Source organism: Bradyrhizobium sp. LTSP857 (genome assembly GCF_000938285.1).
Classification (GTDB): domain Bacteria; phylum Pseudomonadota; class Alphaproteobacteria; order Rhizobiales; family Xanthobacteraceae; genus Bradyrhizobium.
The window spans coordinates 372,118-427,037 of the sequence record NZ_JYMS01000027.1; the positions used below are offsets into that span (position 1 = coordinate 372,118).

The 54,920-nt window shown below is 64.0% G+C and carries 57 protein-coding genes, 2 tRNA genes and 1 pseudogene (2 of these 60 only partly in view); 32 read left to right on the forward strand and 28 right to left on the reverse strand.

All coding sequences use genetic code 11. The annotated features are described in order from the left end of the window. Positions 1-239, reverse strand: the 5' portion of a protein-coding gene (gene nikR / locus UP06_RS19210; protein WP_045004784.1) for a nickel-responsive transcriptional regulator NikR. It extends 208 nt beyond the left edge of the window; the window shows 239 of its 447 coding nt (coding positions 1-239); the start codon lies at positions 237-239; the stop codon falls past the left edge of the window. 145 nt (positions 240-384) lie between these two features. Next, positions 385-2,838 carry a heavy metal translocating P-type ATPase gene (locus tag UP06_RS19215; RefSeq protein ID WP_045004786.1) on the reverse strand — a complete coding sequence of 818 codons (2,454 nt, stop codon included), beginning with the start codon at positions 2,836-2,838 and terminating at the stop codon, positions 385-387. Positions 2,839-2,888: 50 nt separating this feature from the next. Here UP06_RS19215 and UP06_RS19220 point away from each other — a divergent pair, with 50 nt between their 5' ends. After that, positions 2,889-3,164 carry a metal-sensitive transcriptional regulator gene (locus UP06_RS19220; protein ID WP_045004787.1) on the forward strand — a complete coding sequence of 92 codons (276 nt, stop codon included), beginning with the start codon at positions 2,889-2,891 and terminating at the stop codon, positions 3,162-3,164. 184 nt (positions 3,165-3,348) lie between these two features. Here the strand turns inward: UP06_RS19220 and UP06_RS19225 are convergent, their stop codons facing one another. Then, positions 3,349-4,332, reverse strand: a complete 984-nt coding sequence (locus UP06_RS19225) for a YiiX/YebB-like N1pC/P60 family cysteine hydrolase (RefSeq protein ID WP_045004788.1) — start codon at positions 4,330-4,332, stop codon at positions 3,349-3,351. A gap of 188 nt (positions 4,333-4,520) precedes the next feature. Here UP06_RS19225 and UP06_RS19230 point away from each other — a divergent pair, with 188 nt between their 5' ends. Then, a complete protein-coding gene (locus UP06_RS19230; protein ID WP_045004790.1) occupies positions 4,521-5,909 on the forward strand; it encodes a flavin monoamine oxidase family protein in 1,389 nt (462 codons plus the stop codon). 146 nt (positions 5,910-6,055) lie between these two features. Here the strand turns inward: UP06_RS19230 and UP06_RS19235 are convergent, their stop codons facing one another. From UP06_RS19235 to pheS, 3 genes are read right to left on the reverse strand one after another with little or no spacing between them, the layout of a single operon-like run. Next, positions 6,056-6,826, reverse strand: coding sequence for a sulfite exporter TauE/SafE family protein (locus tag UP06_RS19235; RefSeq protein WP_045004792.1), 771 nt, complete (start codon positions 6,824-6,826; stop codon positions 6,056-6,058). Positions 6,827-6,832: 6 nt separating this feature from the next. After that, positions 6,833-9,241, reverse strand: coding sequence for a phenylalanine--tRNA ligase subunit beta (gene pheT / locus UP06_RS19240; RefSeq protein WP_045004793.1), 2,409 nt, complete (start codon positions 9,239-9,241; stop codon positions 6,833-6,835). Further along, entirely contained in the window at positions 9,238-10,320 is a 1,083-nt protein-coding gene (gene pheS / locus UP06_RS19245) for a phenylalanine--tRNA ligase subunit alpha (RefSeq protein WP_045005028.1), read from the reverse strand. Before pheS ends, pheT begins: the two co-directional genes overlap by 4 nt. Before the next feature lie 149 nt (positions 10,321-10,469). On the opposite strand from pheS, the gene UP06_RS19250 reads away from it, so the two are divergent. Next, positions 10,470-10,883 (forward strand): hypothetical protein, encoded by a 414-nt coding sequence (locus UP06_RS19250; RefSeq protein WP_045004795.1) that lies wholly within the window; start codon positions 10,470-10,472, stop codon positions 10,881-10,883. A gap of 5 nt (positions 10,884-10,888) precedes the next feature. On the opposite strand, the gene rplT is transcribed toward UP06_RS19250, so the two are convergent. Beyond that, complete coding sequence (gene rplT / locus UP06_RS19255) at positions 10,889-11,248, reverse strand: 50S ribosomal protein L20 (protein WP_045004797.1); 360 nt, start codon at positions 11,246-11,248, stop codon at positions 10,889-10,891. A gap of 80 nt (positions 11,249-11,328) precedes the next feature. Next, entirely contained in the window at positions 11,329-11,529 is a 201-nt protein-coding gene (rpmI, locus tag UP06_RS19260; protein WP_008539890.1) for a 50S ribosomal protein L35, read from the reverse strand. 275 nt (positions 11,530-11,804) lie between these two features. Between rpmI and UP06_RS19265 the strand changes: the two genes are divergently transcribed. Beyond that, the gene (locus tag UP06_RS19265; protein WP_045004799.1) at positions 11,805-12,203 is read left to right on the forward strand and encodes a hypothetical protein; all 399 of its coding nucleotides are present in this window, start codon (positions 11,805-11,807) and stop codon (positions 12,201-12,203) included. Positions 12,204-12,266: 63 nt separating this feature from the next. Here the strand turns inward: UP06_RS19265 and infC are convergent, their stop codons facing one another. Beyond that, on the reverse strand, positions 12,267-12,806 hold the full coding sequence (gene infC / locus UP06_RS19270) for a translation initiation factor IF-3 (RefSeq protein ID WP_148743626.1): 540 nt from the start codon (positions 12,804-12,806) through the stop codon (positions 12,267-12,269). 252 nt (positions 12,807-13,058) lie between these two features. On the opposite strand from infC, the gene UP06_RS19275 reads away from it, so the two are divergent. Both UP06_RS19275 and UP06_RS19280 read left to right on the forward strand, forming a co-directional pair. Beyond that, a complete protein-coding gene (locus UP06_RS19275) occupies positions 13,059-13,847 on the forward strand; it encodes an alpha/beta hydrolase (RefSeq protein ID WP_045004803.1) in 789 nt (262 codons plus the stop codon). 136 nt (positions 13,848-13,983) lie between these two features. Next, complete coding sequence (locus UP06_RS19280; protein WP_045004805.1) at positions 13,984-14,451, forward strand: nuclear transport factor 2 family protein; 468 nt, start codon at positions 13,984-13,986, stop codon at positions 14,449-14,451. Positions 14,452-14,461: 10 nt separating this feature from the next. Here UP06_RS19280 and UP06_RS19285 read toward each other — a convergent pair whose 3' ends face one another. The 3 genes from UP06_RS19285 to UP06_RS19295 form a co-directional block, all read right to left on the reverse strand. Further along, positions 14,462-15,259, reverse strand: coding sequence for an acyl-CoA thioesterase domain-containing protein (locus UP06_RS19285; protein ID WP_045004807.1), 798 nt, complete (start codon positions 15,257-15,259; stop codon positions 14,462-14,464). A 188-nt stretch (positions 15,260-15,447) separates the two neighbouring features. Continuing rightward, positions 15,448-16,623 (reverse strand): tRNA epoxyqueuosine(34) reductase QueG, encoded by a 1,176-nt coding sequence (queG, locus tag UP06_RS19290; protein ID WP_045004809.1) that lies wholly within the window; start codon positions 16,621-16,623, stop codon positions 15,448-15,450. Next, on the reverse strand, positions 16,572-17,264 hold the full coding sequence (locus tag UP06_RS19295; protein ID WP_045004811.1) for a glutathione S-transferase family protein: 693 nt from the start codon (positions 17,262-17,264) through the stop codon (positions 16,572-16,574). Before UP06_RS19295 ends, queG begins: the two co-directional genes overlap by 52 nt. A gap of 168 nt (positions 17,265-17,432) precedes the next feature. Here UP06_RS19295 and UP06_RS19300 point away from each other — a divergent pair, with 168 nt between their 5' ends. The 3 genes from UP06_RS19300 to UP06_RS19310 all read left to right on the forward strand — a co-directional run bounded on the left by UP06_RS19300 (position 17,433) and on the right by UP06_RS19310 (position 20,410). After that, the gene (locus UP06_RS19300) at positions 17,433-18,239 is read left to right on the forward strand and encodes an undecaprenyl-diphosphate phosphatase (protein ID WP_045004812.1); all 807 of its coding nucleotides are present in this window, start codon (positions 17,433-17,435) and stop codon (positions 18,237-18,239) included. Positions 18,240-18,337: 98 nt separating this feature from the next. Next, complete coding sequence (locus UP06_RS19305) at positions 18,338-19,666, forward strand: FAD-binding oxidoreductase (RefSeq protein WP_045004813.1); 1,329 nt, start codon at positions 18,338-18,340, stop codon at positions 19,664-19,666. A 3-nt stretch (positions 19,667-19,669) separates the two neighbouring features. After that, a complete protein-coding gene (locus UP06_RS19310) occupies positions 19,670-20,410 on the forward strand; it encodes an SDR family oxidoreductase (RefSeq protein ID WP_045004814.1) in 741 nt (246 codons plus the stop codon). A gap of 3 nt (positions 20,411-20,413) precedes the next feature. Here the strand turns inward: UP06_RS19310 and UP06_RS19315 are convergent, their stop codons facing one another. After that, on the reverse strand, positions 20,414-21,379 hold the full coding sequence (locus tag UP06_RS19315) for a complex I NDUFA9 subunit family protein (protein WP_045004818.1): 966 nt from the start codon (positions 21,377-21,379) through the stop codon (positions 20,414-20,416). A gap of 149 nt (positions 21,380-21,528) precedes the next feature. Here UP06_RS19315 and UP06_RS19320 point away from each other — a divergent pair. Continuing rightward, positions 21,529-21,615 (forward strand) — tRNA-Leu (locus UP06_RS19320). A gap of 118 nt (positions 21,616-21,733) precedes the next feature. Here UP06_RS19320 and UP06_RS19325 read toward each other — a convergent pair. Then, positions 21,734-23,005 carry an MFS transporter gene (locus UP06_RS19325; RefSeq protein WP_045004820.1) on the reverse strand — a complete coding sequence of 424 codons (1,272 nt, stop codon included), beginning with the start codon at positions 23,003-23,005 and terminating at the stop codon, positions 21,734-21,736. 303 nt (positions 23,006-23,308) lie between these two features. On the opposite strand from UP06_RS19325, the gene UP06_RS19330 reads away from it, so the two are divergent. The 9 genes from UP06_RS19330 to UP06_RS19370 all read left to right on the forward strand — a co-directional run bounded on the left by UP06_RS19330 (position 23,309) and on the right by UP06_RS19370 (position 32,642). Next, positions 23,309-24,613, forward strand: coding sequence for a UbiA family prenyltransferase (locus UP06_RS19330; RefSeq protein ID WP_050031846.1), 1,305 nt, complete (start codon positions 23,309-23,311; stop codon positions 24,611-24,613). Positions 24,614-24,732: 119 nt separating this feature from the next. Then, a complete protein-coding gene (locus tag UP06_RS19335) occupies positions 24,733-25,347 on the forward strand; it encodes a ribonuclease D (RefSeq protein WP_045004822.1) in 615 nt (204 codons plus the stop codon). 153 nt (positions 25,348-25,500) lie between these two features. Further along, entirely contained in the window at positions 25,501-26,229 is a 729-nt protein-coding gene (gene lptC / locus UP06_RS19340; RefSeq protein ID WP_045004823.1) for an LPS export ABC transporter periplasmic protein LptC, read from the forward strand. Then, complete coding sequence (locus UP06_RS19345) at positions 26,226-26,984, forward strand: LptA/OstA family protein (protein ID WP_082081502.1); 759 nt, start codon at positions 26,226-26,228, stop codon at positions 26,982-26,984. Before lptC ends, UP06_RS19345 begins: the two co-directional genes overlap by 4 nt. Before the next feature lie 235 nt (positions 26,985-27,219). Next, positions 27,220-28,233 (forward strand): LPS export ABC transporter ATP-binding protein, encoded by a 1,014-nt coding sequence (gene lptB / locus UP06_RS19350; protein WP_045004825.1) that lies wholly within the window; start codon positions 27,220-27,222, stop codon positions 28,231-28,233. 91 nt (positions 28,234-28,324) lie between these two features. Beyond that, positions 28,325-29,938 carry an RNA polymerase factor sigma-54 gene (gene rpoN, locus UP06_RS19355; protein WP_045004827.1) on the forward strand — a complete coding sequence of 538 codons (1,614 nt, stop codon included), beginning with the start codon at positions 28,325-28,327 and terminating at the stop codon, positions 29,936-29,938. 156 nt (positions 29,939-30,094) lie between these two features. Further along, entirely contained in the window at positions 30,095-30,706 is a 612-nt protein-coding gene (hpf, locus tag UP06_RS19360) for a ribosome hibernation-promoting factor, HPF/YfiA family (protein WP_045004829.1), read from the forward strand. Between the two features lie 241 nt (positions 30,707-30,947). Continuing rightward, the gene (gene ptsN, locus UP06_RS19365) at positions 30,948-31,409 is read left to right on the forward strand and encodes a PTS IIA-like nitrogen regulatory protein PtsN (RefSeq protein WP_045004831.1); all 462 of its coding nucleotides are present in this window, start codon (positions 30,948-30,950) and stop codon (positions 31,407-31,409) included. 120 nt (positions 31,410-31,529) lie between these two features. After that, positions 31,530-32,642, forward strand: a complete 1,113-nt coding sequence (locus tag UP06_RS19370; protein ID WP_045004832.1) for a tetratricopeptide repeat protein — start codon at positions 31,530-31,532, stop codon at positions 32,640-32,642. Positions 32,643-32,851: 209 nt separating this feature from the next. Here UP06_RS19370 and UP06_RS40035 read toward each other — a convergent pair. From UP06_RS40035 to UP06_RS19420, 11 genes and pseudogenes are all read right to left on the reverse strand, one after another. Beyond that, positions 32,852-32,953: pseudogene (locus UP06_RS40035) on the reverse strand (DUF1150 family protein); the annotation flags it as partial. Between the two features lie 43 nt (positions 32,954-32,996). Further along, on the reverse strand, positions 32,997-33,491 hold the full coding sequence (locus UP06_RS19375) for a type II toxin-antitoxin system VapC family toxin (RefSeq protein ID WP_045004834.1): 495 nt from the start codon (positions 33,489-33,491) through the stop codon (positions 32,997-32,999). Continuing rightward, positions 33,488-33,784, reverse strand: coding sequence for a type II toxin-antitoxin system Phd/YefM family antitoxin (locus UP06_RS19380; RefSeq protein ID WP_045004835.1), 297 nt, complete (start codon positions 33,782-33,784; stop codon positions 33,488-33,490). The genes UP06_RS19375 and UP06_RS19380 overlap by 4 nt, the downstream gene beginning before the upstream one ends. Before the next feature lie 123 nt (positions 33,785-33,907). Beyond that, positions 33,908-34,180: a BQ00720 family protein gene (locus tag UP06_RS19385; protein WP_011083553.1), complete on the reverse strand. Its 273-nt coding sequence runs from the start codon at positions 34,178-34,180 to the stop codon at positions 33,908-33,910. 51 nt (positions 34,181-34,231) lie between these two features. Then, positions 34,232-34,657, reverse strand: coding sequence for an Hsp20 family protein (locus UP06_RS19390; protein WP_045004840.1), 426 nt, complete (start codon positions 34,655-34,657; stop codon positions 34,232-34,234). A 215-nt stretch (positions 34,658-34,872) separates the two neighbouring features. Then, complete coding sequence (locus tag UP06_RS19395) at positions 34,873-35,955, reverse strand: sn-glycerol-3-phosphate import ATP-binding protein UgpC (RefSeq protein ID WP_045004842.1); 1,083 nt, start codon at positions 35,953-35,955, stop codon at positions 34,873-34,875. A 20-nt stretch (positions 35,956-35,975) separates the two neighbouring features. Then, positions 35,976-36,824 carry a sn-glycerol-3-phosphate ABC transporter permease UgpE gene (gene ugpE, locus UP06_RS19400; protein ID WP_045004844.1) on the reverse strand — a complete coding sequence of 283 codons (849 nt, stop codon included), beginning with the start codon at positions 36,822-36,824 and terminating at the stop codon, positions 35,976-35,978. Then, positions 36,824-37,705 (reverse strand): sn-glycerol-3-phosphate ABC transporter permease UgpA, encoded by an 882-nt coding sequence (gene ugpA / locus UP06_RS19405; protein ID WP_045004846.1) that lies wholly within the window; start codon positions 37,703-37,705, stop codon positions 36,824-36,826. Before ugpA ends, ugpE begins: the two co-directional genes overlap by 1 nt. A 47-nt stretch (positions 37,706-37,752) precedes the next feature. Further along, the gene (gene ugpB, locus UP06_RS19410; protein WP_045004847.1) at positions 37,753-39,069 is read right to left on the reverse strand and encodes a sn-glycerol-3-phosphate ABC transporter substrate-binding protein UgpB; all 1,317 of its coding nucleotides are present in this window, start codon (positions 39,067-39,069) and stop codon (positions 37,753-37,755) included. A 221-nt stretch (positions 39,070-39,290) separates the two neighbouring features. Then, on the reverse strand, positions 39,291-40,493 hold the full coding sequence (locus tag UP06_RS19415) for a CaiB/BaiF CoA transferase family protein (RefSeq protein ID WP_045004848.1): 1,203 nt from the start codon (positions 40,491-40,493) through the stop codon (positions 39,291-39,293). Between the two features lie 169 nt (positions 40,494-40,662). Then, positions 40,663-41,088 (reverse strand): organic hydroperoxide resistance protein, encoded by a 426-nt coding sequence (locus UP06_RS19420; RefSeq protein WP_045004850.1) that lies wholly within the window; start codon positions 41,086-41,088, stop codon positions 40,663-40,665. Between the two features lie 155 nt (positions 41,089-41,243). Here UP06_RS19420 and UP06_RS19425 point away from each other — a divergent pair, with 155 nt between their 5' ends. After that, positions 41,244-41,702 carry a MarR family winged helix-turn-helix transcriptional regulator gene (locus UP06_RS19425; RefSeq protein ID WP_045005033.1) on the forward strand — a complete coding sequence of 153 codons (459 nt, stop codon included), beginning with the start codon at positions 41,244-41,246 and terminating at the stop codon, positions 41,700-41,702. A gap of 66 nt (positions 41,703-41,768) precedes the next feature. Here the strand turns inward: UP06_RS19425 and UP06_RS19430 are convergent. Both UP06_RS19430 and UP06_RS19435 read right to left on the reverse strand, forming a co-directional pair. Continuing rightward, positions 41,769-41,844: transfer RNA gene (locus tag UP06_RS19430), tRNA-Ala, on the reverse strand. Between the two features lie 66 nt (positions 41,845-41,910). Continuing rightward, complete coding sequence (locus UP06_RS19435; RefSeq protein ID WP_045004853.1) at positions 41,911-42,321, reverse strand: TIGR02300 family protein; 411 nt, start codon at positions 42,319-42,321, stop codon at positions 41,911-41,913. Positions 42,322-42,432: 111 nt separating this feature from the next. Here UP06_RS19435 and aroA point away from each other — a divergent pair, with 111 nt between their 5' ends. The 12 genes from aroA (at position 42,433) to UP06_RS19495 (ending at position 54,635) form a co-directional block, all read left to right on the forward strand. Then, entirely contained in the window at positions 42,433-43,818 is a 1,386-nt protein-coding gene (gene aroA, locus UP06_RS19440) for a 3-phosphoshikimate 1-carboxyvinyltransferase (RefSeq protein ID WP_156163070.1), read from the forward strand. After that, positions 43,815-44,453, forward strand: coding sequence for a (d)CMP kinase (gene cmk, locus UP06_RS19445; protein WP_045004854.1), 639 nt, complete (start codon positions 43,815-43,817; stop codon positions 44,451-44,453). The genes aroA and cmk overlap by 4 nt, the downstream gene beginning before the upstream one ends. Positions 44,454-44,719: 266 nt before the next feature. Beyond that, positions 44,720-46,423 carry a 30S ribosomal protein S1 gene (gene rpsA / locus UP06_RS19450; RefSeq protein ID WP_045004855.1) on the forward strand — a complete coding sequence of 568 codons (1,704 nt, stop codon included), beginning with the start codon at positions 44,720-44,722 and terminating at the stop codon, positions 46,421-46,423. A gap of 258 nt (positions 46,424-46,681) precedes the next feature. Beyond that, positions 46,682-47,662 (forward strand): signal peptide peptidase SppA, encoded by a 981-nt coding sequence (sppA, locus tag UP06_RS19455; protein WP_045004857.1) that lies wholly within the window; start codon positions 46,682-46,684, stop codon positions 47,660-47,662. A gap of 182 nt (positions 47,663-47,844) precedes the next feature. Further along, complete coding sequence (locus UP06_RS19460; protein WP_007598410.1) at positions 47,845-48,150, forward strand: integration host factor subunit beta; 306 nt, start codon at positions 47,845-47,847, stop codon at positions 48,148-48,150. A 70-nt stretch (positions 48,151-48,220) separates the two neighbouring features. After that, on the forward strand, positions 48,221-48,613 hold the full coding sequence (locus UP06_RS19465) for a lipopolysaccharide assembly protein LapA domain-containing protein (protein ID WP_045004859.1): 393 nt from the start codon (positions 48,221-48,223) through the stop codon (positions 48,611-48,613). 66 nt (positions 48,614-48,679) lie between these two features. Then, positions 48,680-49,351, forward strand: coding sequence for a phosphoribosylanthranilate isomerase (locus UP06_RS19470; protein ID WP_045005038.1), 672 nt, complete (start codon positions 48,680-48,682; stop codon positions 49,349-49,351). Then, on the forward strand, positions 49,348-50,565 hold the full coding sequence (gene trpB, locus UP06_RS19475; protein WP_045004861.1) for a tryptophan synthase subunit beta: 1,218 nt from the start codon (positions 49,348-49,350) through the stop codon (positions 50,563-50,565). The genes UP06_RS19470 and trpB overlap by 4 nt, the downstream gene beginning before the upstream one ends. Further along, positions 50,562-51,398, forward strand: coding sequence for a tryptophan synthase subunit alpha (trpA, locus tag UP06_RS19480; protein WP_045004863.1), 837 nt, complete (start codon positions 50,562-50,564; stop codon positions 51,396-51,398). Before trpB ends, trpA begins: the two co-directional genes overlap by 4 nt. A gap of 110 nt (positions 51,399-51,508) precedes the next feature. Then, on the forward strand, positions 51,509-52,450 hold the full coding sequence (accD, locus tag UP06_RS19485) for an acetyl-CoA carboxylase, carboxyltransferase subunit beta (RefSeq protein WP_045004865.1): 942 nt from the start codon (positions 51,509-51,511) through the stop codon (positions 52,448-52,450). Then, a complete protein-coding gene (locus tag UP06_RS19490; protein WP_045004867.1) occupies positions 52,447-53,790 on the forward strand; it encodes a bifunctional folylpolyglutamate synthase/dihydrofolate synthase in 1,344 nt (447 codons plus the stop codon). Before accD ends, UP06_RS19490 begins: the two co-directional genes overlap by 4 nt. Before the next feature lie 104 nt (positions 53,791-53,894). After that, positions 53,895-54,635 carry a metallophosphoesterase family protein gene (locus tag UP06_RS19495; protein WP_045004868.1) on the forward strand — a complete coding sequence of 247 codons (741 nt, stop codon included), beginning with the start codon at positions 53,895-53,897 and terminating at the stop codon, positions 54,633-54,635. Positions 54,636-54,702: 67 nt separating this feature from the next. Here UP06_RS19495 and trxA read toward each other — a convergent pair whose 3' ends face one another. Beyond that, positions 54,703-54,920, reverse strand: the 3' portion of a protein-coding gene (trxA, locus tag UP06_RS19500) for a thioredoxin (protein WP_007598398.1). It continues 103 nt past the right edge of the window; the window shows 218 of its 321 coding nt (coding positions 104-321); its start codon lies off the right edge, out of view; its stop codon occupies positions 54,703-54,705.

Here is a 54,920-nt window from a genome sequence, read left to right on the forward strand (position 1 = left end):
TGGTGGCCGTGGAATTCCTGCACCAGGCGCTTTGAGAGATCGCGGGCGGCGTGGTCGTAGACATAGACGAGTCCTGCGACGCAGGGGCCGGTCTGCGCGGTATCCTCGGTGCTCTGTTGCAGGCCGGCGCGCGCGAGGTCTCGGATGATCTCGGAACGGTTCTGGTAGCCGCGCGCTTCGGCCGCGGCATCGATCTCCGCCAGCAAATCGTCCTCGATCGTGATGGTGATGCGTTGCATCAGATACTCTCCGTGCGCCTCGCCTATGTCCGTTGAACCGTAGCCCGGATGGAGCGTAGCGCAATCCGGGGCGGTGCCGATACGTTAGCAGAACCCGGATTTCGCTGCGCTCCATCCGGGCTACGCAGATCTTATCTCGCTCTCCTCACAGCCGCGTCGCACGGAGCCGCAAGGCATTGCCGACCACGCTGACCGAGGACAGCGCCATCGCCGCCGCAGCAATGATCGGCGATAGCAGCACGCCAAAGGCCGGATAGAGGATGCCGGCGGCAATCGGAATCCCGGCGGCGTTGTAGATGAAGGCGAAGAACAAATTCTGGCGGATGTTGCTCATGGTCGCCTGCGACAGTTTTCGCGCCCGCACGATGCCCGTGAGATCGCCCTTGAGCAGGGTAATGCCGGCGCTCTCCATCGCCACGTCGGTGCCGGTGCCCATGGCGATGCCGACTTCGGCTGCCGCCAGCGCCGGCGCGTCGTTGACGCCGTCGCCGGCCATGGCGACGCTGCGGCCGGCCTTTTGCAGTTTTGTCACCACCGCGCTCTTCTGGTCCGGCAGCACCTCGGCTTCCACGTCGGCAATGCCGAGCCGGCGCGCCACCGCTTTCGCCGTGGTGCGATTATCTCCGGTCAACATGATCACCTTGATGCCCTCGGCGGCGAGCGCCTTCAGCGCCTCCGGGGTCGAGGCCTTGACCGGATCCGCGATGGCAAAGAGGCCGGCGAGTGCACCATCGATGGCCATATTGATGACGGTCGCGCCATCGCCGCGCAGGCGCTCGGCCTCGACGTCGAGTGCCTTGGTGTCGATGCCGATCGAGGCAAAATATTTTGCATTGCCGAGCACAATCGTTTTGCCATCGACCTTGCCGGTTGCGCCCTTGCCTGTCGGGGAATCGAACTGCTCGACCTGGCCGAGCGCGAGCTGTTTCTCTTTCGCCGCGCGCATGATGGCATCGGCCAAAGGATGCTCGCTGGCGCGCTCGACGCTGGCTGCGAGGCGAAGGATGTCGTCTTCCGCATGGCCGGCAACCGGAATGATCGCAACCACCTTGGGCTTGCCTTCGGTCAGCGTGCCCGTCTTGTCGACCACGAGCGTGTCGATCTTCTCCATCCGCTCCAGCGCTTCGGCGTTCTTGATCAGGACACCCGCTTGCGCGCCGCGGCCGACGCCGACCATGATCGACATCGGGGTCGCAAGTCCCAGCGCACAGGGGCAGGCGATGATCAGCACGCTGACGGCGGCGACGAGGCCGAACGCAAGCCGGGGCTCCGGTCCGAACCAGGCCCACGCAGCAAAGGCGATGATGGCAACGGCGATCACCGTTGGTACGAACCAGCCCGCGACCTGGTCGGCCAGCCGCTGGATCGGCGCGCGCGAGCGCTGCGCATCCGCGACCATCTGCACGATCTGCGACAGTAGCGTCTCGCGCCCGACCTTGTCGGCACGCATGATGAAGCTGCCGGACTGGTTCAGCGTGCCCGCGATTACCTCGGCACCGGGCTCCTTGGTGACCGGCATGGATTCGCCGGTGACGAGAGATTCGTCGAGCGAGGAGCGGCCTTCGAGAATGACGCCGTCGACCGGCACCTTCTCACCGGGACGAACGCGCAAGCGGTCGCCGGCGTGGAGGGAATCGATTTCGACCTCGTGCTCGCTGCCATCAGGCTCGACGCGGCGCGCCGTCTTTGGCGCGAGCTGCAACAGCGCCTTGATCGCGCCCGACGTCGCATCGCGGGCGCGCAGCTCCAGCACCTGGCCAAGCAGCACCAGCACGGTGATCACGGCGGCCGCTTCGAAATAGACCACGACCGCGCCTTCATGGCCGCGGAACGTGGCCGGAAAAATCTGCGGCGCGATGGTGCCGATCAGGCTGTAGACATAGGCGACGCCGGTGCCCATCGCGATCAGCGCGAACATGTTGAGGTTGCGGGTGACCAGCGACTGCCAGCCGCGGACGAAGAACGGCCAGCCGGCCCAGATCACCACGGGCGTTGCGAAAACGAGCTGGATCCAGTTCGACAGTGTCGGGTCGATCCAGTTGTGCGGACCGGCGAGATGGCCGCCCATCTCCAGCACCACCGCCGGCAGCGCCAGCGCGCCGCCGATCCAGAACCGCCGCGTCATGTCGGCGAGCTCCGGATTGGGTCCGGTCTCCAGGCTCGCGACCTCCGGCTCCAGCGCCATGCCGCAGATCGGGCAGCTGCCCGGTCCGATCTGCCGGATCTCCGGATGCATCGGGCAGGTGTAGATCGTGCCCGCGGGCATCTCCGGTTCGGGCGCCTCGTGCTCTTCGTTTTTCTTGGCGAGATATTTTGCGGGATCGGCGGCGAATTTGGTGCGGCAGCCGGCGGAGCAGAAATGGAACGTCTCGCCGTGATGCTCAAAGCGATGCTTTGAGGTCGCGGGATCGACCGTCATGCCGCAGACGGGGTCGAGGACCTTTGCTGCGGCATCGCTATGCTGATGCGCGTGATTGCCGTGTCCACCGCAGCATGACGAAGCTGCCGGCTTCGCAGCGGCCGGCGCGGCCTTGGCGGAACAGCCGCATCCCGAATGAGCGTCCGCCTCGTGATGATGCCCGTGTTCGGCGTCGTTCATTCCCGTGCTCCGGCCTTGCAACTTATACCCTAGGGGGGTATATAGACGGCATGCGTAAGGACATCAAGGCATCCGTCGGAAAAAGGCTCGGCCGGATCGAGGGGCAGGTTCGCGGCCTCTCGAAAATGGTCGAGGACGACCGCTACTGCATCGATATCGTCACGCAGATCTCGGCGGTGCGTGCCGCACTGCGCCGGGTCGAGGAAGAGGTTTTGAAGGACCACGTCGCCCATTGCGTCGAGCACGCTATCGCCAGCGGCGACAAGGCGGATCAGCGCGAGAAGATCGCGGAGCTGATGGCGGTGATTGGGCGGGCGGAGCGGTAGGTTTTCCCTGTCGTCCCGGCGAAGGCCGGGACCCATAACCCCAGGGAGGAGTTTGGCGAAGATTCGCCGTTCGGGACTTCTACCGCCTGCAATCGATAAATCACGCGGTACGAGTCCCGGCCTTCGCCGGGACGGCACCGAATATGTTGGATGGCAGTCGCGTTAAGCTTCTTCCCGATTGGCGCTAAGCCGCCCTCTCGCGCGTCCGTCCCCGCTGCCTTGGCCGATACATCGCGATTGTCTTCAGCAGCAGAAAATGCTCCGAGATGGTGACGCGTTCGACCGTCTCTGCAGGCTGCGCGCTCACTTCTTCAGCTGAAACTTGAGCCGGCGCTTCTTCGTCAATCGCTTCAGGAATGAGCGGCGGCGCACTGATCGCTTCTGGAAACACCCCGAATGAGCCCGCTACCTCCTCGAGCGGCTTTTGCTTGTCGGCCCAGTGCAGAGCGGTGTAGTCGAAGCCGTGCACGATGGTGGGTTTGACGACTTCGAAATAGGGCGAGATGTCGAAGTCCCGGGGCATGTAGAGCGAGGAATCGCGGATGTGCAGGATCTCGCGGCGCGCGGCGCGGCTGCCGGCCTTGGTGATCTTCGGCAGGATCGGATAGCGCACGGCGTCGAAGGCCTGCGCGATCAGCGCCGAGCAGATGATCTTGGTCGGATCGCCCGAGCCGATCGCTATCATGCGCCGCCGCCAGCGCTGCGGTATCGGCAGCGGAAACAGGAAGCGCATGAGATCGACGATGTTCTTGGTGTCGTAGCCGAACCCGATGCGGTTGATCGCATAGCGGCAGACCGTGGTGCGGTCCTCGTAGGACAGCCCGACCGGACGGCAGACGCGGGTGTGATAGGGGAAATATTTCGACAGCGGCGCGGAGGTGACGCCTTCGCCGATATTGGCCTCGACCAGCACGTGCGGTTCGCCGTCAGGCTCGGCTGCGCCCTCGATCGCGCCGACATAGAGCGCGGCATGCGACCAGGTCGACTGCGTCAGATATTTGATGATGCCGGAGATGCGGTTGTTGCCCTCGACCAGCAGCACGTCGCCAGGCTCGATGACGCCGCGCAAATGCTCCGGGTCGCTCGGCGTGAACGGCTCGTAGCCCGGCACCTCCTTTGAGAGGTACGCGGCAATCAGCTTGCCGACTGAATCTAGGACCGTCCCCATGAACTCCACCCACGGCCTTTTCCGGCCGTCTTTTCTCTTCTCTATCATGGTCGGAACGTGTTGCAATTCGGTTCATCGCTCTGTGAGCTCAAGCACGATTGATTCACCATGATGGTTGCCGCGCAACATCAGATACGGCAAAGTTCGCGAGCTGTTCCCGTTTGCCGCAAGTCCCCGGAAACCATGACATGACAATCACGCGCCGCAGCTTCCTATCGGCGTCGGCGGGTTTTGCCGCAATGCCGGTCCTGCGCGCAACCGCCGCGACCTTGCCGCGCGAGGCTGACATTGTCGTGATCGGCGCGGGTGCGGCGGGAATTGCCGCGGCGCGGCGCGTGATGGCGGCCAACCGCAAGGTCGTGGTGGTGGAAGCGGCCTCCCAGATCGGCGGGCGCTGCATCACCGACAGCACGACCTTCGACGTGCCGTTCGATCGTGGTGCGCGCTGGATGCACAATCCCGACACCAACCCGATGATCCGGCTAGGGCGCAGCGTCGGGCTCGACGTCCTGCCGGCGCCATCTGGCCAGAAGATGCGCATCGGCCGCCGCAATGCACGCGCGGGCGAGACCGAGGAGTTTTTGGCGGCGCTGGTGCGTGCTAACCGTGCCATCGACGAGGCCTCGCGCGGCAAGCTCGATACATCCTGCGCGTCGGTGCTGCCGAAGGACCTTGGCGATTGGGCGGGCGCCGCCGAATTCGTGCTGGGCGCGAGCTTTGCCGGCAAGGATCTGAAGGAGCTGTCCGCGATCGACAAGGCGCGCGCGCAGGACCGCAATGCCGCGATCGCTTGCCGGCAGGGGCTGGGCACGCTGATCGCAAAACTCGGCGAGCAGGCGCCGGTCGCGCTCTCGACGCCAGCGAGCCGGATCGTCTGGAGCAATCGCGACGTTAGTGTGGAGACGCAATCTGGCAAGATCAGCGCGCGCGCCGCCATCATTACGGTCTCGACCAATGTGCTGACCTCGGGTGCGATCAAGTTCGCACCGGATATTCCCAAGCGCACGCTTGATGCCGCCTCAAAGCTCGGGCTCGGCAGCTATGATCACATCGTGCTGCAACTGCCGGGCAATCCGCTCGGCCTGTCGCGCGACGACATTCTCATCGAGCAGAGCAACTCGACGCGCACCGCGCTCATGTTCGCCAATATCGGCGGCTCCTCGTTGTGCTCGATCGATGTCGGCGGCGCATTCGGCCGTGATCTCTCGGAGCAGGGCGAGAAGGCGATGACGGCCTTCGCCAAGGAATGGATCTCAAAATTGTTCGGCAGCGAGGCGGCAGCTGCCGTGCAAAAGACCAGCGCAACGCGCTGGAACGCCTCGCCTTACGTCATGGGCGCGATGTCGGCGTCTTCACCCGGCGGCCAGCTCTCGCGAAAAGTTTTGACGGAGCCGATGGGCTGCATGTTCCTCGCGGGCGAAGCCACGCACGAGACGCTCTGGGGCACCGTCGACGGCGCCTGGGAAAGCGGCGAGCGCGCAGCGGATGCGGCGCTCCGCAAGATCGGCGCGTTGAAGGATGAACCGGCTGACGTGCCGACGCAGTCGATGAAGCGGCGGCGGACACGGCCGCAGTAAAGGAATTGATTGTCGTCCCGGCGAAGGCCGGGACCCATAACCACAAAACGTGGTTTGGCGAAGACTCGTAGTTCGGTACCTCTACCTGCCGCAACCGATAAATCACGCGGTATGGGTCCCGGCCTTCGCCGGGACGACGGAGGGAGCTATCGCAAAATCCCATCCAACACCGGCAGCCCCGCAATCACGGCTATCGCAATCAGTGCGTAGCAGATGCCGCGAAACACCGTTTCGCTGGCGCGGCCGAACAGCGATGCGCCGAAGGCAACGCCGATCGCGTAGACCGGGCCGACGATGAGCGAGAGCAGGAGCGACTCGCGCGAAATAAGCCCGGTGGCGGCGTAGCTGACCATCGAGAAGAAATCCGATGCGCCGAAGAACAGCAAGATGTTGGCGCGCGCGACGATCGACGCGATCGGGCGGCCGAGCCAATAGCCGACGATCGGCGGTCCGCCGGTTTGCGCCAGCCCACTGCAAAAACCCGACAAGCCGCCGATGCCGACCGAGAGCCAGGTGTGGTCCTTGCCGCGATAGCGCCAGCCCGACAGCAGCAGAAGCAGCAGCGCGGCGACGAAGCAGGAGATGATCCAGCGCGTGGTGACGGGGTCGAGCACGCTGAGGAAATAGGTGCCGACGGGCACGCCGGCCAGCGCGCCCAGCACGATCACGGCGGTGGCCTTGCGGTCTGCCTTCCGCCACGCATCGGGCAGCAGCGGCGCCGCCGCGAGGAAATCGATGACGAGCAGCAGCGCAGCGACAAGCCGGGGCCCGGCGATGCTGCTCGCCAGCGGCATGAAGATCAGCGCCGAGCCGAAGCCGGAGAAGCCGCGCGCGGTGCCCGAAACGAAAGCGATGGCGCAGAGCGCCATCGCGATGGTGAGGCTGACGTCCTTTGGGAGAAAGTCAGTGAGGGTCATGCTTTATTATGCCCGTAACGTACCGCCGGTCTTCTTCATCACCTCCGCCACGATCTTCGCGGCGACGGCCTCGATCTCCTGGTCGGTCAGCGTCTTCTCGCGCGGCTGGATCGTCACCGCGATCGCAATCGACTTCTTGCCGTCGTCGATGCCCTTGCCCTCGTAGACGTCAAACACGTTCACGCCGGTGATCAGCTTCTTGTCGACGCCTTGCGCGGCACGCGTGATATCGCCCGCCTTCACGGTCCGGTCGACGATGAAGGCGAAATCGCGCGACACAGGCTGGAACGCGGACAGCTCGATCGCCGGTTTTGCGCGAGTCGGCTTCTTCTTGGCCTCGGGGAGGCGGTCGAGGATCACCTCGAACACCATCAACGGGCCGCCGGCGCTGAGCGCCTCCAGCGCGCGCGGATGCATCTCGCCGAAATAGCCGAGCACGTTCTGCGGGCCGATCTGGATCGTGCCGGAGCGGCCCGGATGCAGCCAGCCGGGACCACCGGCGACGATCTGCAACGCCTGCATCGGCGCGCCGGCTGCAGCCAGCACAGCAAGCGCATCGGCCTTGGCGTCGAACACATCGGCCTGCGCCGAGCCCGACCAGTGCCGGCCCAGACCCTCGGACGACGCGAAGCCGCGGCGGACGCCGCTAGCGGCCATGAACTGATCCTGCGGGCGATCGCCCTTGAAGATCTGGCCGACCTCGAACAGCGCGACATCGCCAAAGCCGCGATCGGCATTGGCCTGCGCGGCTGCGACCAGGCCGGGCATCAAGCTCGGCCGCATATCCGAGAGATCCGCGGCGATCGGGTTGGCCACTTCGAGCGCGCGCTGGCCGCCGCCGAACAATTCGGCCGCAGCCTTTGTGATGAACGACCAGGTCACGGCTTCGATCATGCCGCGGGTCGCGAGCGCGCGCCTGGCGCGGCGGGTGCGAAGCTGGAGCGGCGTCAGCACCGGTTTGCGCGCGTCTTCGCCGCGCTCGAACGGCGTCATCGGCACCTTGTCGACACCGAAGATGCGGACGACTTCCTCGACGATGTCGGCCTTGCCGTGAACGTCGGTGCGCCACGACGGCACCGCGACCTTCACCACCGGACCCGGCCCCGCCATCATGAAGCCGAGATGGGACAGGATGCGCTTCATCTCGACCTGCGGCACCTCGATGCCAGACAGCCGCTTGACCTCGGTGACCGGGAAATCGATCACGCGGTCGTCGCCAAAAGCCTTGCCGACGACAATGTTCTCCGACGGCGTACCGCCGCACAGCTCCATCACGAGTTTGGTCGCGAGCTCAAGCCCCGGCACCATGAAGGCCGGATCGACGCCGCGCTCGAAGCGGTAGCGCGCGTCCGAATTGATGCCGAGCTTGCGGCCGGTCTGGGCGACGTTGATCTCGTTCCACAGCGCCGATTCGATCAGCACGTCGGTGGTGTTCTCATCGCAGCCCGAAGCTTCGCCACCCATGATGCCGGCGAGCGATTCGACGCCGTGCTCGTCGGCGATCACGCAGATGTTGGAGTCGAGATTGTAGGTGCGGCCGTCGAGCGCGAGCAGCGTCTCGCCGTTGCGGGCGCGGCGCACCACGAGATTGCCCTTGACCTTCTTGGCGTCGAACACGTGCAGTGGACGCGCGCGGTCGTAGGTCATGAAGTTGGTGATGTCGACCAACGCGTTGATCGGGCGCAGCCCGATCGCGGTCAGCCGCTTCTGCAGCCATTCCGGCGACGGGCCGTTCTTGACGCCGCGTACCAGCCGCAGCGCGAAGCCCGGACACAGTGCTGCGTCTTCGACCGTGACCTTCACCGGACAGGGGAATTCGCCCTTGATCGGTTTGATGGTCGGGTCCTTGAACTTGCCCATGTCGGCGGCGGCGAGGTCGCGCGCGATGCCGTGCACGCCGGTGCAGTCCTGCCGGTTCGGCGTGAGGTTGATCTCGATCACGGGATCGCCGAGCGCGGCCCATTCGGCGTAGCCCGCGCCGATCGGGGCGTCCGCCGGCAATTCCATGATGCCGTCATGGTCGTTGGAGATCTGCAATTCGGCGGCCGAGCACAGCATGCCGCGGCTCTCGACGCCGCGGATGGTGCCGACGCCCAGCGTGATGTCCTTGCCGGGAATGTAGGTGCCGGGCGGCGAGAACACGCTGACGAGCCCTGCACGCGCATTCGGCGCGCCGCACACGACCTGCACGGGCGCGGCACCGCCACCGGCGTCGACCATGCAAACGCGCAAGCGATCAGCATTCGGATGCTGCTCGGCCGAGATCACTTTCGCGATGGTGAACGGCTTCAGCGCCTTCGCCTTGTCCTCGATGTTCTCGACCTCGAGCCCGATCATGGTGAGCTTGTCAGCCAGCTTTTCCAGCGGCTCGTCGGTGTCGAGATGATCCTTCAGCCAGGAGAGGGTGAATTTCACGAGCTCAGCCCTCCCGCGAGAGTCGGCACTTCCAGCGGCTTGAAGCCGTAATGGGACAGCCAGCGGACGTCGCTGTCGAACATCTGACGCAGATCGGCGATGCCGTATTTCAGCATCGCGATGCGGTCGATGCCCATGCCCCAGGCAAAGCCCTGGTACTCGTCGGGATCGATGCCGCAGGCGCGCAGCACGTTCGGATGCACCATGCCGCAGCCGAGAATCTCGAGCCAGTCCTCGCCCTCGCCGAAGCGGATCTCGCCCTTGTCGCGGCGGCACTGGATGTCGACTTCCAGCGACGGCTCGGTGAACGGGAAGAACGAGGGCCGGAAGCGCATGTTGATGTGGTCGACCTCGAAGAACGCCTTGCAGAACTCGTGCAGGATCCATTTGAGGTGGCCGAGATGCGAGTGCTTGTCGATGACGAGGCCTTCGACCTGGTGGAATTGCGGCGTGTGGGTCGCGTCCGAATCGATGCGATAGGTGCGGCCCGGGCAGATCACGCGGATCGGCGGCTTCTGGCTCAACATGGTGCGCACCTGCACCGGCGAGGTGTGGGTGCGCAGCAGCATGCGTGAGCCGTCCTCCTTCGGGTGGAAGAAGAACGTGTCGTGCATCTCGCGCGCGGGATGGCCTTCCGGGAAGTTCAGCTTGGTGAAATTGTAGTCGTCGGTCTCGATATCAGGACCTTCGGCGACCGAGAAACCCATGTCGGCGAAGATCGTCGTCAGCTCGTCCCAGACCTGGCTCAGCGGATGGATGCGGCCGGCATCAGTCGGCGCATCGCGCAGCGGCAAGGTGACGTCGATGGTCTCCGATGCGAGCCGTGCATCGAGCGCGGCCGATTTCAGGAGGTCGCGCCGCGCGGCCAGCGCCTGCGTGACCTTGTCCTTGGCCAGATTGATTGCGGCGCCTTGCGTCTTGCGCTCGTCCGGCGACATCTTACCGAGCGTCGCGAGCAGCGCGGAGATCGAGCCCTTCTTGCCGAGCGAGGCGACGCGCACCGCTTCGAGCGCGGCTTCGTCGCCGGCGGCGGCGATCTGGTCGAGGATGGATGTTTCGAGCGTTGCGAGGTCGGACACGGTCAAATCCCTGCTGCTAAATTCGGCTGGGTTGTCGCCGCCCGAAGGCCGTAACGTCAAGCAAAAAGCCGGTCATTTCGGGCTCACGACCGGCTGGGTTGAACCTCGCGCGGAGGCCCGGCACCTAGGGAATACAAGGAGACTGCGCGATGCTCTCAAGATCATGTCTGACCGTTCTGGCCGTCGTTCTGTCGGTCGTCGGTACCCCGGCGCGCGCCATGGTTTGCATGGAGAAGTCCATGACGCTGGACGAGGTCGCCGACGCCATCAGCGCGCAGAAGGGCTGCAAAAGCGCGATGAAGCTGTTTCAGGATTGCGAATTGACCGCGAGCGGCGACGTCAAGCTCGGTGCCGCCGTCGAAAAGAAATGCGAGGCGGACTTCATGCCCGACCTCAATGCTGCGCAGAAACGGGCTTACCAACGCGAGATGCGCGTGTGCGATGGCAAGTACCGGAACAAGTCCGGCACCATGTATCTCTCGTTCACGGCATTCTGCCGGGCGGAGGTCGCCCAGCGTTACTCGCAACGCGCGCTGAAGGCTGCGGGCCAGAAGGCCCGCTAGTCTCCTTAGGCGGCCAGCGCAGCCTTGGCCTTCTCGGCAATCAGCTGGAACGACGCGGGCTCGTTGATCGCGAGATCCGACAGCACCTTGCGGTCCACGGTGATCCCGGACTTGGCCATGCCGTCGATAAATCGGCTGTAGGTCAGGCCGAACGGACGGACGGCGGCGTTGATGCGCTGGATCCAGAGCGCGCGGAACGTCCGCTTCTTGCGCTTGCGATCACGGAACGCGTACTGCAAGGCCTTATCGACGGCCGGCTTTGCGGTGCGGATGGTGTTCTTGCGGCGGCCGCGGAAACCCTTGGCGGCCTTGTAGACTTTCTTGTGCTTGGCGTGGGCGGTCACACCGCGTTTGACGCGAGCCATGACAAAGATCCTTCAGAGATGACTTGGTTTTCGGATTGCCGCGGGATGCGCGGCACGGTTGGCAATGATCGTGGACGCGATCAGGCGTTCGGCAAGAAGTACTTCTTGACGTTGTCGCCGTCGGTCTTGAACAGCACGCGGGTGCCGCGGAGCTGACGGATCTGCTTCTTCGTCCGCTTGATCATGCCGTGACGCTTGCCGCGCTGGGCGTGCATCACTTTGCCGGTGGCAGTCACCTTGAAGCGCTTTTTAGCGCCCGATTTGGTCTTCAGCTTGGGCATTTTGCTCTCCTCTGGCCATAACAGAATGCCGCCCGTGAAGGCGGCTGGCCGTCTAAAATGCTCGTTAGAGCGTTGATTGTGCTCAGGTTTTTACGAACTAGCGCAAAACCCGCACGGACACCGCCGCGGCAGCCCTTAAATCAGCCGGGCGATGAAGGCTGGGCTTATGGCAGAGCGAGAGCGAAATGGCAACGGTGAACCGCCGGAACGGGCTCACCGACTATTGGGGGTTGCCACCCCGATGTTCACGCTGTTTCGCCCGGAGCAGGACCAAAATGGCCCATTCTTCCCAATCGCTTTTGTCAGCTTTCGCTTCCCCGCGCCGCCTTGTGCTCTTCGCCACGCTTGCCGCGGCCGCCATCCCCTCGACCGCCGATGCCCGTGTCGGCGCCTATGACGGCGTCTGGAATGTCACTTTCGCCACCACCCGCGGCAATTGCAGCTCGGGCTACAGCGTCCCCTTCAGCGTGGCCGGCAGCCGGGTCTCGTCCGCCGGTGGCGGCCGGGTCTCGGGCTCGGTCAATCGCGGCGGTGCTGTCGCGGTCCAGGTTTCGGTCGGCGCGTCCCATGCCACCGGTGGCGGCCGGCTCGCCGGCGTCGTGGGAGCTGGTTCCTGGAGGGGCATCATCTCTGGCGACCAATGCAGCGGCACCTGGCAGGCAACGCGAACCTGAAACACAAACGGCCCGCCGGAGATCCGGACGGGCCGTTGAAATTTCGGCTGTACCGAGCTGGCGTCAGCGCGGCGCCAGCACCATGACGACCTGACGGCCCTCGAACCGGGCGTCCTGCTCGACCTTGGCGAGCTCGGCGACGTCGGTCTTGATCTTGTCCAGCAGCTTGGTGCCGATCTCCTGATGCGCCATTTCGCGGCCGCGATAGCGCAGGGTGATCTTGACCTTGTCGCCCTCTTCGAAGAACCGCAGCATCGCACGCATCTTCACGTCATAGTCGTGATCGTCGATCATCGGGCGGAGCTTGATCTCCTTGATCTCGACGGTCTTCTGGCGCTTGCGGGCTTCGGCGGCTTTCTTCTGGGCGGAATACTTGTACTTCCCGTAGTCCATGATCTTGCAGACGGGAGGGCTGACATTCGGCGAAATCTCGACCAGATCCATGCCAGCTTCCTGGGCCATGCGAATGGCAAGAACGGTCTCGACCGTGCCCTTGTTGTCGCCGGTCTGATCGATCAGCTGGATCTGCGCATTGCGGATATCATCATTGATGCGCGGCCCGTCTTTGGCGGCTGGGGCCGGGGCTCTATTGGGACGGCGAATGGGTGGTTCTCCAAAGTTGTGAAAGGAAGCGGCTATTTTGAAGGAAGAAGCGTTTGCCGGCAAGCAAGTCGCGTGTACGGGAAGCGAAAAACCCTCAAATGCGAGGCATTTTGGCCACGCCTATCGGCACGGTGCTCGACATAGACACCTTGCTCCGGTTCCGCAAGCGTCCCAAAAGGTCAGGGTTGATACCGGATTATGCCATCGGACCGGCCCGGACAGCTCAAACCGCACAGCCCGAGTAAATGTTCCATGACCAACGCGATTCCCGAAGCCGTGCTCGACTTCATCGAAATGGGCGAGGGCCCGTCGGTCCGCAAGATCGCGGTGCGCAGCCGCGCCGGGCAAGGGCCCGGCCTGGTCTGGCTCGGCGGCTTCAAGTCCGACATGCAGGGCGGCAAGGCGGTGGCGCTGGATGGCTGGGCCGCAGAGCATGGCCGTGCCGCGGTCCGGTTCGACTATTCCGGCCATGGCGAATCCAGCGGCGATTTCGCCGACGGAACAATCGGAATGTGGCTCGAGGATAGCGTCGCGGTGTTCGAGCGCTTCTGCACCGGTCCTCAAGTGCTGATCGGCTCGTCCATGGGCGGCTGGATGGCGCTGCTGCTCGCGCGCGAGATCAGGAAGCGTTCCGGTAAGGCATCGCTCGCGGGCCTGGTGCTGATTGCGCCGGCGCCAGACTTCACCGAAGAGCTGATGTGGAAGAAGTTTTCGCCCGAGGTGAAGAAAGAGATCGAGACCAAGGGTTTCTGGTTGCGGCCGTCCGAATATGGCGACGGCTCGCCCTATCCGATCACGCGGAACCTGATCGAGGAGGGGCGCAATCACCTCGTGCTCGGCAGCGCCATTGATCTCGGCTGTCCCGTCCGAATTCTCCAGGGCGCGCAGGATCCCGATGTGCCGTGGCAGCATGCGTTCGCGCTGACGCATCGTCTGCCGGCCGACGACGTCGTGCTCACCATGATCCAGGACGGCGATCACCGCCTGTCGCGCCCACAGGACATTGCGCGCATTCTTGCCGCGGTCGCGGAGATGGGGTGAAATGTTGCTCGGTGTCATTGCCCGCGAAAGCGGGCAATCCAGTATTCCAGAAGCCGTCGTGCTTTAACCGAGAAGCCGCGGCGTACTGGATGCCCCGCTTTCGCGGGGCATGACGAAGAGAGTGGGAGAGACGCCAATGACAACCACCACCATGCTGCGCGCGTTCTGCGATGCGGTTGAGAGCCGTAACGGCCGTGCCTTTGCCGATCTGTTCACCGAGGACGGCGTCTATCACGACGTGTTCTACGGCGCGTTTGCGGGCCGCGAAAAGATCGCGGCGATGGTCGACGACTGGTTCTATCGCACGGCGACCGATTTCCGCTGGGACATGCATGATCCCGTGTCCGACGGCACCACGCTCTATGCGCGCTACACCTTCAGCTACAAATCAACCTTGGCAGAAGCGAACGGTGCGCGGGCGATGTTCGAGGGCGTCGCGATCATGACGCTGCGCGACGGCAAGATCGTGAGCTATCACGAGGTCGCCAACACCGCGCCGGCCTTCGTCGATTTGAAGTTCGCGCCGGAACGGATCGCGAAGATCGTCGCCAAGCAGGGCGCGGAGCTGAAGACGCGGCCGGAGATGAAGCGGCATCTGGCGTGACGACGGAGCACTACGGCGGCGACGGCTTTGCCACCGGCTTGCGCTGCGCAAGTGCTGCCACCGTCGCGGTGCCGATCGGGCCCTCCTCGTCGTAGAGCCAGCATTCGCCGATCGCCACGCCGTCGGACGCCTGGTGATTCACCACGTCGAAGCCGATCCAGTTCGTCACCGGCAGGCGATGCAGGTAGATCGTCACGTCACTGTTGATGTAGCCGAGCCCCTTGTCGCCGGCATTGGCAAACGGACTTGCGAAATCGGCGCCGGTGGCGACATGGACGAACGGCGTCATCGGCACGCCCGCAACGAGCTCGCGCACTTCGCTCATCCAGAGCCGGCGCGGTCCGAGTGAGCCCATATGGCCGATGATCGGCCGCGTCGTCCATTTGCCGTTCATGCCGAGCCTGGGATCGGTCGGTTTTGGAATGTCGGCCGGCTTCGGCACGTCCCAGTTCGGCGGCGACCAGACGTTGCCCTCTGGATTTTGTGTTCGCCGCAGCAATTGGCAGGAGGCGCGCGCCATGCTGACGCCGCCGGAGAAAAACTCCGCCTCGACCACGCGGATGCGCATTCCGTCACGCACCAGCCGCGTCGTCACTTCAATCGGCTTGTCGATCGTTGGTAGCCGAAACATGTCGACGGTCAATCGCGCCGGCACGAACTCAGGACCCGAATGGCGCTCCTCAATGGCGAAGCCGAGCAGGCCGACGATGACGCGTCCGTGCAGCGATTTCGGATCCCACGGGCCGTTGGCCACTTCCGTCGGATGGAATGTATCGCCGTCGCGGGTGAAGAAAGGCATGTTTGTCATGACGCGCGACCTTGAAGGAATGCGCGGGGAAATCAAGGGTGGCAACAGCGCGTGCAGCAGCCACAATAACCGCTGTCATCGCCCGGCTTGATGACCGGGCGATCCAGTACTCCGAGGCAGTCGTGATTTGAATCGAGAGGCCGCGGCGTACTGGATGCCCCGCCTTCGCGGGGCATGACGGCGGAGGGCTAGGAGGAGGGCTGCCACTCCTCACGCACGCTATCGTCGCGCTCGTCGCTCATCGCGGCAGATCTCATCGCATCGAACTCGCTGCGCTCCACCAACTGCCCCAACGCCCACACCGCAGCTCCGCGCACCAACGGGCTTGCATCGTCCACCAGCCGCCGCGCTTCCGCCGCCAGCGCCGCATCACCGGAGTTGCCGATCGCGATCAACACGTTGCGCAAGAAGCGGGCGCGGCCGATGCGCTTGACCGGCGACTTCGTGAACAGCGCACGAAACGATGCATCGTCGAGCCGTGCCAGTTCGGCCAGCCCCGGCGCGCGCAATTCGTCGCGCGCTGCGAGCTTTGCTTCGCGTCCTTCCTGTGCAAACTTGTTCCAGGGGCAGGCGGCGAGGCAATCATCGCAGCCATAGATGCGGTTGCCGATGGCTTCGCGAAATTCGCGCGGGATCGGCCCCTTGTTCTCGATGGTCAAATACGAGATGCAGCGCCGCGCATCGAGCTTGTAGGGCGCAGGAAACGCTGCGGTCGGACAGATGTCGAGGCACGCCCGGCACGAACCACAATGATCGATCTCGGCATGATCGCGCGGCAAATCCAATGTCGTGTAGATCGCGCCGAGAAACAGCCATGAGCCGAATTCGCGCGAGACGAGATTGGTGTGCTTGCCCTGCCAGCCGAGATGCGCGGCTTGTGCGAGCGGCTTCTCCATCACCGCCGCGGTGTCGACGAACACCTTGACCTCGCTTGGTGCGGCCGCGACCAGCCAGCGCGCCAGCGCCTTCAGCCGTTTCTTGATCAAATCGTGATAGTCGTCGCCCTGCGCATAGACCGAGATCGCTGCGCGCGTGCGCTGTTGCAGGATTTCCAGCGGATCAGAGTCGGGGCCGTAATTGACGCCGAGCATGATCACCGAGCGCACGTCATGCCACAGGCCGCGCGGATCGACACGGCGCTCCGGCTGCGCGGCGAGCCAGTCCATGTCGCCGTGGCCGCCCGACGCGATGAATTCGAGAAAATATTTGCCGGCGTTTTCGATCGTGCCCGGCTCGGTGATGCCGATGCAATCGAAGCCGAGCGCCTGCGCTTCGCGTGCAAGCGCCGTCTTCAGTTCAGTCGGATCGGAGTTCAGAAATCCAGGTCCACGTAAGTCCGCGACGCCGGCACGCCGGCCAGCCATTCGCTCAGCAGCGGACGGAACGACGGGCGGGATTTCACCCGCGCGTACCACGCCTTTGCCGCGTCGTCCTCGCTCCATGGCACGTCGCCCAGATAGTCGATCGCCGAGAGATGCGCCGCGGCGGCGAGATCCGCGTAAGTGAGCCTATCGCCGGCGAGAAAGTTACGCGTCTGTGCCAGCCAGCCGATATAGGCCAGATGATAGCGCACATTGGCCTTGGCGGCGCGCATCACGTCGGCCGAGGGCGGGCCGCCGCCGTTCTCCTCGCTCATGAAGCGCTTGTAGATGCGCTCGGTGACGAGCGGATGGGAGACTTCCTCGAAGAATTTTTCGTTGAACCAGGCCATCAGCCGGCGCACCTCGACGCGCTCGGCGATCGTCTCCGGCATCAGCCGCTTGGGGCCCATCTCGGCGCCATAGGCCTCGTCGAGATATTCCGCGATGATGGGGGCGCCCGGAATTGGCGGCTGCTCGTCGTCCACCAGCACCGGCGTGGTGCCGGCCGCGTTGAGCAGCAAAAATGCCTCGCGCCGTTCCCAGCTGCGTTCCTCGACCAGCTTCAGCTCGAGCCCGTATTCGCCCGCGATCAGGCGGATGAAACGCGAATGCGGACAGAACGGATGATGAAACAGCGTAAACATGAAGCCTTTGACTATTTGATGGTGCTTAACAATCCATCAATGTTTGTGCGGCGCCACACTAGTCTTTCAAAACCGCGAAGCAAGGGCGTGACGGCGCATTTTGCGATTGCAGCAAAGAGGCGAATAGGCGAGAAGAGCCCCGTTTTCCAGCGGAAATGGACCGTAAATATGTCAGATGCAATACGGGCAGTGATCCTCGGCATCATCGAGGGTGTGACCGAGTTCCTTCCCGTTTCCTCGACCGGCCACCTGCTGCTTGCGGAGCGCTTCTTCGGTCTCGGCGAGGGCGCCTTCTGGGATTCGTTTACGGTTCTGATCCAGCTCGGCGCGATCCTTGCGATCGTCGTGTTGTACTTCAAGAAATTGTGGGACGTCGCGATCGGCATGTTCACCGGCGACGCCTATGCGCGCCGCTTCGTGATCGGCGTGCTGGTGGCGTTCCTGCCCGCGGTCGTCGTCGGCCTCGTCGCCGGCAAATACATCAAGAGCATGCTGTTCAATCCGTGGGTGGTGTGCTTCTCGCTGATCGTCGGCGGCGCCATCCTGCTATGGGTCGATCGGCTCGATCTCAAGGCGCGCGAGCATGACGCCACGAAATTTCCGCTGCCGATGTATCTCTATATCGGCATCGCGCAGTGCATCGCGATGATCCCGGGCGTGTCGCGCTCCGGCGCCAGCATCGTCGCCGCGATGTTTTTGGGGGCCGACAAGCGCGCGGCGGCGGAGTTCTCGTTCTTCCTCGCGATTCCCACCATGATCGGCGCGTTCGCCTACGATTTCTACAAGAACCGCTCCGAGATGACGATGGACCACATGGGCATCGTCGCGATCGGCTTTGTGGTGTCGTTCATCACCGCGATCATCGTGGTGAAGGCGTTCCTCGGATACGTCACCCGCCACGGCTTCGTGGTGTTCGCCTGGTGGCGCGTCATCGTCGGTACGCTCGGCCTGATCGCGCTGGCGCTCGGCCATTAACCAACGCAAACGCACCGACGCCTCAACGTAATATAAGCTTTTGACCGGTAGGCAGTTTCCAGAGCGGGGCGGCGCGCGCCTCGCAACGGAGCTGAACGATGACCCTCGTCAGCGGCTGGGGACGCTTCCCGGTCGTCGATAGCGAACTGCTGCGGCCGCGGTCGTTCGAGGCGGTGGGCGAAGCCGTCGGCACGGCCGGCGCTGTGGCGCGCGGTAATGGCCGCGCCTATGGCGATGCCGCGATCGGAGCCAGCCGGACCGTCGCGATGACGGGTTTCGACCGGGTCAGGTCGTTCGATCCGGCAACCGGGCGTCTCCGTCTCGAAGCCGGCGTGCTGCTGTCGGACCTGATCGACACGTTTGGCCCGCGCGGATTCCTGCCCTTCGTCGTTCCCGGCACGCGGTTCGTGTCGGTCGGCGGCGCGATTGCCGCCGACGTGCATGGCAAGAACCATCATTGCGAGGGTGGCTTCGGCCGTTACGTCGACAGCATCCTGCTGCGCACCGGGCAGGGCGACACCATCGAGGTCTCGCGCGAGCAGAATTCGGATGCGTTCTTCGCGACCATCGGCGGCATGGGCCTCACCGGGGTCATTCTCGAAGCGACGATGCGGTTGCGGCGGGTCGAGACCGGCTGGATCCGCGAGCGGGTGATCTCCGCGTCCGATCTCGATGCCGCGATGCGTGCGCTCGACGCCGGCGATTCCGCGACTTATTCGGTGGCATGGATCGATTGCGCTACGCGCGGCAACGACCTCGGCCGCGCGCTGATCTATCTCGGTGAGCACGCGCGCACAGACGAGCTTGCCGACGGTGCCGATCGTTTTCCCGCGGGCAAGAATCCCGGGCTCGCCGTGCCGGTCGATCTCCCGTCGATGACGCTGAACCGCTACAGCATCCGCGCCTTCAACGAGCTCTACTACCGCATGGGCGTACGGCGTGCCGGCGGCAGCCATGTGGTGTCGCTCTATCCCTATTTCTTTCCGCTCGACAGCGTCGGTGCCTGGAATCGCATCTATGGACGGCGCGGCTTTCTCCAGCATCAATGCGTGCTTCCGGAAGCCGGCGCGCGCGACGTGCTCGCCGATATCCTCGACCGCGTCTCGAAGCGCGGCGATGCCTCGTTCCTCGCAGTGCTGAAGAAGCTCGGCCAGGGCGACGGCATCCTGTCGTTCCCGCTGCCCGGCTACACGCTGGCGCTGGATTTCCCGCTGAAGGGCGACATCCTGAATTTCCTCGACGAGATCGACCGTCTGGTCGTCGCTGCCGGCGGGCGGCTTTATCTCGCAAAAGACGCGCGCCAGTCGCGTGCAACTTTCGAGGCCGGCTATCCCGCCCTGCAACGCTTCAACGCGATCCGAAAATCGCTCGATCCCGCAGGACACATCCGCTCCAAGCTTTCGCAGCGTTTATTTGATGAGGTTTAGGCCATGACGTCGCGCAAGACCGTATGGGTGCTCGGTGGCTCCTCCGATATCGGCCGCGCCGCCGCGCGCGCCTTTGCGAAAGCAGGATACGATGTCGGACTCGCCGGGCGCGACGCCGCAGCGCTGGAGCCTGACGTCGCCGATCTGCACGCCCGCTACAACATCAACGCGAGCACGCTGAAGTTCGACGTGCTCGACACCGCCTCGTTCGATGGCTTTGTCGGCAGTCTTCCGGCATTGCCTGACGTCGTCATCTCGATCGTCGGCTTGCTGGGTGTGCAGGATCAGGCGGAGAGCGATCTCGCGCATGCCACGACGATCATGCGCTCCAACTATGAGGGGCCATCGCTGATCCTCGGCCTGTTCGCCGAAAAGTTTCTGGCGCGCGGCAACGGCACCATCGTCGGCGTGTCCTCGGTCGCCGGCGATCGCGGGCGGTCCTCGAACTATGTCTACGGCTCGGCCAAGGCGGGCTTCTCCGCGTTCCTGTCCGGCCTGCGCGGCCGCGCCAGCCGTGGCGGCGTGCATGTCGTCACGGTGAAGCCCGGCTTCGTCCGAACAAAAATGACGGAAGGCATGAAGTTGATCGGCCCGCTCACCGTCGAGGCGCCGGTAGTGGGCGACGCGATCCTTCAGGCCGTGGAGAAGAAGACCGACGTCGTCTATGTCAGCGGCAAATGGCGCCTCGTGATGTTCATCATCAAGGCGCTGCCGGAAGCGGTGTTCAAGAAGCTGAAGTTCTGACGCTTACGCGCTCTTGCGCTGGAACTGGCCGGCCGCGCGAAAGCGCCAGAGATATTGCGGGGCGATCGCTTCCAGCGAATCGGCTGGGATGCCGAGACCTTCCAGCGTCAGGCCTGCCGCCTTCGCAGCATCCGACACGATGTTGTCGCGCTCGAGCAGCGTGACCTGGTCCGGCGTCAGCTTCAGCGCGCCCGGCGCGAATTGCAGGAAGTTGGCCTGGAAGCGCGCCAGCCCGAACGGCAGCGGGATCAGCGCCGGCTTGCGGTCGGCGATGACCAGGATGGCCTCGATGATCTCGCGCATGGTCAGCACTTCCGGCCCGCCGAGCTCGTAGGTGGCGCCCGCCTTGGCCTTGCCGTCGACGGCATCTGCAATCGCGGTGGCGACGTCGCCGACATAGACCGGCTGCATCTTCGTGGCGCCGCCGATCAGCGGCAGCACCGGCGACATCCGCGCCAGCGACGCAAAACGGTTGGTGAACTGGTCCTCAGGACCGAACATCACCGAGGGACGGAAGATCGTGGCCGACGGCACCGCCGCCGTCACCGCGGCCTCGCCGGCCGCCTTGGCCTTGGCATAGTGCGAGGGCGATTCCGCGTCGGCGCCGATCGCCGAGACGTGGATCAGGCGTGCGCCGGCAGCGGCGGCCGCCTTGGCGACGGTCTCGGCGCCCTTGGCCTGGACGGCGTCAAAACTCTGCGCGCCGCCCTCAGTGAGGATGCCGACCAGATTGATCACGACATCCGAATCACGCACCGCCGCCTCGACGGACGCCGGGTAGCGCAGATTGGCCTGAATGGTGTGGACCTGTCCGACCTTGCCCGAGGGCTGGAGGAAGCCGGCCAGCTCCGGCCGCCGCACCGCGACCCGGACCCGATAATCGCGCCGGCACAGGGCGCGGACGACATTCCGGCCCAAAAACCCCGATCCGCCGAAAACCGTGACGAGAGTTTCCAGATTCGATGCCATGGGGTCCAATCCTGCGGAAGAGTGCGTCTTATCAGGCTTGTATCGGGCCAGTTTGCGATGCGCAATCCGCATCCCCAAACCTGGGTCACGCTTGAATTGACAACCGCGTCACCGAACCGTAGTAACCGCCTCCGTGCCCCAAACGGCATGCCCAGGTGGTGGAATTGGTAGACGCGCTGGCTTCAGGTGCCAGTGGCTTAACGGCCGTGAAGGTTCGAGTCCTTTCCTGGGCACCATTTTGCAGGATTTCGACGCAAAATAGGGCTGCTTCCGCTCGGTGGAGATAGCAGGGCGGCAATCCATGCCGTCGCCGTCGCGAAGGTACCTTGGTGGGACAAATCCGCCCGCCCGCCCTCAGACCACGCTCCTCCCCGCCCTCTCCGCCACCGCCTTCTGCACAAAATACATCGCGACCAGCGAGACGATCGCCGAGGCGACGACGACGTAGCCGATCCGGTCGAAATGGATCAGCGACCCGTCCGGGCCCTGCGCGATGATCGCGCCGGCGAGCATCGAGCCGAGCCCGCCGGAGAGCTGCTGGAGTGACGCGCTGACCGCGCTGAATGAGCCGCGCTGGGTGGGGTCGGGGATCGCCGACATCAGGGCCTGCGACGGGATCATGCGTGAGAAGATGCCGACGAACATCAGGACGTTGACGGTGATCGCGGTCACGAGCGTGACGTGACCGAGATGGGTGTAGATCAGCACCATGATCACCGACACCACGCTGCCGAACACGAAGGTTGGATATTTGCCGAACGCGTCGCTCGCCCTGCCGACCAGCGGCCCCGTGACGATGCTGAACAGGCCGGAGACGAGATAGATCGTCGGCAAATGCGTGATGTCGATGCCGAGATTATGCACGGTGAAAGCGCTTGAGAACGGCATCAGCATGTACCCGCCGGTCGCCAGCAGCGTCGTCACGGCGAAGGCCAGCGTGTAGCGCGGCTCTCCGATCGTCGCGACCAGATGGTGGAAAGGGTTCTTGTCCTGCCTCAGTTTCAGATGCGCGTCGACCGGCTCCATGGCGAAGGCGATGATGCCGATCGCTGCGATCGACAGACCGACGATCGCAAAGAAGCAGACATGCCAATTCCAGTGATTGGCGAGAAACAGCCCGGCCGGAATGCCGAGCACCTGGCTCGCGGCGAACGCGGTCTGGACAAATCCCATCACGCGGCCGCGCAAATGCAGCGGGAACAGGTCGGTGGTGATGGCGAGCACGACCGAGCCGATCACGCCGCCGAATAGTCCGGTCACGATCCTGCCGAGCAGCAGGACGTGGTAATTCTGCGCCATGGCGCAGAGCAGGGTGCCGAGCGTGAAGCCGACATAGAAGAACAACAGCAGGCGCTTGCGATCGAATCGATCGGCAAAGCCGGCGGCCAGAATACCTGACGCTCCCGCGCTGAACGCGTAGGCTGAAACCGCGACGCCGAATTGCCCGGCCGTGATGTCGAGCGAGGGCATCAGGATGGCGCCGAGCGGCGACATGATGATGAAATCGAGAATGATCGTGAACTGCGCGAATGCGAGCAGCGCGACGAGAAGTGACTGGTAGCGCGTAAAGCCGCGCTGGCGTTCCTGTTGATCGTCGATAGGCGCAGCCAACGTCTGTTCGGTCATGACATCTCATTCACAGGCAACGGGGGGCTTGCAACAGATGGGGGCGGTTGGCGCGAATTCCACGGGCGCGTGGCACAAGTTGCGCTGGCATACCGAGCTCGCACCGGGTTGTGGGATCCGTGCAACAGCCTGCCGGCCCGAGAACCATTCGTCCGCTCTGGCCGCGGCGGCCGCCGACCCTTCTCCAGCCGAATTAAGTCGCCCTTAGCGAATGCCCCCTAGGCTCGCGGCCGTCCATTTTCCTGCTCCCGGCCTCCCCAGCCTTTGGGCCGGTCGTGTCGCGGTCAGTCAGAGCGTTTTCGGATGGAGCAGCCCGTCAGGCAGTACGATCGGAGTGAGGCCGCACCGCAGGCCACGCCAGCGCCTGCCCGCACGCTCGTGATCGATCTCGAAGGCGCGCTGCTGCGCTCGGAACTTCTGATGGAAGCGCTATTCTCCAGCCCCGGCCGCATGCTGGCCCGCTTCGGCGCGGGCGGACGCCCGGGCATGGCGGCGCTCACCGATATTCTGGCGCGGGCCGAGATCGACTATTCCCATCTGCCCTATGACACCGATGTGCTGAACCAGGCGCTGGCGGCGCGGGCGCGGGGCGAGACGATTTTTCTGGTCGCGGATCGCTTCGCTGATCATGCCGCGGGGATCGCCGCGCATCTCGGTTTCGACGGCGTCGTAGCGCCGGCGGATCTCGTGGATCGCGCCTCCGTCGATCGCATCAGCGAGCGCAGCCGCAGTCGCCCCAGCTTGAAGGTTTGGGCGCAGGCGCTGCGCGTCTACCAGTACGCCAAGAACACGCTGCTGTTCGTGCCTGTTATCACCGCGCATCAGATGAATGTTGCGACGCTCGGCACCACGCTGCTGGCGTTCCTGGCGTTCTCGGCCTGTGCGTCGGGCGCCTATCTGATGAACGATCTGCTCGATCTCGCCGCCGACCGGCAACATCCGACCAAGCGCCATCGCGCGCTTGCGGCGGGCGATTTGCCGATCTCGTCGGCGCTGCTTGCGATCCCGGCGCTGTGGGCATTCGCGGTCGTGGCCAGCCTCTGCATCTCCACCGCCTTCCTCGGCGTGCTCGCGGTTTATCTTGCCACCACCATCGCCTATTCGCTCGTGCTCAAGCGCAAGATGCTGGTCGACGTCGTGACGCTCGCCGGCCTCTACTCCTTGCGCATCGGCGCCGGCGCCGTCGCCGCTGGCGTCATGCTGTCGGAATGGCTGATGATCTTCTCGCTGTTCGTGTTCACCTCGCTGGCGCTGATCAAGCGCTTCAGCGAGCTCAGCATGCGCGAGGGCGCGGGCCTCGCCGATCCCTCCAATCGCGACTACCGCATCACCGATTTGCACATCATCGCCGCCATGGCCGCCGCGAGCGCCATGAATGCGGTGACGGTGTTCGCGCTCTATCTGTCGTCCTCCGCGGTGACGCCGCTCTACAGCCGTCCCTGGCTGCTGTGGCTGCTGGCGCCCTTGCTGCTCTACTGGTTCGGCCGTGCGCTCATGATTGCGCATCGCCGCGAGATGCCCGACGATCCCATCATCTACGCCTTCCGCGACGGCGCCAGCCGCACCACCGTGGCGGCGATGATCTGCATCATGCTGGCGGCGATCTGACCGGGCCCGCCGGGGCGCATCCGGCGCTTGCGCGACCCGTCCGCAGTGGATACATCGCGGGCAATCCCGATTAACCTATGACGAAATCGCTACCGATTCGATTGAGGGTTTGAAACGCCATGACCGTACGCCTGCACCGCGGCGATTTGCCTGATCTCACCCGCTACACCGGAGCTGTGGCGATCGACACCGAGACCATGGGGCTGAACCCGCACCGCGACCGGCTCTGCGTGGTGCAGCTCTCGCCGGGCGACGGCAGCGCCGACGTGGTGCAGATCCCGAAGGGGCACACCGACGCGCCGAACCTGAAGGCGCTGCTGGCCAATCCCGCCATCACCAAGATCTTCCATTTCGCGCGGTTCGATATCGCGGTGCTCTACCAGAGCTTCGGCGTGATGACCGGGCCGATCTACTGCACCAAGATCGCCTCCCGCCTGACCCGCACCTATACCGACCGCCATGGCCTGAAGGACCTCGTGCGCGAGGTGCTCAATGTCGACCTCTCCAAGCAGCAGCAATCCAGCGACTGGGGCGCCGATGGCCTGACCGAGCCGCAGCTCGCCTACGCCGCCTCCGACGTGCTGCATCTGCATGCCTTGCGCGAGCGGCTGGACGCCATGCTGGTCCGGGAGGGCCGCACCGCGCTGGCCAAGGCCTGTTTCGACTTCCTGCCGACCCGTGCCCTGCTCGACCTCCAGGGCTGGGAGGAAGAGGACATTTTCGCGCATTCCTGACCCTTCGAGCGTCGGCTAGGCTAGGGCGATCGCCCCGTTTCGGACACTTTCGTAACGGCCTGTCGCGGGCTGCATATTCCTGAGGTCGCGGGTACAATGGGGCGCCCTCGATTGGAGCGTTCTGACCAGCTAAGCGATGTCCCTGGAGCACCGGTGAACTCGGCCCAGTTTTCAACCTACGACGCCGCGCTTGCGGCGAAGTTTGCCAGCGCGGCGCGCCACAGCCGCCTGGTGCGGATTCTGCGCATCGCGGTGCCGGTGACCGTGATCCTGTCCATGGCCTCGATCGTCGCCGTCTCGACCTTCCTCAACCCCTTCAGCATGATTCCCGTGAAGGTCGACTCCGGAAACCTCGTGGTCACAGGCACCAAGATCACGATGGAATCGCCGCATATGTCCGGCTTCACGCCGGACCAGCGGCCCTATGAGCTCTGGGCCAAGACCGCGACGCAGGACGTCACCGATCCCGATCATGTCGATCTCGCGGATCTGCGCGCAAAAGTCCTGATGGAGGATCAATCCCTGCTGTTCCTCGATGCCCGCACCGGCCGGTTCGACAACAAGCAACAACAGCTCGATCTGCACAAGGACATCTTCCTGCGCACCTCGACCGGCTATGAGGCGCGGCTGAACTCGGCCTTCGTCGACATGGCCAAGGGCACGGTCTCTTCGGACGAACATGTCGACGTCAAGCTGACCAACGGCACGCTCACCGCCGACCGGCTGCGCATCACCGAAGGCGGCGATGTCATTCGCTTTGAGGGCAATGTCGTGATGCATCTGGACAAGATCAGCACGGATGACGCAGCTAGCGCGCCTGTCGAGCAGCCCGCGCCGGCGCCGCCGCCGAAGTCCAAGAACAAGTCTGCGATTTCAAAATGATTTTCATGGCCCATTCTTTCCCGCGCAACCAGGACAAGCGGCGCGCCGCCGTCCGCGCCGCCGCGCTTGTCGTCGGCGTCGCGCTGATCGCGACGGGTGCAGCGTTCGCGCAGAGCACGACGCAGGGCGTGCCCAATGCCATGCAGGGTTTTTCGCAGAACCGCGACCAGCCGATCCAGATCGACGCCGCCACGCTCGAGATGCGCGACAAGAAGAAGGAGGCGACCTTCTCCGGCAATGTGAAGGTCGTGCAGGGCGACACCACCATGACCTCGAAGACGCTGGTGGTGTTCTACGAATCGAGCAGCGACAAGGCGGCCGCACCTGCGCAAGCCGCACCTGCCCAACCCAATGCTGCAAAGGGCGCGAAGGCTGCTCCCATACAGTCGGCGACGCCGGGACCCGGCGGCGCCTCCTCGATCAAGCGGCTGGAGGCGCGCGGCAATGTCGTGGTCACCCAGAAGGATCAGGTGGTGACCGGCGACACCGCCGTGTTCGACACCAAGACCAACCTCATCACCATGCTCGGCGGCTCGGGCGGCCAGGTGGTCCTGACGCAATGCCAGAACGTGCTGCGCGGCGACCGTCTCCTGGTCGACATGACCACCGGCGTCTCGCGGGTAGAATCCGACGCCGGCAGGGTGCAGGGCCTGTTCATCCAGTCCCAGGGCGGCTCGAGCGGCAAATGCGGGACGCCCACAACCCCTGGCTCCGGCCCCGCGGTGCCTTCGCTTATTCCTGGTAAGCCTAAGTAAATCAAAGGGTTATGTAATAATTTCCGGCCGCGAGGTTGAAGCCGGCGCGACAAGACTGTATCTACCGCAACGGGCTTTCGAAGCGGGGTCCGCCGCTAATCGAGGGTGTTTCACTGGGCATGAGACATCCTTTCACTCATGCTGCGTCGGCGAATCGCTCCGAGGCGGCGGATCGCGGGGTCACCCGTGCAGGACTACGGTGCAGGACTACCGTGAAGGCTTGAGACAGGCGGGGATGGTCGATTTATTCAGCATGTTCCGTCGGCGCCCCGCCAAGCGCGGCCGGCCAGGATTTGCGCGTCAGGACATCACCGCTCTCACCGACAGCGTCGGGGGCCTGCTGGCCAGCCCGGTGCGGGATGCCCCCCCGATCGCCCGTGAGCAGCCGGCGCACGTGCCGGACCCGTACGGCGTCGAGGCACCGCCGCGGCCGCGCCAGCCGGCGGCTGAGCCTGCCAAAGCCAGGACCAATGCGAAGCCCAGTGCGAAGTCCAATGGCTCCGGCGGGCCGCAATTATTGAAGCGGCCGGGCTTCCTGGCTGTGCATAGCGTGGAAAAGAGTTTTGGCAGCCGCCAGGTCGTGCGTGGCGTCAGCATCTATGTACGCCGCGGCGAAGCCGTCGGCCTGCTCGGCCCGAACGGTGCCGGCAAGACCACCGTGTTCTACATGATCACCGGCCTGATCAAGCCCGATCGCGGCGCGATCGAGCTCGACGGCCACGATGTCACGAAGCTGCCGATGTACCAGCGCGCGCGGCTCGGCATCGGCTATCTGCCGCAGGAAGCCTCGATCTTCCGCGGCCTCACCGTCGAGCAGAACATTCGCGCCGTGCTCGAAGTGGTCGAGCCTTCGCGCAAGAAGCGCGAGCAGCAGCTCGATTCGCTGCTCGACGAATTCAACATCACCCGCCTGCGTAAATCGCCGTCCATCGCGCTGTCCGGCGGTGAACGCCGCCGCGTCGAGATCGCGCGCGCGCTGGCGACGCGTCCGAACTACATGCTGCTCGACGAACCCTTCGCCGGCATCGATCCGATCGCAGTCGGCGACATTCAGGACCTCGTCCGCCATCTCACCAATCGCGGCATCGGCGTGCTCATCACCGACCACAATGTCCGTGAGACGCTCGGCCTCACCGACCGTGCCTATATCGTCTATGCCGGTGAAATCTTGACCGAGGGCAGCCCGGATGAGATCGTCAATGATCCGGATGTCAGGCGGCTTTACCTTGGCGAGGAATTCCGCCTCTAGCCCGTTTTTCAAATTCGTCAAGGCGTGTACATCGGCCTCAGACTAATATAAGCAAAAATCGGACCAATTTTTTGGGAACGGTTCTTGCTTCATGGCGCTCACGCAGAGATTAGAGTTCCGGCAATCGCAGTCGCTGGTCATGACGCCGCAGTTGATGCAGGCGATCAAGCTGCTGCAATTGTCCAATCTCGATCTCACGACCTTCGTCGAGGAGGAACTCGAGCGTAACCCCCTGCTGGAACGGGCCAATGACGAGCCGCCGGCGGGCGAAGCCCAGGCGGAAACCGGCCAGTTCAACGATTCCGACGGCGGCCATAACGACGAGCCGGGCGGCGGTCCAGGTGAGGCCTTCGAGCCCGGCCAGGAAGAATGGATGAGCAAGGATCTCGGCACCCGCGCCGAGATGGAACAGACCCTGGACACGGGCCTGGACAACGTCTTCTCCGAGGAGCCGGCCGAAGCGGCCGCGCGTACCGCCCAGGATGCGGCGCCGACCACCTATACGGAGTGGGGCGGCGGCGCCTCCGGGGACGAGGACTACAATCTCGAAGCCTTCGTCGCCGCGGAAATGACCCTCGGCGACCATCTCGCCGAGCAGCTCTCGGTCGCCTTCTCCGGCCCAGCGCAGCGCATGATCGGGCAGTATTTGATCGACCTCGTCGATGAGGCCGGCTATGTGCCGCCGGATCTCGGCCAGGCCGCCGAGCGGCTTGGCGCATCGCAAGCGGACGTCGAGGCCGTTCTTGCCGTGCTGCAAAAATTCGATCCGCCCGGTGTCTGCGCGCGCAACTTGAGCGAATGTCTGGCGATCCAGCTCCGCGAGCTCGACCGCTACGATCCGGCGATGCAGGCCTTGGTCGAGCACCTCGATCTGCTCGCCAAGCGCGACATCGCAGGTCTGCGCAAGGTTTGCGGCGTCGACGACGAGGACATCGCCGACATGATCGGCGAGATCCGCCGGCTCAATCCCAAGCCCGGCATGAAGTTCGGCTCGGCGCGGCTTCAGACCATGGTGCCGGACGTCTATGTCCGCCCGGGTCCGGATGGCGGCTGGCACGTTGAGCTCAACAGCGACACCTTGCCGCGCGTGCTGGTCAACCAGACCTATTATTCCCAGCTCTCGAAGAAGATCGGCAAGGACGGCGACAAGTCCTACTTCACCGACGCGCTCCAGAATGCGACGTGGCTGGTGCGCGCGCTCGACCAGCGCGCCCGCACCATTTTGAAGGTTGCGACCGAGATCGTGCGCCAGCAGGACGGCTTCTTCACCCATGGCGTGGCGCATCTGCGGCCGCTGAATCTGAAGGCCGTGGCCGACGCCATCCAGATGCATGAATCCACGGTGTCGCGCGTCACCGCCAACAAATACATGGCGACGAATCGCGGTACATTTGAGCTGAAATATTTCTTCACGGCGTCGATCGCCTCGGCCGACGGCGGCGAGGCGCATTCCGCCGAAGCCGTGCGTCACCACATCAAGCAGCTGATCGATTCGGAAGCGCCTGCCGCGATCCTGTCGGATGATACCATCGTGGAACGGTTGCGCGTTTCGGGCATTGATATTGCCCGCCGCACGGTCGCGAAGTACCGCGAAGCCATGCGCATTCCTTCTTCGGTGCAACGCCGTCGCGACAAGCAGAGCGCTCTTGGTAACGTCCTCTCTACCGCAATGTCCGATCGCTCCCGCAACACCGAGCCGGCCTGATTGCGCCGGCGCGAAATCGCGCTACTCTCAATCTCCCATCGAGACCGATCCATGCGTGCGCATGATCCGGACCCAGAGGGCCGCGTTAGCGCAAAGGGTGCAGCGGTTTTCCGAGCAGATCAGGCGCAGACAAGAACCTAACCAAGCGAGGTTCACATGACTCTCCGCATTTCGGGCAAGAGCGTCAGCGTCGGCGAGGCCCTGCGCGGCCGTGTTTCCAACCGGACCGAAGAGGTCCTGCGTAAATATTTCGACGGCAATTATTCCGGCCACATCACGCTGAGCAAGGATGGCTTCGGCTTTCGCACCGACTGTTCGCTGCATCTGGATTCCGGCATTACGCTGGAGGCCGATTCGAATGCGGCAGACGCCTATGCCAGCGCCGACCAGGCGCTTGTGATGATCGAGAAGCGGCTCAAGCGCTACAAGAGCCGGCTCAAGGACCGCTCGGCCCGCAAGGCCCATGTGGCCTCCGCGGCGCTGGCCGCGATGGACGCCACCAGCTACGTGCTGGAGGCGCCGGGCGAGGGTGATGACGAGGACGAGGTCACCGGCTACAGCCCCGTGATCATCGCGGAGGCAACCACCTCTCTCAAAATGCTGTCGGTCAGCGAAGCCGTCATGGAACTCGACCTCAGCGGGGCGCCCTGCCTGGTCTTCCAGCATGGCTCGTCCGGCCGGGTGAACATCATCTACCGCCGGGCCGACGGCAATGTGGGCTGGATCGACCCGCCGGGGGCCAAAGCGGACGGCAAGCCGGGCGGTTAGGGCCGGAACCCGGCCCCGTAGCACCCGCAGCCTTAACAATGACCGTGGCAAAGCCGCACGCGGGAGTTGGCACCGGGATTGCGTTGGAGTAGAAGCGCCCCACATCAGGACCGGTACTTGGGCTAAGTACTTGGGCTAAGTCCGCTTCCTGCTTCACCTTCTTGACGCCGGCCCGGCTTGGTTTCTCGCCAAGCTGGCCAATTCGGAACCTGACGGTTTTAATTCACCTCGGAAAACTTCCATGCCGATTACCGATCTGGTCGCGCCCGAGGCGATTCTCCCGGCATTGAAGGTCAACAGCAAGAAGCAGGCGCTCCAGGAACTCGCGGCCAGGGCCGCCGAGCTGTCCGGCCAGAACGAGCGCGCCGTGTTCGAGGTGCTGTTGCAGCGAGAGAAGCTCGGCACCACCGCGGTCGGCTACGGCGTCGCCATTCCCCACGGCAAGCTGCCCAAGCTGGAAAAGATCTTTGGCCTGTTCGCCCGGCTCGATCGTCCAATCGATTTCGAGGCGATGGACGGCCAGCCGGTCGATCTCGTCTTCCTGCTGCTCGCGCCCGAAGGCGCCGGTGCCGACCATCTCAAGGCGCTGGCGCGCATCGCCCGCCTGCTGCGCGACCAGGACATCGCCAAGAAGCTCCGCGCCTCGCGCGACGCCCAGGCGATCTATTCGGTGCTGGCGCTGCCGCCGGCGACCGCGGCGTAACCCTCACTCGCTCGAACCGAAGCCGCGCCGTCTGCGACTTATTTCGCAGCCGGGCGCTGTGATGTGTCGTCACCATGTCCACCTGCGACCGGCACGGCTCCGGCGCAGGAATTTTGAGACATGATTTGCGGTTCGATGGGCCGGGTTTTCGGTCTGCTTTGCTCCGTCACTATAGCCGTCACGGCTGCGGCCCGTGCTGACGAGGCGTCAAACGACCGCGTCATCGCGGAAAAGACCGAGATCATTGCGGCCGATCCGGCAAATGCGGTTGCTTACGAACTGCGTGGCGAAGCCTGGTACATGAAGAAGGACAAGGACCGGGCCTTCGAGGACTGTGGCGCTGCGATCCGGATCGATCCGAATTTCGGGCGCGCTTATAACTGCCGCGGCCGCGCCTCTTCTGCCAAGGGCGATCGCGATCGCGCATTGGCCGACTACAACGAGGCCATTCGCCTCGATCCCGGCTACGGCCCGTCTTACACCTCGCGCGCCGAGGAGTATTTCAACAGGCGCGATCTTGATCGCGCGATCGCCGGCTTCACCGAGGCCATCGAACGCAGCCCCAAGCAGGCTTACCGTGCGCTCGTCATGCGAGGAGAGGTGTATGCGGCGAAGGGCGACACCGATCACGCCGTCGCCGATTACAGCGAGGCGATGCAGCGCAATCCGGCCGCCGCCTGGCCCTACGAGCTGCGAAGCACCATTCGTCTCCACAAGGGCGAGATCGATGCAGCTCTGGACGACTGCGACAGCGCCGTCCGTCTGGAACCCGGAAGTGCTGGTGGCCACTATTGCCGGGCCATGGTGTTCCTGAAGAAGGACGATGCCGACAGCACCATCCGGGAGCTGGATGACGTCACCAGGATCATGCCGTCTTTCGAGAAGGCCTATCTCGTTCGCGCCGTCGTGCTGCACGGGAAGGGCGACGACAAACGTGCCCTTGCCGATTTCGACGAAGTGATCCGATTACAGCCGGGGAATTCGGAGGCCTACAACAGTCGCGCCGGGATGTTTCGGGACACGGGACAGCACGATCGCGCGCTCGCCGACTACAACGAGGCGATCCGGCTCGATCCGAATAGCCAGCTCGCGCTGGTCAACCGCGGTCTCCTCTACATGATGATGTCCGACCCCAAACATGCGCGCGCGGATTTCAACAGCGTGCTCGCGTTGCCACTGAGCGACAAATGGGCCGTGGACACGGCGCGCGAAGGACTTGGCTTTTTGAAGTGACACGAGAGCAGGGCGCGCAGCCTTGCACTCCGTCATTGCGAGGAGCCCTTGCGACGAAGCAATCCAGACTGCCTCAGCGGAAACACTCTGGATTGCTTCGCTGCGCTCGCAATGACGACGCGGGAAACGTCATCGCCCAAAATAAAAACGGGCACACCTTCGTGCGAAGGCATGCTCGTCAAAATCCCATTCGTGCGACGTGCGCGCGCTCAGTGCACGCTCACCGCTTGCAGCTCGTTGCTCCAGGCATTCGCGACTGCGGCTTCGCGGCTGTCGGTCAGCATGATCGGCGTGCCGTCGGCAGCGTGGAGCGGCACTGCCGCCCGCGACCGCGGCGTAAAGCGACCGTTTCCGCTATAGTTTAGAGATTGCTTCGAGCGTCACGGGAAGCCGCATGAGCGTCTCGTTGCCGTGACGGTAGAACTTGTGCGTCCACGGATCAAACACCGGCACGCGCGCTTCGACGAATTCGTCGATGTCGCGTGTTACCACGACCAGATCCTGCAGAGCGGCGATGGCCGCGATGAACAAGTCTGGCTGCCCGAACGTATGGCGGCGCTTGCGCCCCTCGACGATCATCGTTTTCCACCGCACGATGACATCTTCGGTGATGGCAAGAGCCCTACCCGCGAACAGCGGTCGAAGCATGTTGTCCAGCCACGATTGAAGATCTGCGCGCCTGGCAGGGTCGGACAGTTGTTCGATGCCATAGACGATTTCAGCGAACGTGATCTCCGTGACATAGAGGTCGTCGCCGCTTTGGCCGGCAACAAAATTTACAACGTCATGGTTAGGCTTAGACCTGCGTAGTTCCGAAACCACGTTGGTATCGAGCAGCCATCCTCTCAAAGCTCGACGTCCCGAACTTTGGATTTGATGGTCAGGCGTTCAAATTCCACGTCGTCCAACGGGGATTTGGCAAGGACCGTAACGATGTCGCGGCCACTCACGGGCCGTTTGAGGCGATCGAATTCCTCTGCCGCGATAATAACCGCAGCGTCTTTCCCATGCAGCGTGACGCGCTGCGGTCCGATGCGTTGGGCCTCTCTGACAATCTGGCTCAGGTGAGTCTTCGCATCCTGAAGGCTCCATCGCCCGGATTGAGAGCCCTTCTTCTTCGTAGAGGGACGCTTTGCCGTCATGCAATTCTTTCTGGTCGGATCAACCAGAATTTAGAGTATCCGAATTCGGCAGTCAAAGCAAACGGGCACGCCTTCGCGCGAAGGCATGCCCGCCAAAACTCTATTCGTCCGACCTGCGCGTGCTCAGTGCACGCTGACGGCTTGCAGCTCGTTGCTCCAGGCATTCGCGACCGCGGCTTCGCGGCTGTCGGTCAGCATGATCGGCGTGCCGTCGGCGGCGTGGAGCGCGAACAGCTTGAGGCCGGGCGCAATCTTCGGCGCTTCGGGAAACAGGCCCGGAACGTCTTCGGAGCGGATCTGCTTCACATAGGCGATATGGCCTTCGCCGAGGGTTGCCAGCGTCTCCGGCGAGACGTTCTTGGCTTCGTATTCGAACGCAACGTGACCTTCACTCATGGTCTCGACTCCTTCACTGAAACTAAGCGGTCGAGTCCGCTACTCGTTCCATTATTCGTGCTCATTGATAGCGATTGTCTTAACGATCCTTTCCGGTTCCGGCCGGGCAAGATCGATCGCCAACAATCCGTTCTTCAGATCCGCACCCAGCACCAACATCCCCTCCGCCAGCACAAAGGTGCGCTGGAAGTGGCGCGCGGCGATGCCGCGATGGATGTATTGCCGGGTCTTGTCGTCCTGCTGCCGCCCGCGAATCACGAGCTGGTTTTCCTCAATGGTTACATCGAGTTGGTCGCGGGTGAATCCGGCAACCGCCAGCGTGATGCGCAGCCGCTCGGGCTGACCGTCGGATCGGTCGCACCTCTCGATATTGTAGGGAGGGTAACCGTCGGCGCCTTTGACGACGCGATCGAGCACGCGCTCAATCTCGTCGAAGCCCAGAAGGAACGGACTGGAAAGCGTGGGAACACGAGACATAGTTTACAAAGTCCTCTCGAAGCGACTTTGGCATTTCAGGGCCCTGCACGGCACCCCTTGGTCAGCAATATGGTCATAACCCCGTGTGGGTTCAAGGACGTAGCTGGGGCCCTGCACAGCGTCGTTTGGACGCCCGGAATGACCGGGAGGCCCTTGACGGCTACTGTGCATGGGGTTGTTTTCGCGTTTTTTGATCGAGCCGGTTCCGGAAAGCCTCAGGCTTCGATTCGCGTCCGCCCGTCGCCGCTAAACAAATGCAGCTTCGCCCGCACCGCCGCGACCCGGATCTTTTGGCCGATCGGCGGCGCCTCGGAGCCGGGAATGCGGACGATGACCTCGCCGGGCGGCAGTTCGCCGGGATTGGCGGCAATGCGCTGCTCGTCCTGCTTGCGGGAACCGTAAATGAAGGTTTCGGCGCCGACGCGCTCGATCGCTTCAACGGTGAGCGGCAATGCGACGCCGCCGGCGGGCGTCTGGTCGGTGATGACAAAATCTTCCGGGCGGATGCCGAGGATGCCGGCGTCGCCTGAATTGCCGATCTGCGATTTGATTTCGTCGGCACGCATCGACATCAGATTCATCGGCGGTGCGCCGATGAAGGAGGCGACGAAGGTCGTTGCCGGTTTCTCGTAGATCGCAAGCGGATTGCCGAACTGCTCGACCTGACCGCCATTCATCACGACGAGAATATCGGCGAGCGTCATCGCCTCGAGCTGGTCGTGGGTGACGTAGATCGACGTCGTGCTGAGCCGGCGCTGCAATTTGCGGATCTCGACGCGCATCGCGATGCGCAGTTTGGCATCGAGGTTGGAGAGCGGCTCGTCGAACAAAAACACCTTTGGCTGGCGCACGATGGCGCGGCCCATCGCGACGCGCTGGCGCTGGCCGCCCGAGAGCTGGCGCGGCTTGCGCTCCAGCATCGGCGTGAGCTCGAGCACGCGCGCGGCTTCGTCGACGCGGGTCTTGACCTCGGCCTCCTTCATGCCGCGGTTGCGCAGGCCGTAGGCCATGTTGTTGAAGACGCTCATATGCGGATAGAGCGCATAATTCTGGAACACCATCGCGATGTCGCGATCGGCGGGCTCGACCTGGTTGACCACGCGGCCGCCGATATCGATCTCGCCGCCGGACACGGTCTCAAGGCCTGCGACCATACGGAGCAGTGTCGACTTGCCGCAGCCGGAAGGGCCGACCAACACGCAGAACTGCCCGTCGGCGACATCGACATTGACGCCCTTGATGGCCTCGAAGCCGCCGGGATAGGTCTTGCGGACGTTGCGCAGGGTGACGTTAGCCATGAAAACTCACTTCTAAAAATCTACTTCTCGGTCTCGACCAGGCCGCGCACGAACAATCTCTGCATCGCGACGACGACGAACACCGGCGGCAGCATGGCCAGCACGGCGGTCGCCATCACCACCGGCCATTCGGTCAGCGCGTCGGTGGTGGTGATCATCTTGCGGATGCCGACCTGGATGGTTTGCATGTCGTCGCGGGTGGTGATGAGCAACGGCCAGAGATATTGATTCCAGCCGAGGATGAAGAGGATCACGAACAGCGCCGCCATGTTGGTGCGCGACAGCGGCAGCAGCGTATCCCAGAAGAAGCGTAACGGGCCCGCGCCGTCGATGCGCGAGGCTTCCAGAAGCTCATCCGGCACGGTCATGAAGAACTGGCGGAACAACAACGTCGCGGTGGCCGATGCGATCAGCGGCAGCGCCAGGCCGGCATAGCTGTCGAGCATGTGCAGATCGGCGACGATCTTGTAGGTCGGATAGATGCGGACCTCGACCGGCAGCATCAGCGTGATGAAGATGATCCAGAAGATCGGCATCCGGAACGGAAAGCGGAAATACACGATCGCATAGGCCGAGATGATCGAGATCGCGATCTTGCCGACCGCGATCAACAGCGCCATCACCAGCGAGTTCAGCATCATGTTGCCGACGGGCTCGCGGGTCGAGCCGCTCGTGCCGACGAAGATGGTCTGGTAGTAGACCTCGAAGAAATGGCCGCCCGGCAACAGCGACATCTGGCCGTTGGCGATCAGCGCGTTGTCCTGGGTCGAGGCGACGATGGCGATGTAGACCGGGAATGCGACGATCGCGATGCCGATCCAGAGAATGGCGTGGGCGACGTAGCGCCGAAAGCCCTCTTCCTCGACCATCAGTAGGTCACCTTGCGTTCGACGAAGCGGAACTGGATTCCCGTCAGCACGATGACCATGACCATCAGGATCACCGACTGCGCCGCGGAGCTGCCGAGATTGCCGCCGAGCAGGCCGTCGGTATAGACCTTGTAGACCAGCGTGACCGTCGATGTTCCCGGACCGCCGCGGGTCATGGTGTCGATGATGCCGAAAGTGTCGAAGAAGGCGTAGACGATGTTGACGACCAGCAGGAAGAAGATGGTCGGCGACAGCAGCGGGAAGGTCACGGTCCAGAACCGCCGCATCGGGCGTGCGCCGTCGATCGCAGCAGCCTCGAACACGCTTCTGGGGATGGCTTGCAGGCCGGCGAGGAAGAACAGGAAATTATAGGAGATCTGCTTCCAGGCGGCGGCGAGAATGATCAGTGCAGCCGCCTGGTCGCCGTCGAGCAGCGGATTCCAGTCGACGCCCGCGGCGCGCAAATAACGCGCGAGCACGCCGAGCGAGGGATGGAGCATGAAGATCCAGAGCACGCCGACGACGGGCGGCGCGACCGCATAGGGCCAGATCAGCAGTGTGCGGTAGAGCATCGAGCCGCGCAGCGGCTTGTCCGCCATCACGGCGAGCAAGAGCGCGAAGGATAGCGACGAGACGGCGATCGCGAACGAGAAGAAGAAGGTCCGGACGATGGCCTCGTAATAGGCGGGGTCCTGGAACAGCTCGATGTAATTATCAAACCAGATGAAGCTCGTTGAGAGACCGAAGGCATCCTGAAGCAGGAAGGACTGGATCACCGCCTGCGCGGCGGGCCAGTAGAAAAATATCAGGACGATCGCGAGTTGCGGGGCAACCAGTGCGTAGGGCAACAGCTTTGCTTGGAAAATGGCTTGCTTTTGCATGATGTCAGCAGAGCGGCAGGCCGGATCGCGGCCTGCCGCTCATCGCCTCACTTCACAGCGGTCTTTTCGAACTGACGCAGCATCGTGTTGCCGCGCTCGACAGCCGTATCCAGCGCCTGCTTGGCGGTCTTCTTGCCGGCCAGCGCCTGCTCGATCTCTTCCGACCAGACGTCACGCAGCTGAACCATGTTGCCGAGGCGCAGACCGCGTGAATTCTCGGTCGGCTCCTTGTTGGTCAGCTCGAGCAGCGGGGTCTCGAGATAAGGCTGGTCCTTGTAGAAGCCTTCCTCCTTCGCCTTGGCATAGGCTGCCTTGGTGATCGGCAGATAGCCCGAGGCCTTGTGGATATAGACTTGGCGATCGGTGTCCGAGAGGAAGGTCAGGAATTTTGCGACGCCCTTGTATTCGTCGGCCGACTTGCCGCCCATGACCCAGAGCGAAGCGCCGCCGATGATCGAGTTCTGCGGCGCGCCCTTGACGTCCGGATAATACGGCATCGGCACGGCGGAGAAGTTGAACTTGGCCTGCGCCTTGACGTTGCCGAAGAAGGCCGACGAGGTCAGGTAGATCGCGCACTCGCCCGAGGTGAAGCGGCCTTCGCCGGTGTTGGTGCGGCCGGCGTAGTCGTAGGTCTTGTCCTTCTGCAGCTCGACCAGCTTCTCGAGATGCTTGAGCTGGAGCGGTCCGTTGAACTCGAGCACGGTGTCGAAGCCGTCGAGGCCGTTGGCCTTGCTGGCGAGCGGCACGTTGTGCCAGGCGGAGAGCTGCTCGAGATTGACCCAGGTGACCCAGGAGCCGGAGAAGCCGCAAGTCGGATGGCCGTTGTCGTGGAGCTTCTTGGCGGCCTCGAATGTTTCGGGCCAGGTCTTCGGGACCTCGAGATTGGCCTTCTTCAGCTCATCGAGATTGACCCACATCACGGTCGACGACGAGTTGAAGGGGAACGACAGCATCTCGCCCTTCGAGGTCGAGTAGTAACCGGTGATCGCGGACAGATAGTTCTTCGGATCGAATTTCTCGCCGGCGTCGGCCATCAGCTTGTAGACGGGCTTCACCGCGCCGGTCGCGGCCATCATGGTCGCGGTGCCGACTTCGAACACCTGCATGATGTGCGGGGCGTTGCCGGCGCGGAAGGCCGCGATGCCGGCGTTCATCGTGTCGGGGTAGTTGCCCTTGTAGGTCGGGATGACCTTGTAGTCGCTCTGCGACGCGTTGAAGTCGGTGGCGAGCTTGACGATGACGTCGTTGTTGGCGCCGGTCATCGCGTGCCACCACTGGATTTCGGTCACAGCCAGGGCCGGCGAGACACCCATGCCAACCGTGACTGCAAATGCGGCAGCCGCCCCAAAATGTCGAAGAGCCATCAAAAAAACCTCCCTTGGCCGTCAATAAACAAGCGCTTGCGCTAGCAGCGCCATATGACGTTCACATGACTGTGTAAGCGGCCGAAACGAAAGCGGCAAGCGCGGGAAAAGGGAAGCTGTCAAATAGGCGAACGCGTCGCGAGCAGCCTCATCCGTTCGCGGTGCACACAGGTGCCCGCGCCGCAGTGCGGCATCGCTCGTTGGATGCGGGGGCGAGGGGCCTAGCGCTTGCGCTCGGGCCCGCAGACCGTGCCCTTCTCGACCATCGCGTCGATCTCGGCCTTGGAGTAGCCGAACTCGCCCAGCACCTCCCGGGCGTGCTGGCTGAATTTCGGCGGCAGGCGGCGCAAGCTCGGTTTGCTGCGATCGAGCCGGATCGGCGACGCCACGCCCTTGTACCAGTCCTTCTCGATGATATCGCCGCGGGCGATCGTGTGCGGGTTGGTCAACGCCTGGTCGATCTTCTGCACAGGACCTGCGGGCAGGCCGGCGGCAAGCAGGCGGTTGCACAGCGGCTCGGCCTCGTGCTGGCTGAACACGGCGGCAAGCTCGGCACGCAGCGCCTCGCGATTGGCGATGCGGTCCTTGTTGCGGGCAAAGCGCGGATCGGTGCCGAGCTCGGGCTTGCCGATCTCTTTGGCGAGCTTGCGGAAGGTGCCGTCATTGCCGACGCCGATGAAGATGTTGTCGGTCTTGGTCGGGAAGATCGCGTAAGGCACGAGATTGGGATGCTCGTTGCCGGTCAGGCCGGGCGGCTTGCCATGCATGAAATAGTTCGCGGTGTGCGGATGCATGATGGCGAGGCCGGTCTCGTACAGTGTCGTCTCCAGGAACTGGCCCTGGCCCGAGCGTTGCCGCTCCGACAGCGCCATCAGGATGCCGATCGCCGCATAGAGCCCTGTGCCGATGTCGACCAGCGGCACGCCGATCCGCATCGGCCCGCTCTCTGGCGAACCGGTCGCCGCGATCATGCCGGTCATGGCCTGGATGATGGCGTCATAGCCGGGATTGCCGCCGCGCGGACCGTCGGCGCCGAAGCCGCAGATCCGGCAATGCACTAGGCGCGGGAATTTCTTGCTCAGCACGTCGTTGCCGATGCCCCATTTCTCCAGCGTGCCCGGCTTGAAATTCTCGATCAGGACGTCGGCCGTCTCCAGCATCTTGAGCAGCACGGTTCGGCCGCCCTCGGAGGCGAGGTCGAGGCCGATCGAGCGCTTGTTGCGGTTGATGCCGACGAAATAGGCCGCGTCTTCCTCATGGAAGGGAGGGCCCCAGTCGCGTACCTCGTCACCCGCGGGCGGCTCGACCTTGATCACGTCGGCGCCATGGTCGGCGAGGATCTGGGTGCAGTAGGGACCGCCGAGCACGCGCGTGAGGTCGATGACGCGCAGTCCGCTCATTGCGCCTGTGGCAGCTTCAGTCATGCCTTCGCTTCCTCTGTGTCGATATTGATCACAGGCCTAGCGAGGTTCGTTTGAGCCAGCAATGGCTTCTTGCGTAGGGCGTCATGCAGGCGGGCTGTCGCCGCGTGGCAAATCAAACGGAAGCGGCCGGCCCGAGCGGGATCCCGGGCCAGCCTATCCGCATCTTCGATCAGACGACCGTCAGGCGGACGTCGACATTGCCGCGCGTCGCGTTGGAGTACGGGCACACCTGGTGGGCCTTCTCGACCAGCGCCTCGGCTTCCGCGCGGGCAAGGCCCGGCAGCGAGACGGCGAGATCGATGTCGAGGCCAAAGCCGCCGGCCGCGCGCGGGCCGATGCCGACGGTCGAGGTGACGGAGGCGTCAGCCGGGACCTTCGGGCCGCCCTGGGAGGCGACGAACTTCATCGCGCCGATGAAGCAGGCGGCATAGCCGGCCGCAAACAGCTGTTCGGGATTGTTGCCGGCGCCGCCTCCGCCACCGAGCTCCTTCGGCGTGGTGAGCTTGACGTCGAGCGCGCCGTCGAGGGTTGCGGCATGGCCGTCGCGGCCGCCGGTGGCTTTTGCGCTGGTCTTGTAGAGGACATTCACGGACATTTTCGTCTCCCTGGGTTCCGGTTGGGGTGCGTTCTATATCGCAGGCAATTAGATTGCGCGCAATTGAAATTTGCATGCCTCACATTTAATTGTTCGCAATTGAATGGGCGCCTGCCAGGGCCCAGAATGACAAGACGAATCTCACGGGATCGAACATGGCTCGAAAACAATCCGCGCTGGATCCGCAGCGGCTCGACAACCAGATCTGCTTTGCGGTCTATTCGGCCGCGCACGCCTTCAACCGCGTCTACAAGCCGCTGCTCGATCGGCTCGGCCTGACCTATCCGCAATATCTGGTGATGCTGGTGCTGTGGGAGCGAGACGACGTGCCGTTGAAGGACATCGGCGAAAAGCTGTTTCTCGATTCGGGCACGCTGACGCCGCTGCTCAAGCGTCTGGAGGCCGCCCATCTGGTCAAGCGCACCCGTAGCAGCGAGGACGAACGCCAGGTGCTGATCGCGCTGACGTCCCAGGGCCACGCGCTGAAGGAAAAAGCGCGCGCCGTGCCGCAGTCGATCCTGGCGGCGTCGGACTGCTCGGTGTCGGAGCTGGTGGCGATGAAAGACGAAATCGTCGCGCTGCGCGACCGGCTCAATGCGGTGATCGGGGAGTAGGGGAACTCGTCGAAGCGCACCTTCGCCCTGCGGGCTTCGGTGCACCAGCCTTCGCTTCGCGAAGGCTGGTGGAGCCAGGCGGGATCGAACCGCCGACCTCTTGCATGCCATGCAAGCGCTCTCCCAGCTGAGCTATGGCCCCTTAACCGTCCGGCGCGCCTTGGGCGACGCGTCGGGTGAGACCCAGAACCACAGTTCTGGGCTTATCTCAAGTCTCTTCGTCGCCTCCGACGTCACCAATGATGTCGGTCACGTCCTCATCACCCTCTTCTTCGTCGGCAATGAAGGTCGAATCGTCATCATCGTCGTCGTCGATGGTCTCGTCGACCTCGATATCGTCCTCCGATTCGGGCACGACGGCCTTGACCTTGCCGGTGTTCTCCTCGGCATCGGCCTCCTCGAGCGAGACCTCTTCGACCTCGGCCGGCTCCGGCGTGGTGTCGGCGGCCGCCGGCGCGTGCCGGGGTTCGGCGCCGCGGGTTGCGCGCGCGGGCGCCACGGGCGCGATCGGCACGACTTCACCGGTATAGGGCGAGATCACCGGAGTCTTGTTGAGGTCATAGAACTTCTTGCCCGTAGTTGGGCAAATGCGTTTGGTTCCGAGTTCGGACTTGGCCACGGCAGAGGAATCCTGGGATGTCTGAAAAGCGGTGTTTCACTTGGCTAGTTGGCGCGCCGCTGTCAATAGCGCATTACGGGAGAAAGACATGCCGGTGACTGCGGGGAGGCCATGTGGTACGTGCGCCCGAGCCTCCAGGGCACATCCAAGGACACAATCTTGACTCATTCCGACCAGCCGACGCCGCTTCAGTCGCGCTCAAGCGGCCCCCTGACCGGGAAGGTGCGGGTGCCCGGGGACAAGTCGATTTCCCACCGCGCCCTGATCCTGGGCGCGCTTGCGGTCGGCGAAACTCGGATTTCGGGCCTGCTGGAGGGCGAGGACGTCCTCAACACCGCCAAATCCATGCAAGCACTGGGTGCAACCGTGGAGCGCACCGGAGATTTTGCCTGGAAGGTGCACGGTGTGGGCGTCGCGGGCTTCGCCCAGCCCAAGGCGCCGCTGGATTTCGGCAATTCCGGCACAGGTTGCCGCCTGGTCATGGGCGCCGTCGCGGGCTGCCCGATCTCGGCGGTTTTTGACGGCGACGCCTCGCTCCGCACCCGCCCGATGCGCCGGATCCTGGATCCGCTCGAAAAGATCGGCGCCAAGGTCGTTTCCGGCGGCGAGGGCGGCCGCCTGCCGCTGACGGTCCAGGGCGCGCGCGATCCGCTGCCGATCACCTACAAGACCCCGGTCGCCTCGGCCCAGATCAAATCGGCCGTGTTGCTGGCGGGGCTGTCTGCGCCGGGCAGCACGACCGTGATCGAGTCCGAGGCCAGCCGCGACCATACTGAATTGATGCTGAAGCATTTCGGTGCCGACATCACCTCGACGGCCGAAGGCACACACGGCCGCCGCATCACGCTCGTGGGCCAACCGGAATTGCACGGCGCCACCGTGATTGTTCCGGCCGATCCTTCCTCGGCGGCGTTTCCGGTCGTCGCGGCGCTGATCGTGGAAGGCTCCGATGTCGTCCTGTCCGACGTCATGACCAATCCGCTGCGCACCGGCCTGTTTACGACGCTGCGCGAAATGGGCGCCTCGATCGAGGAGAGCGAAGTGCGCGGCGATGCCGGCGAGCCGATGGCGCAGCTGCGCGTGCGCGCCTCGAAACTGCGCGGCGTCGAAGTGCCGCCGGAGCGCGCGCCCTCGATGATCGACGAATATCTGGTGCTGGCGGTGGCGGCCGCCTTCGCCGAAGGCACGACCATCATGCGCGGCCTGCAAGAGCTGCGCGTCAAGGAATCCGATCGGCTCGAAGCCACCGCCGCCATGCTCCGCGTCAACGGCGTCAAGGTCGAAGTCTCCGGCGATGATCTGATCGTCGAAGGCCGCGGCCATGTCCCCGGCGGCGGCCTCGTCGCCACCCACATGGATCATCGCATCGCGATGTCAGCGCTGGTGATGGGCTGCGCGTCCGACCAGCCGGTGACCGTCGACGACACCGCCTTTATCGCAACCAGTTTTCCGGATTTCATTCCGATGATGCGTTCGCTTGGGGCCGAGTTTTCATGATTATCGCCATCGATGGACCCGCGGCCTCGGGCAAGGGGACGCTCGGCAAGCGGCTCGCCCACCATTACGGCTATCGTCACCTCGATACCGGCGTGATCTACCGCGCGGTGGCCTACGCCCTGATGCAGACCGGCCATGATCTCCGGGACGAAGCGGCGGCGGTTGCCGCGGCGCTGGAACTCGATCCCGAAAAGTTCGGCAATTCCGCCCTGAAGACCCAGAAGGTCGGTGAGGGCGCCTCGATCGTCTCGGCAATCCCCAGGGTTCGCGAAGCCCTGGTCAATTTCCAGCGGCAATTCGCCGCCGATCCGCCGGGCGCCGTGCTGGACGGCCGGGACATTGGAACCGTGATCTGCCCCCATGCCGACGTGAAGATCTTCGTGGTCGCCGACCCCAAGGTCCGCGCGCGGCGCCGGACCATGGAGGCCAAGGCACGAGGCGAGGAGGCGGACGAGGCGGCCGTGCTGGCCGATATCATCCAGCGCGACGAACGGGACAAGAACAGGCCGATTGCGCCCCTGAAACCCGCCTCGGATGCTTACTTGCTAGATAACTCCCAACTGGATATAGAAGGCGGCGTCCGGGCCGCCATCGACATTATCGAGGCCGTCCGAGCGGGCCGTCCGCGGGGTTAAGCCGCGGTCGTCATTGGAGGAAGCGCCCGCTCCCGCTCTTTGAGGTCGATACCCTCGGTCCCTTGTTTGGGGCCGGCGCGATCCAGGCTCCGGACAAAGATTTCCACGTATCGAATGCGCGGGCCCAGCCGGCCCGCTTCCGTTGTTTCGGTCGCAGGCCGGAGCAACGAGCGGTCGCTCGAAGGTCTTGCGGACCTTTCGACACTGCGTGCGCGATACGCCCTTTGAACCCAACGGCCGGCAAGACATCCGCAACTGGAGAACAAATGGCTTCGACTTCCGCTGATACCTATAGCCCCTCGCGCGATGATTTCGCCGCGATGCTCGACGAGTCCTTCGCAGGTGGCAGCCTGCAGGAGAGCTCCGTCGTCAAGGGCAAGGTGGTTGCAATTGAAAAGGACATGGCCGTCATCGACGTCGGCCTGAAGACCGAAGGCCGCGTCGCGCTGCGCGAATTTTCCGGCCCCGGCCGTGAGAGCGAGATCAAGGTTGGCGACGAGGTGGAAGTGTTCCTCGATCGCATCGAAAACGCCCTCGGCGAAGCCGTGCTGTCGCGCGACAAGGCGCGCCGCGAAGAGAGCTGGGGCAAGCTCGAGAAGGCGTTCCAGGGCAACGAAAAGGTCACGGGCGTCATCTTCAACCAGGTCAAGGGTGGTTTCACCGTCGACCTCGACGGCGCCGTGGCGTTCCTGCCGCGCTCGCAGGTCGACATCCGTCCGATCCGCGACGTCGCGCCGCTGATGAACAACGCGCAGCCGTTCCAGATCCTCAAGATGGATCGCCGCCGCGGCAACATCGTCGTCTCCCGCCGCACCGTGCTGGAAGAGACCCGCGCCGAGCAGCGTCAGGAGCTGGTGCAGAACCTCGAAGAGGGTCAGGTCATCGACGGCGTGGTCAAGAACATCACCGATTACGGTGCGTTCGTTGATCTCGGCGGCATCGACGGCCTGCTGCACGTCACCGACATCGCGTGGCGCCGCGTCAACCACCCGACCGAAGTGCTCTCGATCGGCCAGACCGTGAAGGTCAAGATCATCAAGATCAACCACGAGACGCACCGCATCTCGCTGGGCATGAAGCAGCTGCTGGATGATCCGTGGCAGGGCATCGAAGCCAAGTACCCGCTGGGTTCGCGCTTCACCGGCCGTGTCACCAACATCACCGACTACGGCGCGTTCGTCGAGCTCGAGCCGGGCATCGAAGGCCTGATCCACGTCTCCGAGATGTCGTGGACCAAGAAGAACATGCACCCCGGCAAGATCGTGTCGACCTCGCAGGAAGTCGAAGTGCAGGTGCTGGAAGTCGATTCCGTCAAGCGCCGCATCTCGCTCGGTCTCAAGCAGACCATGCGCAACCCCTGGGAGGTCTTCGTCGAAGGTCACCCGACCGGTTCGACCGTCGAGGGCGAGGTCAAGAACAAGACCGAGTTCGGTCTGTTCCTGGGTCTCGAAGGCGACGTCGACGGCATGGTCCATCTCTCCGACCTCGACTGGAAGCTTCCGGGCGAGCAGGTGATCGACAACTACAAGAAGGGCGACGTGGTGAAAGCCGTGGTGCTCGATGTGGACGTCGAGAAGGAGCGTATCTCGCTTGGCATCAAGCAGCTCGAAGGCGACCCATTCGCCGAGCCGGGCGATGTCAAGAAGGGCGCGGTCGTGACCTGCGAAGTGCTCGAAGTGAAGGAAAGCGGCATCGAGGTGAAGATCACCGGTACCGACTTCTCGACCTTCATCAAGCGCTCGGAGCTCGCCCGTGACCGCAACGACCAGCGCGCCGAACGCTTTGCCGTCGGCGAGAAGGTTGATGCCCGCGTGATCCAGTTCGACAAGAAGGCCCGCAAGGTCCAGGTGTCGATCAAGGCGCTCGAAGTCGCCGAAGAGAAGGAAGCCATCGCGCAGTACGGTTCCTCCGATTCGGGAGCGACGCTCGGCGACATCCTCGGCACCGCGCTCAAGAACCGCGACAAGTAAGCGAAACGCCTGTTTCGCAAGCATCGAAGCCCCGGCGCGAGCCGGGGCTTTTTTGTTGGTGCTGTCGTAGCCCGGATGGAGCGTAGCGAAATCCGGGAAAGTCTTTATGTGGCTCCCCGGATTGCGCTGCGCTCCATCCGGGCTACACGGCACAGGCCTTGTTTTCTTCAAATTGCGCCGCAATTGATGTATCCAGATAAGCCAATGGTCACGCTGTGACGGCACAACGCGGTTGGCTTCTCACCTGGAGATATTCCGATGTCGCTCGATTCGGACATCATCGTCGATCGCCGCAGGATCCGTCGCAAGCTGACGTTCTGGCGCGTCACAGCTGCGCTGATCGCAATCGCGGCGATCGCGGGCTTTGCACTGATCGTGACGCCCAGTGGGCGCGGCACCTTCGCTTCCGCCGGCTCGATCGCGCGCGTGCAGGTCGATGGCCTGATCCGCAGCGATTCCGAGCGCACGCGGGCGCTGGAGCGGCTGGAGAATTCGCAGGCCGCGGCCGTCATCGTTCACATCAACTCGCCGGGCGGCACCACCGCCGGCTCCGAGCAGCTCTACGATTCGCTGACGCGCCTGAAGGCGAAGAAGCCGATGGTCGTCGTGGTCGAAGGTCTTGCGGCTTCCGGCGGCTACATCACCGCGATTGCGAGCGATCACATCATCGCCCAGCAGAGCTCGCTGGTCGGCTCGATCGGTGTGCTGTTCCAGTTTCCCAACGTCAGCGAGCTGCTGAAGACCATCGGCGTCAAGGTCGAGGAAGTGAAGTCCACGCCGCTGAAGGCCGCGCCGAACGGTTTTGAGCCGACCAGCCCCGAGGCGCGGGCCGCGCTCGATGCGCTGGTGAAGGACTCCTATGCCTGGTTCAAGGATTTGGTGAAGCAACGGCGTGGCATGGATGACACGCAGCTCGAAAAAGTGGTCGATGGCCGCGTCTTCACGGGACGCCAGGCGATTGATCTCAAGCTGATTGATCAGCTCGGCGACGAGAAGACGGCTGTGACCTGGCTCGAGGAGCAGAAGGGCGTCAAGAAGGGTCTCAGCGTGCGCGATTACAAGCTCGAACCCCGCTTCAGCGACCTGCCGTTTCTCAGGACTGCTGCCGCCGTCACGCTGGAAGCGCTTGGTTTAAGCTCGATTGCGCATCAGATCGGGCAAACTGGCGTTGCGCAGGCGGTCGATCGCTTCGGAATGGATGGAATGCTGGCCCTGTGGCAGCCGGCCGCGTCGAATTGACCGGAACTGGCCGGAACCAAGCGAGCCTCGAAGGCTTTTCGCGTCTGGCGGGTGGTGGGTCAGCCCGCTTTTTCGGCATTTGTCACGCATTTTCACGACGCCCAACCTTCATTTAGCGTCTTGACAGATCAAGGCATTTTCACGGAAATGGTCATCCGCACGCTTCCGGGTCCTATCTCTCGATGATCAAATCCGAACTTGTTCAGCGTATCGCCGAGCACAACCCGCATCTGTACCAGCGGGATGTCGAGAACATTGTGAATGCGATTCTCGAGGAGATCGTAGCGGCACTCGCGCGCGGAGACCGCGTCGAGCTGCGCGGCTTCGGTGCTTTCTCGGTGAAGCACCGCCCCGCACGCGCCGGTCGCAATCCGCGAACCGGCGCTCATGTCCCTGTCGACCAGAAGAGCGTTCCGTTCTTCAAGACCGGCAAGGAAATGCGTGAGCGGCTGAATCGCGACCATCCGGATCCAGGCGCGCCCGACTGAGGCCATCGTCCGGGCTTAACCGAGCGGCCGTGACGCAGCTGCAGGCTTGATTCAAGGCGAGCGAAGCCAGATGCGAAAATTCCTGACCGCGCTGATCGTGATTCCGCTGGCCCTGATCCTGGTGACTTTCGCGGTCGCCAACCGGCACTTCGTCACGGTCTCCTTCGATCCTTTCATGTCGGCTGACCCGGCACTGTCGGTCACGCTGCCGCTGTTCCTGTTGCTGATCCTGGTGGCTGCCCTGGGCGTCGTGGCCGGCGGTTGTGCCGTCTGGTTCGGCCAGCGGCACTGGCGTCGCGCCGCGCGCCGGCATGAGGCGGATGCACGGGCCGCCCGGGTCGAACTGGCCGATCTGCGGGCCCAGGCGGCCCCTACAAAGCCCAATCCGCAGCGCCTCCCGGCCCCCTCCGGGGTGGGCCTTTACGGTCCCGTCGGGCGAGACAAGCAGCGCGCGACGTTGTAGAAGCGGCCGCAACCGAAAGCCCTGTTTTCCGGCCGCAGACCCGCGGCCTCCATGCGCTTTGAGATCATGTCCCTGCTCGTCAAAATCTGCGGCCTGTCCACGCGCGAGACGCTCGAAACGGCGCTCGACGCGGGCGCCGACATGGTGGGGTTCGTGTTCTTTCCGCCGTCGCCCCGGCATCTCTCGCTGGAGGCCGGGCGCGAGCTCGGCCGCCAGGTGAAGCGGCGTGCGCTCAAGGTCGCGCTCACGGTCGATGCCGACGATGCGACGCTCGACAACATCATGGATGCGCTGTCGCCCGACATATTCCAGCTCCACGGCCAGGAGAGCGTCGCGCGGCTGCGTGACATCAAGCAGAAGTTCGGCCGCCCCGTGATGAAGGCTGTGCCGGTCGCAACCGCAGCCGATCTCGCCGTGCTGCCCGGCTATGCCGCGGCGGCCGACCGTATTCTGTTCGATGCGCGTGCGCCGAAGGACGCAACCCGTCCCGGCGGCCTGGGCGCGCCATTCGATTGGCACCTGCTGGAAAATCTCGATTTGAAGCTGCCCTACATGGTCTCGGGCGGGCTTCATGCCGACAACGTTGCGGAGGCGCTGCGCGTCACCGGCGCCGGCGGCGCCGACGTGTCCTCCGGCGTCGAGAGCGCCCCCGGCGTCAAGGATCCAGAGCTGATCAAGGCCTTCATTCGCGCCGCGCGCGCCACCCAAGATGCAAATCAAGAGTTGAGCGTTCGATGAACATCGCCAAACCAAATTCCTATCGCAGCGGTCCCGACGAGCGCGGCCATTTCGGCATTTTCGGCGGACGCTTCGTCGCCGAAACGCTGATGCCGCTGATCCTCGATCTGGAGAAGGCCTATACCGCGGCCAAGGCCGACCCGGCCTTCCAGGCCGAGATGAACGGTTATCTCAAGAACTATGTCGGCCGGCCCTCGCCGCTCTATTTCGCCGAGCGCCTGACCGAGCATCTCGGTGGCGCCAAGATTTACCTCAAGCGCGAAGAGCTCAATCACACCGGTTCGCACAAGGTGAACAACGTGCTCGGCCAGATCATGCTGGCGCGGCGCATGGGCAAGAAGCGCATCATCGCCGAGACCGGCGCGGGTCAGCATGGTGTCGCCACCGCGACGCTGTGTGCGCGCTTCGGCCTCGAATGCGTGGTCTATATGGGCGCCGTCGACGTCGAGCGGCAGCAGCCCAACGTCATCCGCATGGAGATGCTGGGCGCAAAAGTGAATCCGGTGCAGTCGGGCACGCGCACGCTGAAAGACGCGATGAACGAGGCGCTGCGCGACTGGGTCACCAACGTGCACAATACCTTCTACTGCATCGGTACCGTCGCGGGGCCGCATCCCTATCCGACGCTGGTGCGCGACTTCCAGTCGATCATCGGCAACGAGACCAAGGTGCAGATGCAGGAGGTCGAAGGCCGCCTGCCGGATTCGCTGGTCGCCTGCATCGGCGGCGGCTCGAATGCGATGGGTCTGTTCCATCCCTTCCTCGACGATTCCACCGTCGAGATTTTTGGCGTTGAAGCCGCGGGCCATGGGCTCACGCAACTGCATGCGGCGTCGATCGCGGGCGGGCGTCCCGGCGTTCTGCACGGCAACCGCACCTATCTCTTGATGGACGCGGACGGCCAGATCCAGGACGCGCATTCGATCTCGGCCGGTCTCGACTATCCCGGCATCGGCCCCGAGCATTCCTGGCTGCACGAGATCGGCCGCGTCAACTATCTCTCCGCGACCGATGACGAGGCGCTCGCCGCGTTCCAGCTGCTGTCGCGGCTCGAAGGCATCATCCCGGCACTCGAGCCCGCACACGCCATCGCCAAGGTGATGGAGCTCGCGCCGAAGCGGCCCAAGGATCATCTGATGGTCGTCAATCTCTCCGGCCGCGGCGACAAGGACGTCCCGCAGGTCGGCGATATCCTGAGGGGCAAGACCAAGTGACCACGCGTATCGACACCCGTTTTGCCGAGCTCAAGAAAGCGGGCCGCTCGGCCTTCGTCACCTATGTGATGGCCGGCGATCCCGATCTCACGACTTCGCTCAATATCGTCAAGGCGCTGCCCAAGGCAGGCGCCGACGTCATCGAACTCGGCATTCCCTTCACCGATCCGATGGCGGATGGTCCCTCGATTCAGGCGGCCGGTCTGCGCGCGCTCAAGAACGGCATGACCTTGAAGAAGACGCTGGAGCTGGTGCGCGGCTTCCGCGAGGACGACAACGTCACGCCGCTGGTGCTGATGGGCTATTACAATCCGATCTACATTTACGGCGTCGACAAGTTTTTGGCCGATGCCAAGACGGCCGGCGTTGACGGCCTCATCATCGTCGATTTGCCGCCGGAGGAAGACGACGAGCTCTGCATTCCCGCGCTGAAGGCGGGCCTGAACTTCATTCGCCTCGCGACCCCGACCACCGACGACAAGCGCCTGCCCGCGGTGCTGGCGAACACATCAGGCTTTGTCTATTACGTCTCTATCGCCGGCATCACCGGTGCAGCAGCGGCGGACGCGAATGCCGTAGGTGAAGCTGTCGCGCGCATCAAGCGGCATACCAAGCTGCCGATCTGCGTTGGTTTTGGCATCCGCACGCCGGAGGCGGCGCGCGCCATTGCCGAGAAGGCCGATGGTTCGGTGGTCGGCACCGCGCTGGTCGACGCGCTCAAGAACAGCCTCGATGCCGAGGGCCGCGCGACCGCTAAAACCGTTAACGCCGTGGCGGAGCTGACCGCGGCGCTGGCCCAGGGCGTCAAAGGCGCGAAACAGGCGGCCGAATAGGTCATAATTCCGCTTCTCGGGCGGGTGACACGGGCGCCTTGCCGGACAGGAGCCCGGCCGCCATATATCCTTCAGGCGATCCCTTGCGGGTTCGTACATCGGAGCAAACCATGAACTGGCTTACCAATGTGGTCCGGCCGAAGATCCGCAACATGCTGCGGCGGGAGACGCCGGAGAATCTGTGGATCAAGTGCCCGGATTCCGGGCAGCTTGTGTTCTACAAGGACGTCGAGGCCAACCAGTTCGTCATTCCCGGCTCGAACTACCACATGCGCATGGGCGCGGTGGCGCGTTTGAAGTCGATCTTCGACAACGAGACCTGGTTCGACGTCGCCTTGCCTGACGTGACGCCCGATCCGCTCAAGTTTCGCGACGAGAAGAAATACGTCGATCGCATCAAGGACGCGCGCGCGCGCACTAATCTGAATGACGCGGTCAAGGTTGGCTACGGCAAGCTCGAAGGCGCCGCCGTCGTCATTGCCGTGCAGGATTTCGATTTCATGGGTGGTTCGCTCGGCATGGCCGCGGGTGAGGCCCTCGTGCGCGGGCTCGATCTCGCCGTAGAGAAGAAGTCGCCCTTCATCGTGTTCGCGGCATCTGGCGGCGCGCGCATGCAGGAAGGCATCTTGTCGCTGATGCAGATGCCGCGCACCACGGTGGCCGTGCAGATGCTGCGCGAGGCCAAGCAGCCCTACATCGTCGTGCTGACCAACCCGACCACCGGCGGCGTCACCGCGTCCTACGCGATGCTCGGCGACGTGCAGATCGCCGAGCCGGGCGCACTGATCGGTTTTGCCGGCGCGCGTGTCATCGAGCAGACCATCCGCGAGAAATTGCCGGAGGGTTTTCAGCGCGCCGAATACCTGAAGGATCACGGCATGGTCGACATGGTCGTGCATCGCCATGATTTGCGGCCGACGCTGGCGCGGCTCTGCCGTCTGCTGACCAAGGCGCCGGCGCTGGAGACCGCGTCGAAATCGGCGCAGCCGGTCGCGAGCCCGGCGCAGATCGTCATGGCCCCGGAAGTGGCGCCGGCCGCGCCGCACGCGTGAACGCCTCCACTGACAGTGCAAAGCCGTCGCTCGACGCATTGATCGGGCGGCTGTCGGCCCTGCATCAGAAACGCATCGATCTCGGGCTCGAGCGGATGCACCGCCTGCTCGAGCGTCTTGGTCACCCCGAGCGCAAGCTGCCCCCGGTGATCCATGTCGCCGGTACCAATGGCAAGGGCTCGACGGTCGCGTATCTGCGCGCGACGCTGGAAGCAGCTGGCTTGCGCGTCCACGCCTATACCTCGCCCTATCTGGTCCGCATCAACGAATGTTTCCGACTCGGCCGCGTGGGTGGTGGGGTGTTGGTCAGCGACGACGAGTTGCGCGCGGCGCTGGAAGAGGTCGAGCGCGTCAATGCCGGCGAGGCCGCGACCGTGTTCGAGCTCAAGACCGCCGCTGCCTTCCATATGTTTGCACAGAACCCGGCCGATGCCGTGTTGCTCGAAGTCGGCCTTGGCGGCCGTCTCGATTCGACAAACGTGGTCGATCGGCCTGCGGCCTGCGTGATCACGCCGGTCAGCATGGACCACATGGATTTCCTTGGGCCCACGCTGACGTCGATTGCCGGCGAGAAAGCCGCGATCGTCAAGCGCGGCGTGCCCGTGATCTCCGCCGAGCAGGTACCGGAGGCGATGGCGGTGATCGAGGCGCAGGCCAAAAGCATGCGCGCGCCGTTGTTCGCGGCGGGCGAAAGCTGGCACGTCAATGTCGAGCGCGGGCGTCTGGTCTATTCCGACGATCGTGGGCTGATGGATCTCACGGCACCGCGGCTGTTCGGTCGCCATCAGTTCGACAATGCGGGTCTCGCAATCGCGACGCTGCGCGCCATCGACGCTTTCAAGGTCAATCAAGCGGCGTTCGAAGCCGGCATCCTCAGCGCCGAATGGCCGGCGCGGATGCAGCGCATCACCACGGGCGAACTGCCCGGCTGGGGACCGCAGGGCAGCGAGATCTGGCTCGACGGCGGACACAATGCCGAGGGCGGCCGCGTCGCGGCGGCTGCGCTCGGGGACCTCGAAGAGCGGGTGTCGCGGCCGCTGGTCGTGATCGCCGGCATGATGGCGAACAAGGACGCGCAGGCGTTTCTCGCCAACTTCGCCGGCCTCACCCGTCACATCATCGCAGTGCCGATCCCCGACACAGAGAATGCGATGCCGGTCGATCGCCTTGCCGATGCCGTGCGCAGCGTCGGCATGCGCGTCGAGATCGCTCCCGGCATCGAGGCCGCGCTGCGCGCGTTGGCGAAGCTCGCCTACGAAGTGCCGCCGCGCATCCTGATCACCGGCTCGCTCTATCTCGCCGGCCACGTGCTGGCGATCAACGGCACGCCTCCTGCATAATGATTGTGTAGCCCGGATGGAGCGAAGCGCAATCCGGGAGTCTTGCTCCAAGCGATGAAGGACCCGGATTACGCTTTGCTCCATCCGGGCTACAGGAATGCCCAATGCGTTTTGCCGCGATTGCCGACGTCCATGGAAATCATCTCGCGCTGGAGGCCGTGCTCGCCGATATTCGCGCGCAGGGCATCACAGACATCGTCAATCTCGGTGACATGCTGAGCGGCCCGCTCGATGCGCGCCGCACCATCGAGATCCTGATGAAGCTCGACGCGGTGCACGTGCTCGGCAACCACGACCGTTATCTGCTCGACCGTCCCCCGGAGAAGATGGGCTCGTGGGACCGCCCGGCTCACGCGCAGCTCGATGCGACGCATCTCGATTGGCTCCGCGCGCAGCCGATGATTCGCGTGTTTCGCGAGCAGGTTTTCCTCTGCCACGCGACGCCCGACAACGACGAGGTCTACTGGCTCGACACAGTGCATCCCGACGGCACCGTTGGGATGTCCCCGCTCGATCGCATCGAACAATTCGCGCGAGGTATCACGCAATCCCTGATCCTCTGTGCCCACACGCATCTCGCCCGTGCCGTGCGCCTGCGTGATGGCCGGCTGATCGTCAATCCCGGCAGCGTTGGCAGCCCCGGATATCGCGACGTGCATCCGTTCCCGCATATCGTCGAAGCCGGCACGCCGCACGCGCGCTACGCGATCCTCGAACTCGTTGATGGTAGCTGGCAGGTGACGTTCCGCCATATCGCCTACGACCACGAAACGATGGCCGCGCTGGCGCGCAGCAACAACCAGCCCGAGCTGGCGAACGCCTTGGCGACGGGCTGGATCGGATAGACGCGCTTCGTGCCGGAGATCGGCATGATTGCGGCCGTTGTCGAAAATCATCGTGTCGCAAAGCGGATCAGACTGCGGAGGTGATCCACTGCTGAAGCTTCGCCTTCGGCGCAGCGCCGACCTGGCGGGAGGCCATCTCGCCGCCCTTGAAGATCATCAGGGTCGGAATCGACATCACGCCATACTTGGACGCGGTCTTCGGGCTCTCGTCGACGTTGAGCTTGACGATCTTGACCTTGTCGCCCATCGCGCCGGCGATCTCATCGAGCGCGGGTGCGATCATGC

What these genes read in the sequence shown, in the direction of transcription:
- UP06_RS19230 (WP_045004790.1), top strand. Translation starts at nt 4,521, where the DNA reads ATGACAATCACGCGCCGCAGCTTCCTATCGGCGTCGGCGGGTTTTGCC.
- rplT (WP_045004797.1), bottom strand. Translation starts at nt 11,248, where the DNA reads ATGGCTCGCGTCAAACGCGGTGTGACCGCCCACGCCAAGCACAAGAAA.
- UP06_RS19465 (WP_045004859.1), top strand. Translation starts at nt 48,221, where the DNA reads ATGCGAAAATTCCTGACCGCGCTGATCGTGATTCCGCTGGCCCTGATC.
- queG (WP_045004809.1), bottom strand. Translation starts at nt 16,623, where the DNA reads ATGGCTGGCCGGCGTGCCGGCGTCGCGGACTTACGTGGACCTGGATTT.
- UP06_RS19250 (WP_045004795.1), top strand. Translation starts at nt 10,470, where the DNA reads ATGCTCTCAAGATCATGTCTGACCGTTCTGGCCGTCGTTCTGTCGGTC.
- rpmI (WP_008539890.1), bottom strand. Translation starts at nt 11,529, where the DNA reads ATGCCCAAGCTGAAGACCAAATCGGGCGCTAAAAAGCGCTTCAAGGTG.
- UP06_RS19420 (WP_045004850.1), bottom strand. Translation starts at nt 41,088, where the DNA reads ATGTCCGTGAATGTCCTCTACAAGACCAGCGCAAAAGCCACCGGCGGC.
- sppA (WP_045004857.1), top strand. Translation starts at nt 46,682, where the DNA reads ATGTCGCTCGATTCGGACATCATCGTCGATCGCCGCAGGATCCGTCGC.
- UP06_RS19380 (WP_045004835.1), bottom strand. Translation starts at nt 33,784, where the DNA reads ATGACGGCAAAGCGTCCCTCTACGAAGAAGAAGGGCTCTCAATCCGGG.
- ugpA (WP_045004846.1), bottom strand. Translation starts at nt 37,705, where the DNA reads ATGCAAAAGCAAGCCATTTTCCAAGCAAAGCTGTTGCCCTACGCACTG.
- UP06_RS19345 (WP_082081502.1), top strand. Translation starts at nt 26,226, where the DNA reads ATGATTTTCATGGCCCATTCTTTCCCGCGCAACCAGGACAAGCGGCGC.
- UP06_RS19335 (WP_045004822.1), top strand. Translation starts at nt 24,733, where the DNA reads ATGACCGTACGCCTGCACCGCGGCGATTTGCCTGATCTCACCCGCTAC.
- UP06_RS19265 (WP_045004799.1), top strand. Translation starts at nt 11,805, where the DNA reads ATGGCCCATTCTTCCCAATCGCTTTTGTCAGCTTTCGCTTCCCCGCGC.
- UP06_RS19315 (WP_045004818.1), bottom strand. Translation starts at nt 21,379, where the DNA reads ATGGCATCGAATCTGGAAACTCTCGTCACGGTTTTCGGCGGATCGGGG.
- cmk (WP_045004854.1), top strand. Translation starts at nt 43,815, where the DNA reads ATGATTATCGCCATCGATGGACCCGCGGCCTCGGGCAAGGGGACGCTC.
- UP06_RS19395 (WP_045004842.1), bottom strand. Translation starts at nt 35,955, where the DNA reads ATGGCTAACGTCACCCTGCGCAACGTCCGCAAGACCTATCCCGGCGGC.
- UP06_RS19390 (WP_045004840.1), bottom strand. Translation starts at nt 34,657, where the DNA reads ATGTCTCGTGTTCCCACGCTTTCCAGTCCGTTCCTTCTGGGCTTCGAC.
- UP06_RS19280 (WP_045004805.1), top strand. Translation starts at nt 13,984, where the DNA reads ATGACAACCACCACCATGCTGCGCGCGTTCTGCGATGCGGTTGAGAGC.
- UP06_RS19285 (WP_045004807.1), bottom strand. Translation starts at nt 15,259, where the DNA reads ATGACAAACATGCCTTTCTTCACCCGCGACGGCGATACATTCCATCCG.
- UP06_RS19370 (WP_045004832.1), top strand. Translation starts at nt 31,530, where the DNA reads ATGATTTGCGGTTCGATGGGCCGGGTTTTCGGTCTGCTTTGCTCCGTC.
- UP06_RS19470 (WP_045005038.1), top strand. Translation starts at nt 48,680, where the DNA reads ATGTCCCTGCTCGTCAAAATCTGCGGCCTGTCCACGCGCGAGACGCTC.
- UP06_RS19385 (WP_011083553.1), bottom strand. Translation starts at nt 34,180, where the DNA reads ATGAGTGAAGGTCACGTTGCGTTCGAATACGAAGCCAAGAACGTCTCG.
- UP06_RS19425 (WP_045005033.1), top strand. Translation starts at nt 41,244, where the DNA reads ATGGCTCGAAAACAATCCGCGCTGGATCCGCAGCGGCTCGACAACCAG.
- UP06_RS19460 (WP_007598410.1), top strand. Translation starts at nt 47,845, where the DNA reads ATGATCAAATCCGAACTTGTTCAGCGTATCGCCGAGCACAACCCGCAT.
- UP06_RS19220 (WP_045004787.1), top strand. Translation starts at nt 2,889, where the DNA reads ATGCGTAAGGACATCAAGGCATCCGTCGGAAAAAGGCTCGGCCGGATC.
- UP06_RS19295 (WP_045004811.1), bottom strand. Translation starts at nt 17,264, where the DNA reads ATGTTTACGCTGTTTCATCATCCGTTCTGTCCGCATTCGCGTTTCATC.
- UP06_RS19330 (WP_050031846.1), top strand. Translation starts at nt 23,309, where the DNA reads ATGGAGCAGCCCGTCAGGCAGTACGATCGGAGTGAGGCCGCACCGCAG.
- rpoN (WP_045004827.1), top strand. Translation starts at nt 28,325, where the DNA reads ATGGCGCTCACGCAGAGATTAGAGTTCCGGCAATCGCAGTCGCTGGTC.
- accD (WP_045004865.1), top strand. Translation starts at nt 51,509, where the DNA reads ATGAACTGGCTTACCAATGTGGTCCGGCCGAAGATCCGCAACATGCTG.
- UP06_RS19235 (WP_045004792.1), bottom strand. Translation starts at nt 6,826, where the DNA reads ATGACCCTCACTGACTTTCTCCCAAAGGACGTCAGCCTCACCATCGCG.
- ptsN (WP_045004831.1), top strand. Translation starts at nt 30,948, where the DNA reads ATGCCGATTACCGATCTGGTCGCGCCCGAGGCGATTCTCCCGGCATTG.
- rpsA (WP_045004855.1), top strand. Translation starts at nt 44,720, where the DNA reads ATGGCTTCGACTTCCGCTGATACCTATAGCCCCTCGCGCGATGATTTC.
- UP06_RS19225 (WP_045004788.1), bottom strand. Translation starts at nt 4,332, where the DNA reads ATGGGGACGGTCCTAGATTCAGTCGGCAAGCTGATTGCCGCGTACCTC.
- aroA (WP_156163070.1), top strand. Translation starts at nt 42,433, where the DNA reads ATGTGGTACGTGCGCCCGAGCCTCCAGGGCACATCCAAGGACACAATC.
- UP06_RS19495 (WP_045004868.1), top strand. Translation starts at nt 53,895, where the DNA reads ATGCGTTTTGCCGCGATTGCCGACGTCCATGGAAATCATCTCGCGCTG.
- UP06_RS19215 (WP_045004786.1), bottom strand. Translation starts at nt 2,838, where the DNA reads ATGAACGACGCCGAACACGGGCATCATCACGAGGCGGACGCTCATTCG.
- UP06_RS19310 (WP_045004814.1), top strand. Translation starts at nt 19,670, where the DNA reads ATGACGTCGCGCAAGACCGTATGGGTGCTCGGTGGCTCCTCCGATATC.
- UP06_RS19300 (WP_045004812.1), top strand. Translation starts at nt 17,433, where the DNA reads ATGTCAGATGCAATACGGGCAGTGATCCTCGGCATCATCGAGGGTGTG.
- trpB (WP_045004861.1), top strand. Translation starts at nt 49,348, where the DNA reads ATGAACATCGCCAAACCAAATTCCTATCGCAGCGGTCCCGACGAGCGC.
- ugpB (WP_045004847.1), bottom strand. Translation starts at nt 39,069, where the DNA reads ATGGCTCTTCGACATTTTGGGGCGGCTGCCGCATTTGCAGTCACGGTT.
- lptB (WP_045004825.1), top strand. Translation starts at nt 27,220, where the DNA reads ATGGTCGATTTATTCAGCATGTTCCGTCGGCGCCCCGCCAAGCGCGGC.
- UP06_RS19305 (WP_045004813.1), top strand. Translation starts at nt 18,338, where the DNA reads ATGACCCTCGTCAGCGGCTGGGGACGCTTCCCGGTCGTCGATAGCGAA.
- UP06_RS19325 (WP_045004820.1), bottom strand. Translation starts at nt 23,005, where the DNA reads ATGACCGAACAGACGTTGGCTGCGCCTATCGACGATCAACAGGAACGC.
- hpf (WP_045004829.1), top strand. Translation starts at nt 30,095, where the DNA reads ATGACTCTCCGCATTTCGGGCAAGAGCGTCAGCGTCGGCGAGGCCCTG.
- UP06_RS19415 (WP_045004848.1), bottom strand. Translation starts at nt 40,493, where the DNA reads ATGACTGAAGCTGCCACAGGCGCAATGAGCGGACTGCGCGTCATCGAC.
- ugpE (WP_045004844.1), bottom strand. Translation starts at nt 36,824, where the DNA reads ATGGTCGAGGAAGAGGGCTTTCGGCGCTACGTCGCCCACGCCATTCTC.
- UP06_RS19275 (WP_045004803.1), top strand. Translation starts at nt 13,059, where the DNA reads ATGACCAACGCGATTCCCGAAGCCGTGCTCGACTTCATCGAAATGGGC.